The sequence below is a fragment of the Streptomyces sp. NPDC058671 genome (assembly GCF_042716475.1).
Classification (GTDB): domain Bacteria; phylum Actinomycetota; class Actinomycetes; order Streptomycetales; family Streptomycetaceae; genus Streptomyces.
Genome location: NZ_JBHXSA010000031.1, coordinates 29,560 through 75,273, shown reverse-complemented (window position 1 = coordinate 75,273; position 45,714 = coordinate 29,560). Strand labels below are relative to the sequence as shown.

Below are 45,714 nucleotides of genomic sequence, written 5' to 3'. Positions count from 1 at the left end.
GGGGGGGGGGGCGTGCGGGGGGGGGGGCGGGGTGGGGGGCCGCCCCCGGGCGGGGGGGCCCCCCCCCTTCCGTACCGATCAGACCCGCCCGTTGAACGCGTCCTTCAGCCGCGAGAACAAGCCCTGCTGCCCCGGCTGGAACTGGCCGGTGGGCCGTTCCTCGCCGCGCAGCTTGGCCAGTTCGCGCAGGAGCCGTTCCTGCTCGGCGTCGAGCTTGCCGGGGGTCTGCACCTCGACGTGCACGATCAGGTCGCCCCGGCCGTTGCCGCGCAGATGCGTGACGCCGCGGCCGTGCAGCGGGATCGACTGGCCGGACTGGGTGCCCGGCCGGATGTCGATCTCCTCGACGCCGTCGAGGGTCTGCAGCGGCACCTTGGTACCGAGCGCGCCCGCGGTCATCGGGATCGTGACCGTGCAGTGCAGGTCGTCGCCGCGCCGCTGGAAGGTGTCGTGCGGGGTCTCGTGGATCTCCACGTACAGGTCGCCGGCGGGGCCGCCGCCGGGGCCGACCTCGCCCTCGCCCGCGAGCTGGATCCGGGTGCCGTTGTCGACACCGGCCGGGATCTTGACCGTGAGCGTCCGACGGGACCGCACCCGGCCGTCGCCCGCGCACTCCGGGCACGGCGTCGGCACGACCGTGCCGAAGCCCTGGCACTGGGGGCAGGGCCGGGAGGTCATGACCTGGCCCAGGAAGGACCGGGTGACCTGGGACACCTCGCCGCGACCGCGGCACATGTCGCAGGTCTGCGCGGAGGTGCCGGGCGCGGCACCCTCGCCCGAGCAGGTCGTGCAGACGACCGCCGTGTCGACCTGGATGTCCTTGGTGGTGCCGAAGGCGGCCTCGTTGAGGTCGATCTCCAGCCGGATCATGGCGTCCTGGCCGCGGCGGGTCCGCGAGCGCGGGCCGCGCTGCGACGCCGTACCGAAGAAGGCGTCCATGATGTCGGAGAAGTTGCCGAAGCCACCCGCCCCGAAGCCGCCCGCGCCGCCTCCGCCCGAGGCCGAGAGGGGGTCGCCGCCCAGGTCGTAGACCTGCTTCTTCTGCGGGTCCGAGAGGACCTCGTAGGCGGCGTTGATCTCCTTGAAGCGTTCCTGCGTCTTGGGATCGGGATTGACGTCCGGGTGCAGCTCGCGGGCGAGCCTCCGGAACGCCTTCTTGATCTCGTCCTGGGAAGCGTCGCGGCGCACGCCGAGTACGGCGTAGTAGTCCGTGGCCACTTACGACTCCGCCAGGATCTGTCCGACGTAACGTGCCACTGCGCGTACCGCTCCCATCGTTCCGGGGTAGTCCATGCGGGTCGGTCCGACCACGCCGAGTTTGGCGACTGCCTCGCCGCCCGAACCGTAGCCGACCGAGACGACGGACGTGGAGCTCAGCCCCTCGTGGGCGTTCTCGTGCCCGATGCGTACGGTCATGCCCGATTCCTTGGCCTCGCCGAGCAGCTTGAGGAGCACGACCTGCTCCTCCAGAGCCTCAAGGACGGGCCTGATCATCAGGGGGAAGTCGTGTCCGAAGCGGGTGAGATTGGCGGTGCCGCCGATCATCAGCCGCTCCTCGTGCTCCTCGACCAGGGATTCGAGGAGGGTCGCGAGCACGGTCGAGACCGTGGCGCGGTCCTCGACCTCCTCGAAGGACTCGGGGAGGTCCTGCACCAGCTGCGGCACGTCGGCGAACCGCCGGCCGACGACCCGGCTGTTGAGCCGGGCCCGCAGATCGGCGAGTGAGGACTCGCCGAAGGGCGCGGGGCAGTCGATGAGACGCTGCTCGACGCGGCCGGTGTCCGTGATGAGCACCAGCATCAGGCGGGCGGGGGCCAGCGAGAGCAGCTCCACGTGCCGGACGGTCGAACGGGTCAGCGAGGGGTACTGGACGACGGCGACCTGACGGGTCAGCTGCGCGAGCAGCCGGACCGTGCGGCCGACGACGTCGTCCAGGTCCACCGCGCCGTCGAGGAAGTTGTGGATGGCCCGGCGCTCCGGCGTCGACAGCGGCTTGACGCCGGCGAGCCGGTCGACGAAGAGCCGGTAGCCCTTGTCGGTCGGGATCCGGCCGGCGCTGGTGTGGGGCTGGGCGATGAAGCCCTCCTCCTCCAGCACGGCCATGTCGTTGCGCACGGTGGCGGGCGAGACGCCGAGCTTGTGGCGCTCGGTGAGCGCCTTGGAGCCGACGGGCTCCTCCGTCCCCACGTAGTCCTGGACGATGGCGCGCAGGACCTCGAGCCTGCGTTCGCTGAGCATCGTGGCGCACCTCCAGCTGTCGACGTCGTTACGGTTGCTCCGCTTTTGGCACTCACCCTGTTCGAGTGCCAGCGATTCCCCGGCCAGTGTACGGCGGCGGGCGTCGCTCCTGGCAAGGCGGCGGGGCCCCACCGGCTAGCGTCGCCGTATGGACGTGGATTGGGAAGCGTACGGGTGGGAGCGGCTCGCGGACGGGGTGGGCCGGCGGCGGCTGCCTGGATGGGACGCCACGGTCGGACTGGTACTGGGCGAACGGGCGGTGCTGCTGTACGACACGGGCTCCTCGCTCGCGGAGGGCGCCGAGCTGCGGACGCAGATCGCTGAGCTGACGAACGACCGGAGAGTGACGCACATCGCACTGAGCCACCCCCATTTCGACCATGTGCTGGGCACCGCGGCCTTCTCGGGCGCGGAGGTCTTCGGCGCGGTCGGCTCCGACGCGCTGCTCGGCGGGGCAAGGGCTCAGGAGGCGCTGCGCGGTGACGCGGTACGGCACGGGCTCGACCCGGCGGCGGCCGCGGAGGCCGTGGACGTGCTGGTGGCGCCGCGGCACGTGGTCTCCGGCGAGTGGACGCTGGACCTGGGGGGCCGGCAGGTCCTCCTGGCGAACGTCGGCCCCGGCCACACGGGCCACGACCTGGTGCTCCTGGTGCCGGGCGGCCCGGAGGTGGTCTTCTGCGGCGACCTGGTGGAGGAGTCCGGCGAGCCGCAGGCGGGCCCGGACGCGATCCCCTCCCGCTGGCCGGACGCCCTGGACCGGCTGCTGCGGCTCGGCGGCGAGGAGGCGGTGTACGTACCGGGGCACGGGGCGCTGGTGGACGCCACGTTCGTGCGGGCCCAGCGCGATGAACTGGCACACCGCTTCCACGTCGCCTAACGTCACCGCAATGCGCAGCTACAACCCGGATCTGACGCCGTCCTGGAAGAAGCCGAAGCCCGTCCCGGAGGTTCCGGCCGAGCGTGACCTCGTCGTCGAGGAGGTCACGACGGGCTTCTGCGGGGCGGTGATCCGCTGCGAGGCGGGCACCGTGACCCTGGAGGACCGCTTCGGCAAGCACCGGGTCTTCCCGATGGACCCGCGCGGTTTCCTCCTGGAGGGCCGGGTGGTGACCCTGGTGCGACCGGTCGCCGCTCCCGCCCGCCCCGCCCGTACGGCTTCGGGCTCGGTCGCCGTACCGGGCGCACGCGCGCGTGTTGCGCGGGCGGGCCGGATCTATGTGGAGGGCCGGCACGACGCCGAGCTCGTGGAGCGGGTCTGGGGCGACGACCTGCGGATCGAGGGCGTGGTCGTGGAGTACCTGGAGGGCGTCGACGACCTGCCGTCGATCGTGGCGGACTTCGCCCCGGCGCCGGACGCGCGCCTGGGGGTCCTGGTGGACCACCTGGTCCCGGGCTCGAAGGAGTCCCGCATCGCGGCCCGGGTGACCTCCCCGGACGTCCTGGTCGTGGGCCACCCGTACATCGACGTCTGGGAGGCGGTGAAGCCCTCCTCCCTGGGCATCCCGGCCTGGCCGACGGTCCCCCGAGGCCAGGACTGGAAGACGGGCGTCTGCCGGGCCCTCGGCTGGCCGCACGACAACACGGGCGCGGCCTGGCAGCACATCCTGTCGAGAGTCACCTCGTACAAGGACCTGGAACCGGAGCTCCTGGGCCGAGTGGAAGAACTGATCGACTTCGTGACGGCGCCGTAGACGACCGCCGCCGGGGGCGCCCCGCGCCCTCGGCGCGGGCGTTCGCCCCGCGCCTGACCTCAGTCCACCAGGTCCCGGACCACCGCGTCGGCGAGCAGCCGGCCCCGCAGGGTCAGCACGGCCCGCCCCTCGCCGTAGGGCCCCGCGTCGAGAAGCCCGTCCGCCAGCGCCCGCGCGGCTGCGGCAAGCCCGGCAGGCCGCAGCAGTGACAACTCGACCCCCTCCCGCAGCCGCAGTTCGAGCAGCACCCGCTCCACCCGCCGGTCCTCGTCCGACAGCAGCTCACGCCCCGCGCCCGGCGACTTCCCGCCGGCCAGCGCCGCCGCGTACGCGCCCGGGTGCTTCACGTTCCACCAGCGCACCCCGCCCACGTGGCTGTGCGCGCCGGGGCCCGCGCCCCACCAGTCCGCGCCCCGCCAGTACAACTCGTTGTGGAGGCAGCGCCCGGCCTCGGAGGTGGCCCAGTTGGACACCTCGTACCACTCGAATCCGGCCTCGGCGAGAACGGAGTCCGCGATCAGGTACCGGTCGGCGTGCACGTCGTCGTCGGTCATCGGCACCTCGCCGCGCCGGATCCGGCGGGCGAGCTGCGTCCCCTCCTCGACGATCAGGGCGTACGCGCTGACGTGGTCCGGGCCGGCGCCGATCGCCGCGTCGAGCGAGGCCCGCCAGTCGTCGTCGGACTCCCCCGGCGTGCCGTAGATCAGATCCAGGTTCACGTGCTCGAACCCGGCGGCCCGTGCCTCGGCGACGCACGCCTCGGGGCGCCCGGGCGTGTGCGTCCGGTCGAGGATCCTCAGGACGTGCTGCCGGGCGCTCTGCATCCCGAAGGAGATGCGGTTGAAGCCGCCTTCCCGCAGTTCCGCGAGGTACGCGGGGGTCACGGACTCCGGATTCGCCTCGGTCGTCACCTCGGCGTCGTCCGCGAGCCCGAACTCGTCGCGGACGGCTCCCAGCATCCGTACGAGATCACCGGCGGCGAGCAGCGTCGGCGTGCCCCCGCCGACGAACACGGTCCGCACCGGCCGGGGGTCGTCGCCGAGTACCTTCCGGGCGAGCCGGATCTCCTCGGCGACCTGGTCGGCGTAGTTGTCCCGGGAGGCGAGCACGCCCCCGGTGCCGCGCAGCTCGCTCGCCGTGTACGTGTTGAAGTCGCAGTAGCCGCACCGCGTGGCGCAGTACGGCACGTGCAGGTAGAACCCGAGGGGCCGCTCGGCCGCCCCTTCCAGGGCGTGCGCGGGCAGCGCCCCGGTCTCGGGCACGGTCTCACCATCGGGCAGTACGGAAGGCATGAGCCCCATTGTCCCGTACTGCCCGAGGTGGACGTCCGGCCTGTGGACGACGGCCGGGGGAAAAGCGCCGTGCGCGGCGGTCAGGACTCCCGGGAGCCCGCGTACATCTCCTCGATGAGGTCCTTGTACTCGCGCTCCACCACCGGCCGCTTCAGCTTCAGCGACGGGGTCAGCTCGCCGTGCTCGATGTCGAGGTCCCGGGGCAGCAGCCGGAACTTCTTGATCGTCTGCCAGCGCTGGAGGCCCTCGTTGAGGCGGTCGACGTAGCCCTGGATCATGGCCACCGTCTGCGGGGCGGCGACGACCTCGGCGTACGACCTGCCCGCGAGGTCGTGATCGGCGGCCCAGCCGAGGAGGGTGGGCTCGTCGAGGGCGATCAGCGCGGTGCAGAAGTTCCGGTCGGCGCCGTGGACGAGGATGTTGGAAACGAACGGGCAGACGGCCTTGAACTGGCCCTCGACCTCGGCCGGCGCGATGTACTTGCCGCCGGAGGTCTTGATCAGGTCCTTCTTGCGGTCGGTGATCCGGAGGTAGCCGTCGGCGGACAGCTCGCCGATGTCACCGGTGTGGAACCAGCCGTCGGACTCCAGGACCTCGGCCGTCTTCTCGGGCAGGCCGTGGTAGCCCTCCATGATGCCGGGGCCGCGCAGCAGGATCTCGCCGTCGTCGGCGATGCGGACCTCGGTGCCGGGGAGCGGCTTGCCGACGGTGCCGGTGCGGTAGGCCTCGCCCGGGTTGACGAAGGAGGCGGCGGAGGACTCGGTGAGCCCGTAGCCCTCCAGGATGTGGATGCCGGCGCCGGCGAAGAAGTAACCGATCTCGGGGGCGAGCGCGGCGGATCCGGAGATGCACGCGCGCAGGTTGCCGCCGAAGGCGTCACGGATCTTGGAGTAGACGAGGGCGTCGGCGATCTTGTGCTTGGCGGTGAGGCCGAAGGGCACGGAGGCGGTCCCGGTGCGGCGGAAGTTGTCCTGGCCGGCCTTGGCGTAGTCGCGGGAGACGCCGGCCGCCCACTGGAAGATCTTGTACTTGGCTCCACCGGCGGCGCGGGCCTTCGCGGCGACGCCGTTGTAGACCTTCTCGAAGATGCGGGGCACGGCGGCCATGTAGGTGGGCTGGACCACGGGCAGGTTCTCGATGATCTTGTCGACGCGGCCGTCGACGGCCGTGACATGTCCGACCTCGATCTGGCCGGAGGTGAGGACCTTGCCGAAGACGTGCGCGAGCGGCAGCCACAGGTACTGGACGTCGTCCTGCGTGACGAGACCGGTGGCGGCGATGGCCTTCGCCATGTACGACCAGTTGTCGTGCGGAAGACGCACGCCCTTCGGGCGGCCCGTGGTGCCGGAGGTGTAGATGAGGGTCGCGAGCTGGGTGGGGGTGATCGCCGCGACCCGCTCCTTGACGGCCTCCGGGTGCTTCTCCAGGTACGCCCGGCCGCGCGCCTCGAGCTCGGCCAGGGAGAGGACCCACTGGCCGTCGCTCTCCACGCCCGTGGCGTCGATGACGATCACGTGGTGGAGGTTCGGCAGGTCGGCGCGGCGCTCCACGGCCTTGGCGAGCTGCGCCGCGTCCTCGGCGATGAGGACCTTCGACTCGGAGTCGGAGAGGATGAACGCCGACTCCTCGGCGTTGGTCTGCGGGTAGACCGTGGTGGTCGCGGCGCCCGCGCACATCACGCCGAGGTCGGCGAGGATCCACTCGACGCGGGTGGAGGAGGCGAGGGCGACCCGCTCCTCGGACTGCACGCCGAGGTCGACGAGGCCGGCGGCGATCGCGTAGACCCGCTCGGCGGCCTGACCCCAGCTGAGCGACTTCCAGTCGTCCGGGCCGGAGGCGGCGGGCACCGGATAGCGGTAGGCCTCCGCGTCCGGAGTCCGCTCGACGCGCTCAAGGAAGAGGGTCGCCACGGAGGGCGGCCGGTTCTCGATCTGGGTCTGTGTGTCGCTCACGACGTCCTCCGGGCGGCGGCGGTGCCTGCTGGTGGTTCGTAACTAACTGGCGAGTAACCTTCGAGCCGGGATCAGAGTAAGGCGCCGAGGACCGGCGCGTAAGGGTCTACAGGGCGTCGCTTCATAACGAACGGGCCCACGCGCATCCGCACGTAGGCCCGTTCATTGCACAGGACAGGTACTTTCGGCTCCCCCGCAGCCCCGGCCCGCTTTCCCTCTTCGTCCGACGCCCTCCGGCTACTTCTTCTTGCTGGAGGACTCGTCGCTCGACAGCACGGCGATGAAGGCCTCCTGGGGCACCTCCACCGAACCGACCATCTTCATGCGCTTCTTGCCTTCCTTCTGCTTCTCGAGCAGCTTCCGCTTACGGGAGATGTCACCGCCGTAGCACTTGGCGAGGACGTCCTTGCGGATGGCGCGGATCGTCTCGCGGGCGATGACCCGGGAGCCGATCGCGGCCTGGATCGGCACCTCGAAGGCCTGCCTCGGGATGAGCTCGCGCAGCTTCGCGACGAGCCGCACACCGTAGGCGTACGCGGCGTCCTTATGGGTGACGGCGGAGAACGCGTCGACCTTGTCGCCGTGCAGCAGGATGTCGACCTTGACGAGGCTGGAGGCCTGCTCGCCGGTGGGCTCGTAGTCCAGGGAGGCGTACCCCCGCGTCTTGGACTTCAGCTGGTCGAAGAAGTCGAAGACGATCTCCGCGAGGGGCAGGGTGTAGCGGATCTCGACCCGGTCCTCGGAGAGGTAGTCCATGCCGAGCAGCGTGCCGCGACGGGTCTGGCACAGCTCCATGATCGCCCCGATGAACTCGCTGGGGGCGAGGATCGTGGCGCGTACGACGGGCTCGTACACGTCGTTGATCTTGCCCTCGGGGAACTCGCTCGGGTTGGTGACCGTGTGCTCGCTGCCATCCTCCATGACCACGCGGTAGACCACGTTGGGGGCGGTGGCGATCAGGTCGAGACCGAACTCGCGCTCCAGGCGCTCGCGGATCACGTCCAGGTGGAGCAGGCCGAGGAAGCCGACGCGGAAGCCGAAGCCGAGCGCGGCGGAGGTCTCCGGCTCGTACACGAGCGCGGCGTCGTTGAGCTGGAGCTTGTCGAGGGCCTCGCGGAGGTCCGGGTACTCCGAGCCGTCCAGCGGGTAGAGGCCCGAGAACACCATCGGCTTCGGGTCCTTGTAACCGCCGAGGGCCTCGGTGGCGCCCTTGTGCAGGGAGGTGATCGTGTCACCGACCTTGGACTGGCGGACGTCCTTCACACCGGTGATGAGGTAGCCCACCTCGCCGACGCCGAGACCGTCGGACGGCGTCATCTCCGGGGACGAGACACCGATCTCCAGGAGCTCGTGGGTGGCGCCGGTCGACATCATCTTGATGCGCTCACGCTTGTTGAGCTGGCCGTCGATCACTCGTACGTACGTCACCACGCCCCGGTACGAGTCGTACACGGAGTCGAAGATCATCGCGCGGGGCGGGGCGTCGGCGACACCGACCGGCGCCGGAACGTCCCGGACCACCCGGTCGAGCAGCGCCTCGACGCCCATGCCGGTCTTCGCGGAGACCTTGAGGACGTCCTCCGGCTGGCAGCCGATGAGGTTGGCGAGCTCCTCGGAGAACTTCTCCGGCTGGGCGGCCGGCAGGTCGATCTTGTTGAGGACCGGGACGATGGTGAGGTCGTTCTCCATCGCCAGGTAGAGGTTCGCCAGCGTCTGCGCCTCGATGCCCTGCGCCGCGTCGACCAGCAGGATCGTGCCCTCACAGGCCGCCAGCGACCGCGAGACCTCGTACGTGAAGTCGACGTGGCCGGGGGTGTCGATCATGTTCAGGATGTGCGTCTCGCCCTGAGCCGGTCCCTCGGTCGGCGCCCACGGCAGCCGGACCGCCTGGGACTTGATCGTGATGCCCCGCTCCCGCTCGATGTCCATGCGGTCGAGGTACTGGGCACGCATCTGCCGCTGGTCGACCACACCGGTCAGCTGGAGCATCCGGTCGGCGAGCGTGGACTTGCCGTGGTCGATGTGCGCGATGATGCAGAAGTTGCGGATCAGAGCCGGGGCGGTACGGCTCGGCTCGGGCACGTGGGGAGGAGTCGCGGGCACGCAGGGTCTCGTCTCGGGGCGATGTCGGATCGATACGTAGGCTCCATGGTCCCATGCCCGCCGCCCTGCGCCCGGTTTGGGCGGGCCCCAGAGCGGCTGATACTGTGGACAGCTGTGTCTCGTGTGCCCTCTCAGCCCGCGAGGCGCATCCAGAAGGAACACCGAACCTGTAAAGGCTCTTTCGTGGCGAACATCAAGTCCCAGATCAAGCGGAACAAGACCAACGAGAAGGCGCGCCTGCGCAACAAGGCCGTCAAGTCGTCGCTCAAGACCGCGATCCGCAAGGCCCGTGAGGCTGTCGCCGCCGGCGACTTCGAGAAGGCCACCGTTGCCGCTCGTGCCGCCTCGCGTCAGCTCGACAAGGCTGTCTCGAAGGGTGTCATCCACAAGAACGCCGCCGCCAACAAGAAGTCGGCGCTGGCGATCAAGGTTGCCGCTCTCCAGGGCTGAGCTCTGATGTGACGGCCGTACGGGACTCAGCGGGCCCTCTCTCCCGCTCCCGCCCGGCCACCCAGGACTCGCACGCGGACGCGTTCGCCACGCGGGTGCGAGCCCACCCAGCTTGTACGTCGAAGGCCCCGCCGCCTCCTTCCCCAGGAGCCGCCGGGGCCTTCGGCGTATGGGGGGTGGGGGGCGGCTTAAGGCTGTGGGGAGCGGTCGAGGCCGGTCGCGGCCGGGCGTCGTCGCGCGGTCGAGGCCAGCCGTCCAGGCAGGTAGTCGCAGGCGGGCGTCATGGCATGCAGTCGCGGGCAGGCGTCATCGCAGGCCGCCGCAGGCAGGCGTCAACGCAGGCCGCCGCGGCCAGGCGTCATCGCAGGCCGCCGCCTCCGGCGGGAGGCCGTCCTACTCCCCGCGCCGCATCCTCGCCGCCCGCGCCACCGCGACCACCGCCTTCTCCAGGGCGTACTCCGGGTCGTCCCCGCCGCCCTTCACCCCCGCGTCCGCCGCCGCGATCGCCCGCAGCGCCAGCGCCACCCCGTCCGGGGTCCAGCCCCGCATCTGCTGCCGGACACGGTCGATCTTCCAGGGCGGCATGCCCAGCTCCCGCGCGAGGTCGGCGGGCCGGCCCCCCCGCGCCGACGACAGCTTGCCGATCGCCCGGACACCCTGCGCGAGCGCGCTGGTGACGAGCACCGGCGCCACCCCGGTCGAGAGCGACCAGCGCAGGGCCTCCAGCGCCTCCGCCGCCCGCCCCTCGACCGCGCGGTCCGCGATGTTGAAGGAGGAGGCCTCGGCGCGGCCCGTGTAGTACCGCCCGACGACGGCCTCGTCGATGGTCCCGTCCACATCGGACGTGAGCTGCGCGACCGCGGACGCGAGTTCCCGCAGATCACTGCCGATCGAGTCGACGAGCGCCTGGCAGGCCTCCGGAGTGGCCGCGCGGCCGAGGGTGCGGAACTCCTGCCGTACGAGCGTCAGCCGCTCCGCCGGCTTCGTGGTCTTCGGGCAGGCCACCTCCCGCGCCCCCGCCTTGCGCGCCGCGTCGAGCAGACCCTTGCCCTTGACGCCGCCCGCGTGGAGCAGGACGAGCGAGATGTCCTCGATCGGATCGCCGAGGTAGGCCTTGACGTCCTTGATCGTGTCGGCGGAGAGGTCGTGGGCGTTCCGCACGACCAGCACCTTGCGCTCGGCGAAGAGCGAGGGGCTGGTGAGCTCCGCCAGCGAGCCGGGCTGGAGCTGGTCGGGCGTGAGGTCGCGCACGTCCGTGTCGGCGTCGGCGGCGCGGGCGGCCGCCACCACCTCCTGGACGACGCGGTCGAGGAGCAGGTCCTCCTGCCCCACGGCGAGCGTCACGGGACCGAGGAGGTCGTCGGGTGAAGTCTTTCTGGTGGCCATCGCGCTCCAGCATCCCACGGGTCACTGACAGCGATGCCCGAGAATGGCGGGGTGAGTGAACGACACGTACTGGTACTCCCCGACCGCGACTCCGCCGAGGAGGTCGTCGGGGAGCTCCCCGACCGTTTCGGCGTGGCCGAGGAACCGCTGCTCCTCCGGGACGCCCTGGCCGGGGAGGACGACGCCGAGGACGCCCAGTGGCTGGTGGTCGTCGAGGACCCGGAGGGCCGCCTGGACCCGACGGCACTCGACGGACTGGCCGCCGAGTACGACGGCTGGCTGGAAGCCCCGTGACCCGCCGACCGTGCCCCTCGTCCTCACCCTCCTCCCGGTACGGCCATCAGCCCGCGCCCCGTCCCCGCCACCGCGATCGCCCCGTCCCGGTCGGTCCTCAGCACCTTCGCCCCGCCGGCCCGCAACGACTCCACCGTCCTGGGCGAGGGATGCCCGTACGGGTTGTCGCGCCCCGTCGACACCAGTGCGAGCCGGGGCCGTACGGCCCGTATCAGCCCCGGATCCTGGTGGGCCGATCCGTGGTGGGCCACCTTCAGGACGTCCACCGGCCCGAGATCCGGGTGGGCCAGCAGCAGGGCCCGCTGGGCCGGCGGCTCCAGGTCGCCGAGCAGCAGCAGGGTCACCCCGCCGGCGGTCCGGACGAGCAGCGTGACACTGGCGTCGTTCGGCCCGGCCGACGTCACCCCTGCCTGCGCGACGGGCCAGAGCACGCGCCATTCCAGCACCCCCACCCTCCGCCGCTCCCCCGGCCCCGCCCGGATCAGCGGCACCCGCGCGGCCGTCGCCGTCCGCCGCACGAACCGGGCCTGGGCGGGCGGCTCTTCGAGCCCCGTCGTCTGGATGGCCCCCACCGACCGCCCCCGCAACACTCCCGGGAGGCCGGCCACATGGTCGGCGTGGAAGTGCGTCAGCACCAGCAACGGCACCCGCCGCACACCCAGTTCGCGCAGGCAGCGGTCCACGGACACGGGGTCCGGGCCCGCGTCCACCACGACGGCCGTGTCCCCGCCCGCCGCGAGCACCGTCGCATCACCCTGCCCCACCTGACACATCGCGAACACCCAGTCCGGCGGCGGCCATCCGGTGACCCACCGGACGAGCGGCACCGGCCGCACCACCACGAGCAGGAGCACCACGGTGACGAGCACGCTGACCGGCCCCCGGTATGACAACCTGCGCATCCCGAGCACCACCAGGGCGGTGAGCAGCGCGAGGGCGAGGCCGCCCCACCACCCGCCGGGCCAGCTCAGCTCCGCCCCCGGCAGAGCCGCACCGGTACGCGCCACCCAGGCGATCCACCCGGCCGGCCATCCCGCCACCCACGCCAGGCCCTCCGCGGCCGGTTCCCAGACCGCCGCCAAGGCGAGCGCGGCGAAACCGAGCACCGTCGCGGGTGCCACCGCGAGCTCGGCGAAGAGGTTCGCCGGGATGGCGACCAGGCTCACCCGGGCGGCGAACACCACCACGACCGGAGCGCACACCGCCTGCGCCGCCAGGCAGGCGGCCAGCGCCTCCGCCAGCCCGCCCGGCACCCGGCGCCGCCGCAACGCCTCGCCCCACCGCGGGGCGACCGTGAGCAGGGCCCCGGTGGCCAGGACCGACAGCAGGAACCCGTAACTGCGCGCGAGCCAGGGGTCGTACAGCACGAGGAGCAGGACCGCGGCGGCCAGCGCGGGGATCAGCGATCTCCGGCGGCCGGTGCCGATCGCGAGGAGCACCACGAGTCCACAGGCCGCCGCACGCAGCACGCTCGGATCGGGCCGGCAGACGACCACGAACGCCAGCGTCAGCGCTCCCCCGGCCAGCGCGGTGACCCGCAGCGACATCCCCAGCCGGGGCGCGAGCCCGCCCCGCTCCACCTGGTGCGCCCTCCCGGGCCGGCCGACGAGCAGGAGCAGGACGATGGAGAGGTTGCTTCCTGAGACGGCGAGCAAGTGGGTGAGGTCGGTGGCCTGGAAGGCGTCCCGCAGCTCGGGCCCGATGCGCGAGGTGTCCCCCACCACGAGGCCGGGCAGCAGGGCCCGCGCGTCCGGTTCGAGACCGTCGGTCGCCCGCCGCAGGCCGGCCCGGAGCTCCCCCGCCGTCCGCTGCACCGTTGTCGGAGGGCCGACGATCCGGGGTGGTCCCGCCCCGTCGACCTTGAGCACCGCCGCGAAGGGATCGCCGGGGCGCGACGGCGGCGCGAGTCGGGCGCCGACCCTCAGCCGCGTGGAGGGCAGGAGGCGCAGCCACTCCTCCCGAGCCTCCCCCGGCGGCACGAGGAGCAGAACCGGCGCCCGCGTCCGGTGGACCGCGCCGTCCCTCCTCTCCACCCGGGTCACCTCACCGTCCAGGACAACGGAGACCGGGACCGTCTCGCTGCCCTGGACCCGCGGCCGGGTGAGCCGCGGGTCGGACGTCACCGTCACCTCCAGCTGCGCCCGCGCGTACTCCCGCGCCAGCGTCGGCACGGGGCCCCGCCGCAGGTCCGCAGCGTGCAGCCCCGCCGAGGCCGCTCCGGCCGCGGCACACAGCAGGACCCCCGCACAGGCGGTCGCCCGCAGCCGCCACCCGGGCACCCCCCGCACGACGCCCGCGCCACCGACCCAGCGGGCCGCGGCCGGTGTCAACAGGACGGTGGCTCCCGCCAGACAGACCGCGACACCGGCCACCGTCCACCAACCGGTGACGCCCACCGCACAGGCCGCCGCCGCCCAGGCGGCCACCGCGAGCGGCACGAGCCGGAGATCCGTGGGTCCCTCGTCCCAGGGGTGCTCGGGGGCCTGCCGCTCCTCCTCCGCCGTCTCGCCGCGGCTCACGGCCGGACCAGCGGTTCGAGATCGGCGAACCTGCGCTCGCCGATGCCGTTGACCTCGCGCAGTTCCCCGACCGACCGGAAGCCGCCGTGCTCCGTGCGATGGTCGACGATGTGCTTGGCCAGGACCGGGCCCACGCCCGGGAGGGTGTCGAGTTGCTCCACCGTGGCCGTGTTGAGGCTCAGGGGCACCGACGGCCCGCCGCCGACCGCTCCGCTAGCCGGACCCGAGCCGGCGCTGGTACCGGTGCCGTTGCCGAGACCGCCCGCCGATGCCCCCGGAAGGCCGACGAGGACCTGCTCACCGTCGAACAGCACGCGGGCCCGGTTGAGCCCCGTGAGATCCGTGTCCGGCTTCACCCCGCCCGCGGCGCGCAGCGCGTCGGCCACCCGGGAGCCGGCCGGCAGGCTCAGGACCCCGGGCCTGCGCACCTTGCCCCCGACGTCGACGATCACCTTCGACCCGGCCGACGCGGACGCCGCCCCGGGCCCCGGCGCCGGCCCGGCCCGCGTGGCAGGCGCGGCCGCCACGGGGACGGCGCGGACGAGCTCGGGCGCACGCACCTGCTCCGGCCGCCCCGCCCAGAAGTAGCCTCCCGCGAGACCCCCGGCCACGACCAGGACCACCGTCAGCGCGGCCAGCGCCCTGGGTTCGAGTCCGCACCGCGTCTGCACCCACACCGGGGTCCGCTCGCGCAACGCCGCCGCGAGCCGCTCCCGCGTCCCGACCGGGGAGCCGCGCTCCGGCGCCTCGGGGACCTCCGGCGCCTCCCGGCCCCCCGGTGGTTCCGGCAGCGACGGCTCGGCAGCCGCCGACGGGAAGAGTGCGTCCCCCCGGCGCCGTACCAGAGCCTCGGAAAGCGGGGCGGCCCTCCGGACCCGGGCCCGCCTCCTGGCGCGCCCGGAAGACGCGTCACGCGCCCCGAGGCGGCTCCGCCCGTCGGAACCCCGCGCCCTGCCGGGTCCGCTGGACGGAGTGCCCGTCATGCGCGGGACGTCGGGAGTGGTCGATGCGATGCGTGTACGAAGAGTCATGTGGCCGACGGTAGGGATCCCCGCCGACCCGTGCGGGGCTCACGCACGTTCCGTGGATGGGCTCCGGCCTGTGGAAAACCCCGTCACCCTCCCGGGGGACAGAGCGGCTCAGCGGGGCGAGACGACGACCGCGAGAAGTCCGGGGCCGGTGTGCGCGCCGATGACGGCACCCACCTCGCTGACCTGGATGCGCACCGTGCCCGGCACCCGCTCCTCAAGCCGGTCGGCGAGGGCTGCGGCACGTTCGGGTGCGGAGAGGTGGTGGACCGCGATGTCGACGGCGCCGGAACCGGCGCGCTCCACGGCGATCTCCTCAAGTCGCGCGATGGCCTTCGAGGCCGTCCGCACCTTCTCCCGGAGTTGGATGCGCCCGCCGTCGAGTTCGAGGAGCGGCTTGACGGCGAACGCGGAACCGAGCAGCGCCTGCGCCGCCCCGATGCGCCCGCCGCGGCGCAGATGCTCCAGGGTGTCCACGTAGAAATAGGCGGAGGTGGCCTCCGCGCGCTTCTCGGCGGCCGCGACCGCCTCGTCGAGCGAGCCGCCCGCCTCCGCGACCTGCGCCGCCGTCAGCACGCAGAAGCCCAGCGCCATGCCCATCATGCGGGTGTCCACGACCCTTACGGGCAGGGGGGCGTCCTTGGCGGCGAGTACGGCGGCGTCGTAGGTCCCGGAGACCTCGGCGGAGAGGTGGAGCGAGACGACGCCCCGCGCCCCGGCTTCGGCGGCCGCGCGGTAGGCCTCGGCGAAGATCTCGGGACTCGGCCGGGAGGTGGTGACGGACCGCTTCTTCTGGAGGGCCTCGACCAGGGCCCTGGCCGAGATCTCGGTGCCTTCCTCAAGGGCACGGTCGCCGATGACGACGGTCAGCGGGACCGTGGTGATGGCGTGCCGCTCCCGCGTCTGGCGTGGCAGGTAGGCCGTGGAATCGGTGACGATCGCGACATGCCGGGACATGAGCGGGAGGTTACCCGCCGAGGCCGCCGCTCGGCAGCCCGGCCCCCCGTCACGTGGTGGTCTCCGGGCGGGCCGACTTCTCCCAGGGGTAGGCGGTCCGGCGGGGATCGGGCGCCGTGATCGCGGACGGCTCGCTGCCGGCCCCCGGGCCGCCCTGCTCCGACTGCCCGGCCGCCCCGGCGGGACGCCCCCAGGCCTCATCCGCGGGAGTGGCTCGGGAAGCGGTCCCCTGCGCCGGCTCGCGAGTGGTCTCCGGGTCGGTCCAGTGGCGCAACGCGCCCGCCTCGACGTCGATCTGGGCGCTGAGCGACGACAGGTCGTCCTCGGCGAACTTCAGGGCCCGCTCCCGGGCGGCCCGGCGCAGCGCGTCGGCCGAGCTGGTGATCCGCTCGGTCCGCGCGGTGAGTTCGGGGAGCTGCCCGGACACGTACGCCCGTTCGGGCTCCCGCTCAAGTCGTTTGAGATCGTCGTCCAGTTCGAGCCCGTGCCCGCTGAGCCGGTGGAAGAGGTCGAGCGACTCCTTCAGCGAGGCGTCCTGGCCGACACCGGCCTGCAGCGCCTCCTGGGTGGCCCGCATCGAGGTCCGCAGCGACAGGCGCAGTCTGGCCAGCTCACCGGCGACCCCGGTCTGGCCGAAGCTCTTGGCCCGCAGCGTGGTGTCCTCGACCGTGCGGCGTGCCTGGTCGAGGGTCCGGTCCACTCCCCGCTTGGCGGCCTTGGCCGCCTTCACGGTGACGAAGACGCCGAGCGCCACGAAGGACAAGAAGAGCAGCGCCATGATCGTGATAATCGCGGCATCCATGTGTGCCCCTCCGGCGTCGGTCGAGTCCCCACGGTTGTGGTTCCTCCAAGGTAAACGGAACGGGCAGGCTGCGGGTTCCATCGGAACCCCCAACCTGCCCGTAGGGGAAACCCCTATGTCCCACTAGTCGGCGACGATGTTGACCAGCTTCGGTGCCCGCACGATGACCTTGCGGATCTCCGCGCCACCCAGCGCCGCGACCACGTGCGGGTCGCCGAGCGCCAGGGTCTCGAGCTCGGCGTCCGTGATCGACGGCGAGACCTCCAGACGGGCCTTGACCTTGCCCTTGATCTGCACGACACAGGTCACGGTCTCGTCGACGACGTACGCCGGGTCGGCGACCGGGAAGTCCTGGTGGACGACCGAGTCGGTGTGACCGAGCCTGCGCCACAGCTCCTCGGCGATGTGCGGGGCCAGCGGGGCGACGAGCAGCACCAGCTGCTCGGCGACCGGCCGGGAGAGCGGACCGCCGGACTTGGTCAGGTGGTTGTTCAGCTCGGTGACCTTGGCGATGGCGGTGTTGAAGCGCATGGCCGCCATGTCCTGCGAGACGCCGTCGATCGCCTTGTGCAGGGCGCGCAGCGTGTCCTCGTCGGCCTCGGTGTCGACGACCGTGACCTCGCCGGTCGACTCGTCGACGATGTTGCGCCAGAGCCGCTGGAGCAGCCGGTACTGGCCGACGACGGCGCGCGTGTCCCAGGGACGGGACACGTCGAGCGGGCCCATCGCCATCTCGTACAGACGCAGGGTGTCGGCGCCGAACTCGGCGCAGATCTCGTCGGGCGTCACGGCGTTCTTCAGGGACTTGCCCATCTTGCCCAGGACGCGGCTGACCTTCTCGCCCTGGTACCAGAAGCCGCCGTCGCGCTCCTCGACCTCGGCGGCCGGCACGGCGATCCCGCGCGCGTCCCGGTAGACGAAGGCCTGGATCATGCCCTGGTTGTACAGCTTGTGGAACGGCTCGGCCGAGGAGATGTGCCCCAGGTCGAAGAGCATCTTGGACCAGAAGCGCGCGTACAGCAGGTGCAGCACGGCGTGCTCTGCGCCGCCGACGTACAGGTCGACGCCACCGGTCGGCATGCCCTCGCGGGGGCCCATCCAGTACTGCTCGACGGCCGGGTCGACCAGCTTCTCGGAGTTGTGGGGGTCGAGATAGCGCAGCTCGTACCAGCAGGAACCGGCCCAGTTGGGCATGGTGTTGGTCTCGCGGCGGTAGCGCCGCGGGCCGGCGCCGTCGCCGAGGTCCAGGGTGACGTAGACCCAGTCCTCGTTGCGGGACAGCGGGGTCTCCGGCTGGGTGTCGGCGTCCTCCGGGTCGAAGGTGCGCGGCGAGTAGTCCTCGACCTCCGGCAGTTCCAGCGGCAGCATCGACTCGGGCAGCGCGTGGGCGACGCCGTCCTCGTCGTAGACGATCGGGAAGGGCTCGCCCCAGTACCGCTGGCGGCTGAACAGCCAGTCGCGCAGACGGAAGTTGACGGTGCCCTCGCCGATACCGCGGTCGGCCAGCCAGGCGGTGATCTTCTCCTTGGCGTCGACGACGCCCAGGCCGTCCAGGGAGATGTCGTCGTTCGCGGAGTTGACCAGCTTCGCCTCGTACGAGGCGAAGGCGTCGTCCCACGCGGACGGATCGGTGCCGCGGCCGTCGCCCGGTTCCACGACACAGCGCATCGGCAGCTCGAAGGCGCGCGCGAAGGCGAAGTCGCGACTGTCGTGCGCGGGGACGGCCATGATGGCGCCGGTGCCGTAGCCCATCAGGACGTAGTCGGCGATGAAGACGGGGACCTGCTCGCCGCTGACCGGGTTGGTCGCGAACGCGCCGGTGAAGACGCCGGTCTTCTCCTTGGCGTCGGCCTGCCGCTCCACGTCGGACTTGGAGGCGGCCTGCTTGCGGTAGGCGTCGACGGCCTCGGACGGGGTGGCGTGTCCGCCGGTCCACACGTCGTGGGTGCCCTCGGGCCAGGTCGCCGGGACGATCTTCTCGACCAGGTCGTGCTCGGGCGCCAGGACCATGTAGGTGGCGCCGAACAGGGTGTCCTGGCGGGTCGTGAAGACGGTGATCGCACCGGCGTCACCGACCTGGAAGTCGACGCGGGCGCCCTCGGAGCGGCCGATCCAGTTCCGCTGCTGCAGCTTGATGGCCTCGGGCCAGTCCAGCGCGTCCAGATCGTCGAGCAGGCGGTCCGCGTAGGCGGTGATCCGCATGTTCCACTGGCGCAGCTTGGACTTGAAGACGGGGAAGTTGCCGCGCTCGGAGCGCCCGTCGGCGGTGACCTCCTCGTTGGCCAGGACCGTGCCCAGACCGGGGCACCAGTTGACGGGCGCGTCGGAGGCGTACGCCAGGCGGTACTCGCCCAGGACGTCGGACCGCTCGGCGGCGCTCAGCTCGCTCCACGCGCGCGTGGTGCCCGGGACGTCACGCGTGCCGTTCTCGAACTGCTCGATCAGCTCGGCGATCGGACGGGCCTTCCCGGCCTCGGCGTCGTACCAGGAGTTGAAGATCTGCAGGAAGATCCACTGGGTCCACTTGTAGTACTCCGGGTCGATCGTGGCGAACGACCGGCGCTTGTCGTGACCCAGGCCCAGTCGGCGCAGCTGGACCTTCATGTTCTCCATGTTGGCCTCGGTGGACACACGCGGGTGCGTGCCCGTCTGCACCGCGTACTGCTCGGCCGGCAGGCCGAAGGCGTCGAAACCGAGGGTGTGCAGCACGTTGTGGCCGGTCATGCGCGCGTGGCGGGCGAAGACGTCCGTGGCGATGTAGCCGAGCGGGTGGCCGACGTGCAGGCCCGCACCCGAGGGGTACGGGAACATGTCCATGATGAACTTCTTGGGCCGGGCGGCGATCGCGGGGTCGCCCGCCAGGTCACCGGTGGGGTTCGGGGCCTCGTAGGTGCCCTCGGCGTCCCAGAAGTCCTGCCAGCGTGCCTCGATGTCGGCGGCCATGGCCGCCGTGTAGCGATGCGGGGCCGCCGTTTCGGCAGCCGTATTGATCTCGGTCATGGTCCTTGAAGCTCCATCGATCGTCTCTGCCTACTGCCACGGACTGCCGTGAAATGAAAAAACCCCTCGCACAGGAGGGGACGCCGCGCCGACTCCGACAGATGTCTGTCATCCGTCGGGACTGATCAGCGCGGCTCGGTAAGCAGAAGGCGTACGGCACGCATGGCGCCAGGGTACCGCAGGGCCCGAGCGGGCCGCACCGGCGTTCCACGGGGCGGCGTCGGGACGACGACGGACGGGGCACACGAAGAAGCGGGCCACCCGATCCGGGTGACCCGCTTCTTTTTGTGGAGCTAAGGAGAATTGAACTCCTGACCTCCTGCATGCCATGCAGGCGCTCTACCAACTGAGCTATAGCCCCTTGCCTGTTTCCGTCTCCGCTCCGGTTTCCCTCGCGGCGACAGACAGAACATTAACCGGCGGCCCGGCAGATCTCCAAATCGATTCTCCGGGCCCTCCTGACCTGCCCGGTAGGGTCGCCGACTGTGTCCGTCTCCGTGCTCTCGAAAACCCGCGCCCGGCCGTGGCCCCTCGCCACCGCCGCGGCGGTCTGCCTGCTCTCGTTCGCGGCCTTCTGGGTGGCGCAACGCCTCGCCCACGTGAACATGCTCGACGTGATGGTCTACCGGGCCGAGGGAGAGACGGTCCGGGCCGGCGGCGATCTGTACGCGATGCGCGCCACCTCGGCGAACCTCGGCATGACCTATCCGCCTTTCGCGGCCCTGCTGTTCGTCCCGCTGACCCTGGTCGGCGTTCCGCTGATGCGGACGCTGAGCACGGCGGGGAACCTGCTGCTCGTCGTCGCCCTGGTCCAGCTGTCGCTCCAGTTGGTCCGCCCCTCGCTGTCCCGTGTGGATCTGTGGCGTACGACCTTGTGGGTCGCCGCGGTGGTGGTCTGGTGCGAGCCGGTGTGGACGACTCTGCGGTACGGACAGATCAACCTGCTCATAGCGGTGGCGGTGCTCTGGGACCTCACGCGCGCGCGGGGCAGTCGCTGGGCGGGCCTCGGCATCGGTCTGGCGACCGCGGTGAAACTCACACCGGGTCTCTTCGTGGTCCTGCTGCTCGTCGCGGGGCTGCTCCTGTGGCGCCGGGACCGGGCTTGGAACACTTGGCTGCGCACGGCGGTGACGGCGACCGGGGTGTTCCTGGGGGCGACGCTGGCCGTGGTGCTGGTGCTGCCTGCGGACTCGAAGCGGTTCTGGACGGAGACCCTGTTCGAGACGGGCCGGGTCGGCTTCGCCGAGGAGACCGCCAACCAGTCGATCCGCGGGGTCCTCGCCCGGCTGATGCACACCGACGACCCGGGCATGTGGTGGGCGGTCGCCGCGGCGCTCCTGGGCGGCGCGGCCATGGTGCTTGCGGTACGGGCCGCGCTGCGCGACGACAAGGCCGTGGCGGTGGTCGTCTGCGCGTTCACGGCGCTGATGATCAGCCCGATCTCCTGGTCCCACCACTGGGTCTGGTGCGTGCCCCTCCTGATCCTGCTCGCGGACCGCGCCACGCGCGCGTGGCCCGTGACGGGTGCGGTGGCTCTGGCCTTCGCCTCGTTCGCGCTGTGGTGGGTTCCGCACGACCCGGGCCGGCCCGAGCTGGACCAGAACGCGGGCCAGATGATGCTGTCCGCCGTCTATCCGCTGACGGCGACGGCGCTGCTCGTGGGGTACGCGCTGACGCGACGGCGTCAGGCCGTGGCGAAGGAGTAGAACCGCTTGAGGGTGCAGTGCTCGTCGAGGAGCCGGCCGTAGATCGGCTCACCCTCCAGCTCGCGGTACGTCTCGATGGGGTCGCCTTTTATGATCAGCGCCCGCGCGCACTCCTCGCACCAGTACTGGAACCCCGGGTTGACGGGGTCCATGTCGCGCACGATGGGCGTGCCGCTGCCGCACCAGTCGCACTTCCGCCTGTGTGCACCCATCAGTCAGCTCCAGCTGTGGCCGCAGGCCGTGCACCCATAGGACACCCCGCAGTTGTCGCCGAGCACTTGGGCCACCCTCCCGTCCGGATTCCTCGTCCCCCTCCGGCCGTCCGATTCTGCCATGGCCCCGCAAGAGGGTCGGCGTGCTGGAGCCGTCCGGGGGCGATTGTCGGTGCCGCCTCCTACGGGGTGCAGCGACGTGATCCGGCCTGGGAAGCCGGTGAAGACCTTCCGTCACGGGCGGTCGGGCGGGGTCCGGTCGACCTCGGGCTCGTGTCCCCGCATCGGCTGACGGAACGAAGAATCCCGCCCCCTGGTGGGGACGGGATCCGGTGATTGTGGAGCTAAGGAGAATTGAACTCCTGACCTCCTGCATGCCATGCAGGCGCTCTACCAACTGAGCTATAGCCCCTCGTGTTCTTCGCGCTCCGCGCTGCGAACAAGAAGAACTTTAGCCTGTGACCTGCCGGAAAGTGAAATCCGGGTCCGGCAGGCCGGCCGTGGGGTTCAGTCGTCGTCGCCGAGGACCGGCTCGGGCAGCGTGCCCGCGTTGTGCTCCATCAGACGCCAGCCGCGGGCGCCCTCGCCGAGGACCGACCAGCAGCAGTTCGTCAGGCCACCGAGGCTCTCCCAGTGCCGGGAGTCCAGCTCCAGAAGCCGGCCGATGGTGGTGCGGATCGTACCGCCGTGGCTCACCACGACGAGCGTTCCGTCATCGGGGAGCTTGTCGGCGTGCTCCAGGACCACAGGGGCGGCCCGGTCGGCCACCTCGGTCTCCAGCTCGCCGCCGCCCCGGCGCACGGGCTCGCCGCGCTTCCAGGCGGCGTACTGCTCGCCGTACCGCGCCACGATCTCGTCATGGGTGAGCCCCTGCCACTTCCCCGCGTACGTCTCGCGCAGCGCGGAGTCGTGGGCGACGGGGTGGCCGGTCAGCGCGGCCAGCTCGGCGGCGGTGGCCGCCGCCCGCTTCAGGTCGGAGGCGACGATGGCGTCCGGCTTCAGCGCGGCGAGCAGCCGTGCGGCCCGGCGCGCCTGGGCGACGCCGGTCTCCGTCAGCTCGATGTCGGTCGAGCCCTGGAAGCGGCGCTCCAGGTTCCAGGAGGTCTGGCCGTGGCGCCAGAGGACGATGCGGCGGCCTCTGCCGCTCTTGGCGGTGCTCAGCTCAGCTCACCGTCCGCCTCGTCGGGCAGGCCGGCGGCGTGGTCGGAGAGGTCGACGCCGGTCAGGGCGGCGTGCTCGGCGCCCTTGCCGCGCGTCTTCGCCGCGTCCTCGGGCAGCGGCAGCTCGGGGCAGTCCTTCCACAGCCGCTCCAGGGCGTAGAAGACCCGCTCCTCGCTGTGCTGGACGTGGACGACGATGTCGACGTAGTCCAGGAGGATCCAGCGGGCGTCGCGGTCGCCCTCACGGCGGACCGGCTTGGCGCCGAGGTCCTTGTTCAGGCGCTCCTCGATCTCGTCGACGATCGACTTGACCTGGCGGTCGTTGGGCGCGGAGGCGAGCAGGAAGGCGTCGGTGATCGACAGCACATCGCTGACGTCGTACGCGATGATGTCGTGCGCGAGCCGGTCGGCGGCCGCCAGTGCGGCGGCGTTGACGAGTTCGATGGAACGATCCGTGGCGGTCACATGCAGGCTTTCGTCGGCGGTCCAGTACCCCTCCAGGGTCTCACGGACCGCCGACGTGCCCGCCAACGTTTTCCGGAGGGCCGTTACCGGGGGCCCTGGAGCTTGTAGTCCTGGCCCAGGACCACGGTGACCGCGGCGCCGTTCGAGGGCTCGCCCTTGGTGACCGCGCCGGCCGGCAGACCCAGCGTCCTGGCGACTTCGACGGCCGTCGCCTTCTGGGCGTCGTCGGCATAGGTGACCTGCGACGTCTCCCTGCTGGGCGCCTCGGCGCCGCCCACGAAGGCATAGCCCCCGTTGATCAGGACGATCCGGGCGGTCTCGGTCGCCTGCTTCCCGGAACCGTCCCGAATCGAGACCCGGGTCACCTCGCCCGCCTCGGGGGCGGTGACCTTTCCGCCGAGGATGTCCTTCACCACACCGCCGCCTGCGTCCTCGGTCAGCGCGCCGTCCTCGCCGACCGGCAGCAGGGCCGTCTTGTGGTCGCCGATCTTGGCGTGCTCGGCGAGCCTGGCCAGGGAGGCGGCCAGGTCCTTCTCGGGCAGCGAGGGGTCGAGGATCTGCTGGAGGGTCTGGATGGTGACCGTGGCGGCCTCGGGGTCGGAGGAGATCTTCCGCAGTACGCCGTACATGACCTGCCCGAACCGCTGGAGCTGCTTGGCCTCGGCCTCGCCGGGCGCCCGGTAGGTGGCGTACGCGACGGCGGCGCGGCCGTTCAGCGTCTGCTTCTCGCCCTGCCTGACCAGCGGGTCGGCGCCCTTCTCGGCGCCGGGCACGTCCGTGTCGGTGTCCGTCTCGATACCGCTGACGGTCTCGACGAGGTTCTCCAGGTACGGGGTGTCCAGGCGCCAGGTGCCGGTGATCCGGGTACCGAGGAGATTGCCGATCGCCTCCCGGGTCCCGCCGGCTCCGTCGTCCTCGACCGACTTGCCGAGGGTGGTCACGGAGCCTTCCTCGTCGGCGACGACGACGGAGTTGGGGAGCAGGACGGTGGTGCCCTGGCGGGTGGTCGCGTTGTTCACGAGGAGCGCGGTGGAGGTGCCGCCGTTCTTGAGGTCGTGGAGGTGGACGACGATGGTGTCGCGCTTCTGGGGGCCGGTCGCGGTGGTCCCCTTCCGCTCCCCGTCGGACGCGCCGGGGAGCAGGCCGGCGGACCAGAGGTAGCCGACGCCTCCCGCGACGGCGAGGACGAGCACGACGACGAGCGCGACGATCCGGTTGCGGCCGCGCCGACGGGCCTCCTCGCGGCGCTCCGTGCGGCTCTCGGTGAACTTCAGCCAGTCGATGACGTCCTCGGAGTCCTCGTCCGGCTCCTCGATGAACGAGAACTGCTCGGTGCGGTACTCCCGGTCGTCGTCCGCGGCAGGCCGGGCCGGGGTGGACCGCTCGGACGCGGGGCGTTGTCCGGGGACGCCCGCGGGGGCCGCCACGGGGGCGGCCGGAGCCGCGGGGGCGACCGGTGCGGCGGCCTGCGGCGCGGGGACGGACTCGGGCGGGGCGGCCCACTGCTGCCCGGTGTCGTACGAGGGGTAGGCGTAGCCCTGCTGCCCGTACGGGTCGTACTGCGGCTCCTGCTGAGGCTGCTGGTGTTGTTGCTGCGGCTGCTGGGCGTAGGGGTCGTAGCCGTACCCCTGTTGCGGCTGGTGCTGCTGTGCCTGGTGCTGCTGGCCGGCGTAGGGGTCGTACTGCTGCCCCTGCCCCTGCTGAGGTGCCTGCGGCTGCTGGTACACCGGCTGCCCGTACGCGTCGTAGCCGATGATCTGCGGCTGCGGATAGTACGGGTCGTACGGATGCTGCTGATCGTTCACCGGTGCCCCTCCCCGAAGCTCACTCGCCGCGGTACAGCTGGCGCTTGTCGATGTAACGCACCACGCCGTCAGGAACCAGGTACCAGACGGGATCCCCCTGCGCCACCCTCGCCCGGCAGTCGGTGGAGGAGATGGCGAGCGCGGGAACCTCGACCAAGGAGACCCCGCCCTTGGGCAGTCCGTCGTCGGTGAGGTCGTGACCCGGCCGGGTGACGCCGATGAAGTGCGCGAGCGAGAAGAGTTCCTCGGCGTCGCGCCAGGTGAGGATCTGCGACAGCGCGTCGGCCCCGGTGATGAAGAAGAGGTCCGAGTCGGTGTTGAGGGCGCGCAGGTCCCGCAGGGTGTCGATGGTGTAGGTGGCGCCGCCGCGGTCGATGTCGATGCGGCTGACCGAGAACTGCGGGTTGGACGCCGTCGCGATGACCGTCATCAGATAACGGTCCTCGGCCGGCGACACGGCCTTGTCGCTCTTCTGCCACGGCTGCCCGGTCGGTACGAACACCACCTCGTCGAGGTGGAACAGGGCGGCGACCTCGCTGGCCGCCACCAGGTGTCCGTGGTGGATCGGGTCGAAGGTTCCACCCATCACGCCGAGTCGGCGCTTGCCGCGCCCGCCAGTAGGCATTTCCTGCTCTCCCATGCGTGCAGAGCCTACTGGCACGGCAGCGGACGCCCGATCAGGGTCGCCGGTTCAGCGGTCGCGGTTGAAGCGGGTGGTGATCCACAGCAGCAGCATCAGGGCACCGAAGGCGCCGAAGCCGGTGAGGTAGGGGCTGAGGCTTTCGTGGTTGCCGCCGTGCTCGGCGCCCTCGGCGAGAGAGACCAGGTTCGCGGCGGTGCTGTGGAGGCTCATCTTCGGCAGACCTATCGATCGGGGATGGGAGCGGAGACTTCGCGCACATCGTATGCGGGCCGTGCGGACGCGCTCACGCCGACTCAGGCGTTGGCGTCATGGTCCTCCGTCGTCCCCGGTACCCGAGTTGTCCACAGGGCCCCGACGCGCGATGGCACCAACGCCTAGGCTGGGGTTCGTCAGGGGGACGAGCACCGACTCGTACGAACAGGGGGCATCCATGACCGAGAACGACCAAGGGAACGTGCCGAGCAGGCAGCGCAAGCGATTCCCCGGCATCTCCTCGCGGGCCTACGAGCATCCGGCCGACCGCTCGGCGCTGGTGGCGCTGCGCAAGCTCAGCGGTTTCGACACGGTCTTCAAGGCACTCAGCGGACTGCTGCCCGAGCGCAGCCTGCGGCTTCTCTTCCTCTCGGACTCCGTCCGGGTGAGCGACGCGCAGTTCAACCACCTCAACGAGATGCTGCGGGACGCCTGTTACATCCTGGACCTGGAGAAGGTCCCGCCGATGTACGTGGCGCAGGACCCGAAGCCCAATGCCATGTGCATCGGCCTCGACGAGCCGATCATCGTCGTCACCACCGGTCTGGTGGAGCTCCTCGACGAGGAGGAGATGCGGGCGGTCGTCGGCCACGAGGTCGGACACGCGCTCTCCGGGCACTCCGTGTACCGCACGGTGCTGCTCTTCCTCACCGGGCTCGCGCTCAAGATCGCCTGGATCCCGCTGGGAAACGTGGCGATCATGGCCATCGTGACGGCGCTGCGGGAGTGGTTCCGCAAGTCGGAGCTCTCCGCCGACCGGGCGGGGCTCCTCGTCGGGCAGGACGTGCAGGCCTCGATGCGCGGTCTGATGAAGATCGCCGGCGGCAACCACCTCCACGAGATGAACGTGGACGCGTTCCTCGCCCAGGCCGACGAGTACGAGAAGGCCGGTGACCTGCGGGACTCGGTCCTGAAGATCCTCAACGTCCTGCCGCGGACGCACCCCTTCACCACCGTCCGGGCGGCGGAGCTGAAGAAGTGGTCGGAGAGCCGCGACTTCCAGCGGATCATGGACGGTCACTACCCGAAGCGCTCGGAGGACAAGGACACCTCGGTCACGGACTCCTTCCGCGAGTCGGCCGGGCACTACGCCGACACGGTGCGGACCAGCAAGGATCCCCTGATGAAGCTGGTCGGGGACATAGCCGGGGGCGCCGGTGACCTGGCGGGCGACCTGGGCGGGCGGCTGCGCAGCCGGTTCGCCGGCGGCCAGGGCCCGAAGCAGTCGGACGACGGCGGAACGACCGCCGGGGACGACAAGGGCGGCCCGGCGAGCGGTGCCGGGGCCGGTCAGAGCGAGGGCTGAGCTCCGGGCGCCAGCGCTCCGCACAGCGAGGGGGCGGCGGGCCGGCCCGTGGCGTACGGGTCGGTGACCGCCGGGCCTCCGCCGTTCGCGGGGGCCCGTGCTCCGGCCAGGAGAGGCTCAAGGGCACCGGTCGTGTCCGCGCCGCACGCCTGCGGGCCCGCCTCGACGATGCTGGTCAGCAGTTCGGCCCGGTGCATGCGCAGGTCCTCGCGGTCGAAGCGGAAGCGCAGCTCGCGGTGGACGGTGAAGAGGGACGCCTCGGTGACCGGCCCCGCGCCCTGTCCGGCCGGGCGGAGGGCGTAGGTGTACGTGTGGTCCGCGGTGACGTCCAGGGTGTCGGGACCGGTCTCCTCGAAGCGCAGGGTGCCCTGGACGCGGGCGGCGGGGTCCGCGAGGGTCACCTGCCGGGGGTCGAAGCGGACGAGCCAGCCGGCGAGGGCGTGCCGGCCGTCGTCGGCCGGTGACTCGACGCTGCGGTCGAACTGTGCCAGCTGGTCCGGGTCGATCAGCAGCCGCGGGGGCCGTACGGTCGCTCCGGACAGGACGTCCGGCTCCAGGGAAGTGGCCACGAGGTAGTCCTTGGCGATGCTGAGGGCGGTGACGACCTGACTCTCGGCGAAGTGGGTGGTGCGTCCGGCGACGGGCAGGGTGATGCCGGCGGCTCCGACGCGGTGATCGGCGGCGGGGCTGTGGTCGAAGAGCCGGGCGGGCGCGCCGCCGGCGACGGGGCCCCGGGGGGCGAGCGGGACGACGGTGGTCCGCAGGGGCTCGGCCCGCTGGTCGGCGGGGGGCAGGTACGGGTTGCGGACGCCGAGGTAGATGGCGGTGCCGAAGGCGAGGAGGATCAGCAGGACCAGCAGGAGCGCCTGGCGGGAGCCGCTGCGGCCCTCCCTGGAGTAGTGACGGCTGCGGACTGCCAGGGCGTGCTCGCCCATCCGCTCCTGGGCGGAGAACTCCTGGAGGTGGGCAGCGCGGACGAACGCCTCGTCGAAGACGACGGATCGGTACTCGTCCTCACCACCGCCGGGGAAGCCCTCGGGTGTCCCCTCAGGCGGGTCGCCACGCCCTGCCATACCTTCAGGGTAGGTCTGCGGGGCCTTCGGTAAACGCCCAGGTGTACGACAAGTTCCTGCTATTCCGCCGTCGAAGCCCGGTGCGGCGGGAAACAGGCCGGAATCGGGTGGTTCGGCCTCTCGGGGGACGGCCGACGCCATACGGGGGACGCGGCCCCCGGGTGCGTGGGGGCGCTAGCCGGAGGACGCCGACCGGGCCGCGGGGGCGTGGGCGGCGGGCGGGGCCGGATGCGGCTTGGGGGTGTCGACGCCCGTCGTGGCGGGCGGAGGGATCTGGTCCTGGCGGTTGGCGGCGGCGCCCCGGTAGACGGCGCTGAAGGCCAGGACGACCATGCCGATCCCCATGAGGAGGGCGAGGACCCAGGCGACGGGGCGGTGCCAGCGTGCGCTGCCCCGGTAGGGGCGCAGGGCGCCGCCGTGGCGGCCGTAGGGGCTGGCGTCGTCGCCGATGTCGTCGGGCTCGTAGGTGGGGGTCTTGGGGTCGTGGAGGTCCTCGTAGGGGTCGTCGTCGCCCTGGCCTCCACCGGCGCGGGCGCGGGCCGCCTCGGCCTCCGCGCGGGCCTGGGCGGCTGCGAGGAGCCGCTCGACCGCGGTCGGTTCGTGAACGGTCGCCGCCCGGACGAAGTCCTCGTCGAAGACCACGTCGGCGTAGACCTCGTCGGCGCCTCCGCGGTCGACAGAGTCCTCGGGGTCACCGCCGTCCTGGAACGGCCTGCCCCCCACGTCGTCCGGCACGGATTCAGAGTAGACCCGCGAGGTGGTTTTGGGCAGGGAGAGTGCGAACCCTCCCCGCCCGCACCGAACCGCACCGGCCCGCACCGAAAGGAGGGATTACCGCACGTGGCCGTCACCGGTGACGATGTACTTGGTCGAGGTCAGCTCCGGAAGGCCCATGGGGCCACGGGCGTGCAGCTTCTGGGTGGAGATGCCGATCTCCGCGCCGAAGCCGAACTCGCCGCCGTCCGTGAACCGGGTGGAGGCGTTCACGGCGACCGTGGTGGAGTCGACCAGCTGGGTGAAACGGCGGGCCGCGGCCTGCGACGTGGTGACGATCGCCTCGGTGTGGCCGGAGGACCACGTGCGGATGTGCTCGACGGCCTTGTCGAGGGAGTCGACGACGGCGGCGGCGATGTCGTACGAGAGGTACTCGGTCTCCCAGTCCTCCGGCGTGGCCGGTACGACGGTGGCCTTGGAACCCTCGGCGTGGGCGAGGACCCGCTCGTCGGCGTGGACGGTGACGCCGGCCTCGGCGAGCGCGTCGAGGGCCCTCGGCAGGAAGGCCTCGGCGATGTCCCGGTGGACGAGGAGGGTCTCGGCGGCGTTGCAGACGCTGACCCGGTGCGCCTTGGAGTTGAGCAGGATCTCGACGGCCATGTCGAGGTCGGTCTGCGCGTCGACATAGACGTGGCAGTTGCCGGTGCCGGTCTCGATGACGGGGACGGTGGACTCCTCGACGACCGTCCGGATCAGGGAGGCACCGCCGCGCGGGATGAGGACGTCGACGAGGCCGCGGGCGCGCATCAGCTCGCGGACCGAGTCGCGGGACTCGCCGGGGACGAGCTGGATGGCGTCGGCGGGGAGGCCCGCGCCGCCGACGGCGTCCCTCAGGACCCGCACCAGGGCGGTGTTGGAGGCGTAGGCGGAGGACGAGCCGCGGAGCAGGACGGCGTTGCCGGACTTGAGGCAGAGGGCGGCAGCGTCGACGGTGACGTTGGGGCGGGCCTCGTAGATGATGCCGACGACGCCGAGCGGCACGCGGACCTGGCGCAGGTCGATGCCGTTGGGGAGGGTGGAGCCTCGGACGACCTCGCCGACGGGGTCGGGCAGCGCGGCCACGTCACGGACGTCGGCGGCGATGGCCCGGACGCGTTCCGGAGTGAGGGTGAGCCGGTCGATGATCGCCTCGCTGGTCCCGGCTTCGCGGGCCTTGGCGATGTCCTCGGCGTTGGCCTCGACGATCTCGGCGGTGCGGACTTCGAGGGCGTCCGCGATCGCCAGCAGGGCGTCGTCCTTGGCCGCGCGCGGGAGTGGCGCGATTTCGGCGGCGGCGCCACGGGCCCGGTAGGCGGCCCGGGTGACCGGGGACAGGTTGTCGAGGGGCGTGAGCGAGGTCATGCCCGCAGGGTACTGGCACCCCTACGGACATCCCTCACGTATCCCGCACTCCGAGACGTACGCCCCGGCCCGCGAGACGCACCCCCGCCACCCGGCGCGCGATCCCGCAGCCGCCCGGCCCGCGAGGCGCCCGCCCGCCGTCCGGGCCGGGAGACCCGCCCCTGACCCGGCCCGCGATATGCCCGGCCTCGATACGCCCGGCCCGCGATACGCACGGCCCGGGGCCCGCTCAGTACGGGTGGACGCCGACGGGGGCGGCGGGGGGCGGGCCGTAGCCCTCCGCGATCCGCTGGTGGTAGGTCTCGCGGTCGATGACCTCCAGGCCGACGATCTCCCATGGCGGCAGTTTGGCGGTCTGCCGGTGCTCACCCCACAGGCGCAGGGCGACGGCCGCGGCGTCGTGCAGGTCGCGGGCCTCCTCCCAGTACCGGATCTCGGCGTGGTCGTTCGCGTACCGGCTGGTCAGCAGGAAGGGATGGTCGTGGGCCAGCTGTTCCAGCCCTCGGCGCACCTCTTTCAGCGGTGACTCCACACCCGAAACGCTGAGGGTGATGTGCCAGAGTTTGGACACGGGCTGTTCCCTGGCGCGTGCCTCACGCGCTTCGCGAACCTCACGTGTCTCGGTGGTGGTCTCGGTCTTTCTCTCCGTGGACCTGTCCCGTGCCTCGTCGAAGTCGGCTCCGGCCTCGACACTGGTCAGGGCGCGTTCGGCAGTCCCTCGGGGCAGAGCCCCTGGGCGCGCTCGTCTCACCGGCGGCCTCCTGTGTGATGCGTGTGGTGCTGTACCCCGCCCTGCTCTTAACCCCCGAGACAAAGTTGACCAGCCCGAGGCGGCATGTGGGGCGGTTTTGGTGAACGTCCCTTCCGGATGGCCGCACTTTCAGCCGTTTCGGGAGGGACGCGAGGGTCAGCGGATGACGACCAGATCGTCGCGGTGGACGACCTCCCGCTCGTACTCGGGCCCGAGGTCCTTGGCCAGCTCGTGGGTGGAGCGCCCGAGCATCCGGGGCATCTCCTTGGCGTCGAAGTTGACGAGGCCACGGGCGACGGCCCGGCCGGCGGTGTCGCGGAGTTCGACGGGGTCACCGGCCACGAAGTCACCCTCGACTCCCGCGACACCGGCGGCGAGCAGGGACTTCTTGCCTTCGACGACCGCCCGTACGGCCCCGTCGTCCAGGGTCAGGGAGCCCTGGGGGGTGGAGGCGTGGGCGAGCCAGAGGAGCCGGTCGGCGGAGCGGCGGCCGGTGCGGTGGAAGTACGTACCGGTGTCACGGCCGGTGAGGGCGTCGGCGGCGCGGCTCGCGGAGGTGAGGACGACGGGGATGCCCGCGGCGGCGGCGATACGGGCGGCCTCGACCTTGGTGACCATGCCGCCGGTGCCGACGCCCGCCTTGCCGGCCGAGCCGATCTCCACGTGGGCGATGGACTCCGGTCCGGTGACCTCGGCGATCCTCGACGTTCCGGGCCTGGCCGGGTCCCCGTCGTAGAGACCGTCGACATCGGAGAGCAGGACGAGCAGGTCGGCGCGGACGAGATGGGCGACGAGGGCCGCGAGCCGGTCGTTGTCGCCGAAGCGGATCTCGTCCGTGGCGACGGTGTCGTTCTCGTTGACGACGGGCAGCGCGCCCATGGCGAGGAGCTGGTCGAGGGTCCGGTACGCGTTGCGGTAGTGGGCGCGGCGGCTGGTGTCGTCGGTGGTGAGGAGGACCTGTCCGACCCGGACGCCGTAGCGTGCGAAGGAGGCGGTGTAGCGGGCGACCAGGAGGCCCTGGCCGACGCTGGCGGCCGCCTGCTGACGGGCGAGGTCCTTGGGGCGGCGGGTGAGGCCGAGGGGCGCGAGGCCGGCGGCGATGGCGCCGGACGAGACGAGGACGATCTCCTTCTCGCCGCCGCTGCGGACCTTGGCGAGCACGTCCACGAGGGCGTCGACGCGGTCGGCGTCGAGGCCCCCGGAAGCCGTGGTGAGCGAGGAGGAGCCGACCTTGACGACGATCCTGCGGGCCTCCGCCACGTACTGCCTCGCCACGTCCGTCCGTCCCGTCACCTGCGTCGTCACGTGTGTCGCCACCTGCGTCGTCCTCACTCGGCTGTCCCGCGCGCCGCGTGCTCCCCGCCGCGGCTGCCAGGCAATCTACGCGAGCCGGGAGGGCTGCCGCTCGTCCGTTTCGCTCCCTGGACCGGAGGCGGGGGGATCCTGCCCGGCGTTCCGGGGCACGAGGATGCGCTGGGAGATCAGGTAGGTGAACGGGATGGCGACGACGGCCGCGACGAGTGGCGCGATCCTGTCGTCCATGCCTGCCCAGGTGACGAGCGCGTACAGCCCGACGCTCTGGACCAGGTAGTTGGTGACGTTGGTGAGGGGGAACAGGGCGAACTTCTTCCAGGTCGGCCTGGTCCGATAGGTGAAGTAGGTGTTGAGGAAGAAGGAGCCGATCATGCTGAGGAGGAAGGCGAGGGAGTACGCGGCGAAGTACGGCATCCACGGGTGGAGCAGCAGGTAACAGCCGAAGAAGGTGCCGGTGTTGACCCCGCCGACGAGGGCGAAGCGGAACATCTCGGCGAGCCGCCCGCGCCGCGCCCCGACCACGGCCGACGCGCCCGCCCCGGCCGACGCCGAACCGCCCGCAACAGCCGACGGACCCGTCCCCGACGTCCCCTTCCCCGTCCCCGCCGCCCCGGACGACGCCGCCCCGGACGACGCCCGCTCCCCCGCCCCGGACGACGCCGGCGTTCCCGCGTCGGGCGACGTCGGCCGGTCGCCCGGGCCGCCCCGGGACGGCGTCATCAGCGCTCGCTCTCGGTGGCGGCGACGCGGATCCGTTCGGCGGCGGCGCGTTCGGCGGCGGCCCGGCCGAAGGAACGGTGGGTCTCCTTCACGAGGAAGTGCGGCCGGCGCTTGGTCTCGTAGTAGATGCGGCCGATGTACTCGCCGATCAGGCCCAGCATCACCATCTGCACACCCCCCAGGCCCACGATGATCGCGACCAGGGTGACATAGCCGGGGGCGGTGACGCCCTGGGTGATGGCGGTGGCTGCCACCCAGACGGCGTAGAGGGCGGCGAGGCCGCTGAGCATCATCCCGAGCCAGAGCGCGATGCGCAGCGGTCGGTTGTTGAAGGAGATGAGCCCGTCCATGCCGTAGTTGACCAGCGAGCTGAACTTCCACTTCGTCTCGCCGCCCTCGCGCGCGGCGTTCTGGTAGTCGAAGGTGACGGTGTCGAAGCCGATCCAGGAGAAGAGACCCTTGGAGAAGCGGTTGTACTCGGGCAGCGAGAGCAGGGCGTCGACGGCCGTCCGCGACAGCAGGCGGAAGTCGCCTACGCCGTCCGTGAGTTCCACGTCCACCCAGCGGTTGACGGCACGGTAGTACATACGGCTGAGCGCGGAGCGGAGCTTCTTGTCGCCTTCGCGGGTCCGCCGCGCCATGACCTGGTCGTGGCCCTGGTGGTGCAGGTCCAGCATCCGCGCGAGGAGCTCGGGCGGGTGCTGGAGGTCGGCGTCCATGATGACCACGGCGTCACCGGTGGACTTGCGCAGGCCGGCGAGCATGGCGGCCTCCTTGCCGAAATTGCGGCTGAAGGAGGCGTACTGGGTCTGGTGCGGGTGCCGGGCGGCGATCTCACGGAGCTTGCCCAGCGTTCCGTCGGAGCTGCCGTCGTCGACGTAGCAGATCTCGTAACCGACGGGGAGGGTGTCGAGCACCTGTCGCATTCGCGCATCGAAGCGCTCGACGACGTCCTCCTCGTTGTAACAGGGGACGACGACGGAAAGCCTGGTCATGGAACGGTCACTCCAGAGGGATGGGCGAGAGTACGTCCTGAAGGACCGCCACCGGACTCTCCTTCGAGCAGCGCGGCCACGGTACGGAGCGGTGGTGACCGCCCGGCATCGCCCACGTGACCGCCCCTGGTCGGCATGTCGTCCATGCAGCAAAGCATGCGGGGAAGATATTGATGTACGTGCCATTTCACCCATTCGTCACCCATAGGGACGACCTCGGGCCAGCAGGAGCGATCACCGGTGAGCAGGACGACCATCTCGGAGCGCGGTGAGGTACGGAGGCCGGAGGGCGGGGACGAGACAGGGACCGCTTACGGAGGGCGGCTCCCCCGGGTGCTGCGCGGTGTCGCGCTCGTGGTCGCCGTCTGCGCCGGGGCGCTGCTCTCGGTCGGCGCCTTCCTCGGCCTGTACGTACGCCCCACGTCGGACGACTGGTGTGCGCTCTGGAAGGCCCGGGACATGGGCGTCCTGGGCATCACCGCGGACTTCTACCTCACCCAGAACGGCCGGGTCACCAACGCCTTCCTGACCGGCCTGCTCTATTCCGACGACATGCGGGGGCCGAAGCTGCTGCCCGCCTTCCTCGTCGTCGTGCTCGGCGCCGGCCTGTTCCTCCTCGCCGGGGCGGCGCTGCGCGCGCTGCGCCCCGTCACACGGGCGGGTGAAGAGCCCGTCGTCCCGCTCGTGGCCGCGGCGGCGCTCCTGTCCGCCCTGCTGTTCTTCGCCGGCACCCGCTCGTACCAGGTACTGCTCTGGGCGCCGGCGACGATCTCCCACACCCTGCCGAGCGTCATCGGGCTCTGGGCCGTCCTCGGCTGCGTCCGGGCCGCGCGCTGCGGTGTGCGGTGGGCCAAGACCGCGGCGGTCACGTCGGCGCTCCTGGTCGGGGCGGCGATCGGCATGCTGAGCGAACCGTTCACCCTGGTGGCCGGGCTCTTCGCGGTCACCGTGGGCGTCGTCTGCCTGCCCCGGTTCGGCTGGGCGCGCGACCGGTACGTGTCCACCTGGTGCGCGGCGGCCTGCCTGGGGCTCCTCTGCGGCCTCGCTCTCCTCTCCACCTCACCCGGCGCGCGCTGGCGACGGGCCCAGCGTCCGCAGGAACCGCTGTCGGCGGAGAGGATCGGGGAGACGTTCCACGACTGGTGGCGCCTCTGGCAGACGATCGGCGGCCAGTGGGCGTATCTGGGGGCCGTCGCCGTCGGCGCGCTCCTCGGCCTGGCGCTGGCCGCCGCCGGACCTCGGCAGGACGGCGGCGGCGCCGGCCGGGACATGTCTCCTGGCGGCGATCGGGGCACGTCTCCGCCCGCCGGCCGGGACACGTCTCCGCCCGCCGGCCATGACCTCACGCCGCTGGTCGATCGAGACATCCACCGGAGCGATACCCGGGACGCCCGCCGGAGCGCACGCGGGCTTCCCCCGCGCGCGCTGTTCCGGGTGGTGGTGCTCCTGCCGCTGCCGCTGATCGCCCTCGCGAGCCTGGCCGTCGTCTTCGGCCTGCGCAGCGGTTACGGGGTCGTCGGCTGGACGTACGGCCGCACCTGGACGAGTTTCCTCCTGCCGCTGCTGCTCGTCCTCTGCGCGTACGGCGCGTGGGGCGGCCACCTCGTCGGACGGCGTCTGCTGGTGCCCTGGCGCCCCGCCGCCCGCGCCGCCGCGCTCGTGGGGATCGGCGCGGTCGCCCTCGGCAGCGCGGTCGCCCTGGTGCAGCCGGTGTACGAGCTGAGTACGAGCACGGTGGTGCGCGCTGTCGCCTGGGACCGCCAGACCGCCCGCATCCGGGACGAGGCGGCGGCCGGCGCCCGGGAGGTCACGTACCGGCCGCTCCTCATCGGCGGCCTCAGCGAACCCCTCTTCGCGTCCACGTACCAGCGGGACTGGGCGGCGCAGTGCGCGGCCCGGTACTACCGCGTGGACCGCATCCACCGCCCCTGAGGGCCCGTCACCCCGGCGGACGGCAGACGGAAGCGGGGTGCCCCCACCCGGGGCGCCCCGCTTCACGAAAGCCTGCCGCAGCTGGGTGCGGTCGGGCGTGTCAGACGGTCGCGCGCACCGCGCGGTTCGCGCTCCAGCCCTCCCAGGCCGAGCTGATCATGGAGCGGACGTCGTGCCGCGCCTTCCAGCCCAGCTCCGACTCGATGCGCTTCGCCGACGCCACCACACGAGCCGGGTCACCCGGGCGGCGCGGGGTGACCAGGGGCTCGACGCTGTGCCCGGTGACCTCGTTGATGAGGTTCACCATCTCGCGCACCGACACGCCCTCGCCGCGCCCGATGTTCAGGGTCAGCGTGGCGGTCTCGCCGGCCTCGCCCGCCGCGGCGAGCGCGCGGGCCGCTGCCAGGTGCGCGTCCGCGATGTCGGCGACGTGGATGTAGTCGCGGATGCAGGTGCCGTCCGGCGTCGGGTAGTCGTCACCGAAGATGCGCGGGGACTCGCCGGCGTCGAGGCGCTCGAAGACCATCGGCACCAGGTTGAAGACGCCGGTGTCGGCGAGCTCCGGGGCCGCGGCGCCCGCCACGTTGAAGTACCGCAGGCAGGCCGTGGACAGGCCGTGGGCCTGGCCGACGGCACGCGCCATCCACTCGCCGACCAGTTTGGTCTCGCCGTACGGGCTGAGGGGCAGGCACTCGGTGTCCTCGGTGACGAGGTCCACGTCGGGCATCCCGTACACGGAGGCGGAGGAGGAGAAGAGGAAGCTCTTCACGCCCGCGGAGGCGGCCGCGTCGAGGATGGTCTGCAGACCCGTCACGTTCTCGTGGTAGTAGAACAGCGGCTTCTCGACGGACTCGCCGACCTGCTTCTTGCCGGCCAGGTGGACGATTCCCGTGATCCGGTGCTCGCGCAGCACCCGGTCGAGGAACTCGCGGTCGAGGACCGTGCCCTGCTCCAGGACGATGCCCTCGGGGAGGCGCGCCGGGTTGCCGGTGCTGAGGTCGTCGACCACGACGACGTGCTCGCCGCCCTCGGTCATTGCTTTGACGACGTGGGAACCGATGTAACCGGCGCCGCCGGTGATGAGCCAGGTCATTCCGACAGTGTAATCACAGCGTCCCGGGGCCCCGGCGTGTCCGGACGTGGCCCCCGACACGCGGAAGCCCCGCCCCCGCAGGTGCGGGGACAGGGCTTCCGGACGCGAGCGGGGAGCGGGGCCGGGAGAGCTAGGGCCCGCGAGCCCGGCATGATCCAAACGAAAGGCCCTAGCGCTCGATCTCCGCGAACGCCGCGTCCCACTGGTCGAGGACGTGCGGCAGCGCCAGGTGCGCGACGTGCTCCCGCCCCGCCCTGCCGTAGCGCTGGCGCATCGCGCCGTCGTCCATCAGCTCACCGAGCGCGGCGGCGAGCGCCGGCACGTCGGCCGGCGGGACCAGGGTGCCCGAGACGCCGTCAGCGACGAGTTCCCGGACACCGCCCGAGACGTCGAAGCTCACGCACGGCACACCGCAGGCGGCGGCCTCGGCCAGCGCCATCGGGCGGCCCTCGCGCTCACTGCTGATCGCGACGACGGACAGCTCGCGGTAGGCGGCGGCCATGTCCTGGGCCGTGCCGCGGAAGACGACCTGGTCGGCGACGCCCAGGTCCTCGGCGCGCATCCGGAGCTCGCCCTCCAGCGGGCCCTCACCGAAGAGGTGCAGCTCCCAGCCGTCGCGACCCTTGTGCGCCTCAGCGAAGGCCTCGATCATCCGGTCGTACCGCTTGATCGGGTCGAGCCGGCCGACGGCGCCGATCTTGCGGGTGTCGAGCGGGGCCAGCTCGTCGGGGAAGAACGGGAGCGGGTTCGGCATGACCCGCACGTTCGGCACGCGCTGGTTGACGAACTCGACCGCGTCGCCCTCGGAGAGCACCATGGTCTGTTCGAGCCTCGGGTAGTGACGGCGGATCAGGCCCAGGTTGGCACTCCGCTTCGCCTGCGCGAAGGACTCGTGGTACTGCCCGATGCCCTTGAGGTGTCCCCACTTCAGCGGCATGACCCAGTCCACCGCCCACGGCGAGCCGAAGACGATGTAGCCGTCCTCGACCTCGGCGAGCTTGCGCTCGAACTCCGCCCGCGCGTTGTCCCGGTCGGACCGGGCCCGCCGCGCGTCGGCGCGCCGCGCCAGGCTGATCCGGTCGCCGACCGTGCGCACGGGCGGCTTGGGCTCGGACGGCGCCGGGTAGAGCGTCGAGTGGCCGTACGCGCGCGTGGCGTTGTACGGGAACGGCTCCGGGCTCGGGCGGATGCCGATCAGCTCGACGCGGTGACCGCGCTCCCCCATGCCCTGGGCGAGGGTGTGCAGCACCCGCTGGGATCCGCCCATCGAGTCGACGTCGATGCCGACGAAGAACACGTTGCGGACAGGGGATGCCTCACTCATGGGTGCCGCCTTCGAAAAAAGCATCGACCACCATCTTGCTGGCGTGGCCGGTCTCGTACGAGCAGAACATTTCCTGGAAGCGCGCGTACCGCTGGGCGTGGCGCTCCTGGGTGCCCTCCAGGTCCCGCACGACGGCGGCGAGGTCCTCGGTGGTCGTCACCATCGGCCCCGGCGCGATGTCCTCGAGGTCGTAGTACGTGCCGCGGTCGCCGCCCTTGTACGCCTCGTAGTCGTCCGTGTAGAGGACGATCGGGCGGCCGGTGTTGGCGTAGTCGAACATCAGCGACGAGTAGTCCGTGAGGACCGCGTCCGAGGCCAGCATCACGTCGTTGATGTCGGCGAAGGAAGAGCCGTCGCGCAGGAAGTGACCCAGCTCCGGAGCGATCTTGAACCGGTCGTACGGGTGGGTCCGCACGACGATGATCCACTCGTCGGACAGGTGCGGGGCCAGCGCCTCGAAGTCCACGCGCACCGACTGGCCGGTGCGGCGGGCCGCGTCACGGAAGGTCGGCGCGTAGAGCAGGACCTTCTTGTCGGCCGGGATGTTCAGGGCCTCGCGGACCTCTGCGGCCCTGGCCTGCTGCTCGGGCTCGGCCCAGCGCACCAGCACGTCGTTGCGCGGGTAGCCGGAGCGGATCAGGTCGGCGGACACCTCGAAGGCCGGGACGAAGGTCCGCTCGAACTCGGCGCTCGGGCAGACGAGCGCGTCCCAGCGGCCCACGGCGGCGCGGAAGCGCCCCTTCTCGATGTCCGAGGCGCCCCGCAGCGACGGCACGTCGAAGCCCATCGCCTTGAAGGTCTGCCCGTGCCAGGTCTGGAGGTACCGGGTGCCCTTCGGCTTCGGGTACAGGTAGGGCAGGTTGTGCGAGTCGACCCAGTAGGTGGCGCGGGCCAGCGCACGTCCGTACGCGAAGCTTCCACGCCGGACGAGGGTGACGTCCTCGGGGAAGGACGAGCGGTCGCCGGAGTACGACCAGACCACGTCGATCGGGAGGTTCCGGCGCTTGAGCTCCTCGTAGATGTAGCGCGGGCTGTCGGCGTAACCGCGGCCCTCCAACGCCTCGAACACGGCGAGGCTGCGCTTGCGCGGGAGCTTGGACACGGCGTCGTACGCGGTGGCCTTGCCCTCGTTGCCGACGAGGATCTTCCTGACCTTGCCGACCTTGCCCTTGGCCTTGCGGGCGTAGGGGCCGAGCGGTTCGAGGGACTTCAGGACACCGGACCGCTGCCAGGTCACCTCAAGGCGTCCGGCACCCTTCTGCTCCGCCCTGACGCGGAGGTGGTGGATGCCGAACGTGTGGTACGTGACGGTGGCACGGAAGTCCGGCTGGTCGTGCTGGGCCAGCAGGATGTCCGTACGCCGGGCACCGTCGCGCTCCAGGGCGACCACCGGGTGGCGGCGGGTCGCCACGCCGACCTTGCCGACGGGCACCTTGCGCAGGTCGAGCGCGGCCTTGGAGACGTACTGCCCGTCGCCCTCCGGGTGGAGGGTCAGGGGCACCGTGAGCGGCGTCTTGTGCGCGGCCAGCTTCACCGAGGCCTGGGTGTCCTCGGTGATCAGACCGGCCGGGTCGTACGTGTGGATCTCCAGGTGCAGGACCGGGCCCCGCATCGTCACGGAGGTCAGCTCGTGCCGGATGCGGCCGGTGGCGAGCACCTGCTCGCGCATGTACCACTCGCTGATGTCGAGTGCGGCGCGGCTCGTGTCGTCGGTGGGGGCGACGGCGCCCCAGTAGGTGGCCTCGCCCTCCTCGGTCGCGAAGCGCGGGGCGAGCTGCGGCCGGCCCAGCTGGCGGGCGGCGACCTGGAGCTCGTCGAGGCGGCCGGTGCGCAGCAGGTGGATGCAGATGCGCTCCTCGCGGGAGAGCCGGGCGTAGGTCTCGTCGGAGATCTCGTCCAGGTAGGGGTTGACCACGTCGGCGAACTCGGCGACCCAGTCGGTGTCACGGAACGGCAGGTCGCCCAGGTACAGCCGGAAGTCGTGGCGGAGGAACTTGTAGTCCTTCTCCGCGCGCAGCTCCCCCCGGCCGTTCTCCTCGAACCAGGTGTCGATGAGCCGGGCCACGCCGATGCGGTCCGCGACGTTCTGGATCTTGTGACGGCTGGAGGAGATGGAGACGCTCTCGGGCGCCAGACGCCAGGTGTAGACCGACCACGGGACGACGGCGAAGGTCTCCGCGAGCGAGAACGCCTGCGCGGAGAACAGCTGGTCCTCGTAGTGGATGCCCTCGGGGAAGGTGAGCGCGTTGTCCCGGATGAAGGAGGTCCGGTAGAGCTTGTTCGTCGACAGGTGGTCGAAGAAGTACTCGGGGCGCTCGGCGATGCCGTTCACGACCCGCTTCTCGGTGAAGAGGTGCGGGTACCAGAGGCCGGTGGTGTTCGACTCCTCGAAGAGGCGGGTCACCTCTCCGGTGACGAAGTCGACCCCGGTCTCCTCGGCGACGAGGAGCAGGCTCTTGCAGGCGTGACGGGGAAGCTCGTCGTCGCTGTCCAGGAACATGATGTGCGGGGCGCGCGCCACCGCGATGCCGCGGTTACGGGGCGCGCTGCAGCCGCCGCTGTTCTGCTCGAGCCGCACGTAGCGTACGCGCGGGTCGGAGGCCTCCAGAGAACGCGCGACGCGCTCGGTGCCATCGGTCGAACAGTCGTCGGCGATGATCACTTCGAGGTTGTTCAGGGTCTGGTCGAGAATCGACCGGACCGCTCGGGGGAGCCGTTCCTCATCGTTGTAGACGATGACGACGACGCTCACATCAGGGACGTCGCTAGTCGGCATCCAAGTCCTCTCACACGTGCACGCGGCGACGTCCGGTGCATGTCCCGGTCTGCCACGGAGCTGCCCACGCCACGAACGTGGCGCGCTTCTTGATCAGGGGTGCGGGGTCGCGCTCACACTTGTTCGATGAACGCCCCCCAGCGACCGGCAAGACTACCCGGCGGGAAGAATTGTTCCATAACTCATCTCCCGCGCATCGGGTGATGTTCACCGCATCGCCAGCAGTCTCCTGAACCGCCCCGACACGACCCGGCGGGCCCCGGACGCACCCCCCGCGAGCCGCACGATCAGCCCGCGCCGCGCCGAGGCCACCACCTGGACGAGCAGCACCCGGCCCAGCCTCCCGAGGACCATGCCACGTCGGCCCACGAACCCCTCCGGGGCCCTGACCTCGGCGTTTCCGGTCGATCCGTCCGCGTACCGCAGCTCGGCACGGAGCGACCACGCGGCGAGTCGGCCGGCCCGCAACAGCTTCGCGGTGGGCAGCGACACGTCGGCGGTCCAGCCCTCCGCGACGGGGAGCAGCGGCGCGTCGGCCGTCAGCTCGGCCGCCGAGACCCGCTCGGTGAACACGACGCGCACGGCGACAGGTCCGAGCGCGGCGACACGCCCGTACAGATCGTGGACGGTCAGGGTCAGGCGGGTCGACGCGCCGACGGCGACGGAACCGTCCACGGCGACGGGCAGCTCGGCCGGCCCGAGCTCGGCGAGACCCTCCATGGGTACGTCGGCGGGGGCGGCGGCCAGGACCGGCGTGTCGTCCTCGGCGCGCGGGTACGGCGGGACGAGCCGGGGACGGGGTGCGGCCAGCTCGACGAACCGGGTCAGCTCCCCTCCCCCGGGTACGGCGGTGAGCGCGGTGAGCGCGGCGTGCAGCCACCGGGACGGCGCCTGGGCGCCGGCCACCGCGGCGGCGTCGAAACCGGCCAGGTGGGCGCGGGTCACCGTCCACCAGCCGGCCCGGTAGGCGGCGGTCCGCTGCGGCAGTTCGCGCAGGTACATGGGGAGGTCGTAGTCGAGGAACTTGGTCTGCGCGGCCCGGGCGAGCGCGGGCCGTCCCGCCGTGCGGAACACGTCGACGACGGCGGCGTGCGCGGCGATCCGGTGCTCCCAGTTGGACAGGGAGGCACGGCGCAGCGAGATCGAGAGGGTGGCGGCCTGCCGCCGCACGTGCCACACGTACACGGGCACGTCGGTGACGGCGAGCCGGGGGGCGGCGGCCTGGACCCGGGCGCTGAAGACGAAGTCCTCGTAGTGGAAGGCGCCGTCGGGGAAGCGGATGGCGTGCCGGTCGAGGAAGTCACGGCGGTAGAGCTTGTTGACGGAGAGGGTGTCGAGGACGAACTCCGGGTGCCCCTCGATGCCCTCCAGCACCGTGCCGGGCAGCGTGGCGCCCTGGGACACGTCGTACAGCGACGGCGCCCAGACGGTCTCCCGGCCCTCGGGCAGCTCGCGCCGCACGCAGATCCCGGCGACGACGTCGGCGCGCCGCTCGGTGGCGACGGCGAGCAGCCCGTCGACGGCGCCGGGCAGCAGCAGGTCGTCGCTGTCGAGGAACAGGACGTACGGGTGGACGGCCGCGTCGACGCCGTCGTTACGGGGGGTGCCGCAGCCGCCGCTGTTCTCCCGGCGGATCACCGGCCGCACCCGAGGTTCGTCGGCGAACCCGGCGAGCACCTCGGGGGTCGCGTCCCCGGAGGCGTCGTCGACGACGACGACCTCACCGACCCCGTCGCCCTGGGCGAGCGCGGAACGGACGGCGTCGCCGACGTGCGCCGCGTCGTTGTACGCGATGACGACGACACTGACGCGCGCGGGGGCCTGCGGCCGGGGGGTCTCACTCACCCGTGAATCCTACGTGGCCCCCGTACGGCCTCCGGGTGACGGGAGCCCGCACGGCAGCCGGCCGGGCACCCGAGGGCGCCCGGCCGGCGAAGGACGGGGAGACCGGTCGGCGTCCGTGGACGCCGACCGGCCCACCCGCTAGAACGGGTCGAACTCGTCGAACTCCCGCTGCGCGTCGTCCCGCTCCGCGTCGCGGTCGCGGCGCCGCTGCGCCGCCGGACGCGGGGCCTCGAGACGGTGGTCCTCACCGCGGCGGCCGAGCATCTCGGCGCCGGCCATCATCGAGGGCTCCCAGTCGAAGACGACCGCGTTCTCCTCGGAGCCGATCGCGACGCCGTCGCCCGCGCGGGCACCGGCCTTCATCAGCTTGTCCTCGACGCCGAGGCGGTTGAGGCGGTCGGCCAGGTAGCCCACGGCCTCGTCGTTGCTGAAGTCGGTCTGGCGGACCCAGCGCTCCGGCTTCTCGCCGCGCACCCGGTACACGTCGTCGGCCTCGTCGTACGTGACCGTGAAGCCCGCGTCGTCGACGGCCTTCGGACGGATGACGATACGGGTCGCCTCCTCCTGCGGCTTGGCCGCGCGCGCCTCTGCGACGATGCCGGCCAGCGCGAAGGAGAGCTCCTTGAGGCCGAGACGGGCCACGGCGGAGACCTCGAACACCTGGTAGCCGCGCGCCTCCAGGTCCGGGCGGATCATGTCCGCGAGGTCCTGGCCGTCCGGGATGTCGACCTTGTTGAGGACGACGATGCGGGGCCGGTCCTCCAGACCGCCGTACTGCCGGAGCTCCTCCTCGATGGTGTCGAGGTCGGTGACCGGGTCGCGGTCGGACTCCAGCGTCGCCGTGTCCAGGACGTGCACGAGGACCGAGCAGCGCTCGACGTGCCGCAGGAACTCCAGGCCCAGGCCGCGGCCCTGGCTGGCGCCCGGGATCAGACCCGGGACGTCGGCGATCGTGTACACGGTCGAACCGGCCGTGACGACGCCCAGGTTCGGCACGAGGGTGGTGAAGGGGTAGTCCGCGATCTTCGGCTTGGCGGCCGAGAGGACCGAGATGAGCGAGGACTTGCCGGCGCTCGGGTAGCCGACGAGCGCCACGTCGGCGACGGTCTTCAGCTCCAGGACGATGTCCCGCGACTCGCCGGGCTCGCCGAGGAGCGCGAAGCCGGGGGCCTTGCGGCGCGCCGAGGACAGCGCGGCGTTGCCGAGGCCGCCGCGGCCGCCCTGGCCCGCGACGAAGGTGGTGCCCTGGCCGACCAGGTCGGCGAGCACGTTGCCCTGCTTGTCGAGGACGACGGTGCCGTCGGGCACGGCGAGGACCAGGTCCTGACCGTCCTTGCCGGAGCGGTTGTCGCCGGCGCCGGGCTGACCGTTGGTCGCCTTGCGGTGGGGCGAGTGGTGGTATTCGAGGAGCGTGGTGACCGCCTGGTCGACGACCAGGGTCACATCGCCGCCACGGCCGCCGTTGCCGCCGTCGGGTCCGCCGAGGGGCTTGAACTTCTCCCGGTGAACGGAGGCGCAGCCGTGGCCCCCGTTACCCGCGGCGACATGCAGCTCGACGCGGTCCACGAAGGTGGTCATGGTTCTGTGCCTCCAGTTACTTCTGGGTGGAATGTCTATCTAGTAACACGCGAAAGGCGGACCCGCTTCCCCTACGGGAAGTGAGGTCCGCCTCCGCAAAGATCCGATCAGGCGACCGGAACGATGTTCACGACCTTGCGGCCACGGTGGGTGCCGAACTGCACCGAACCGGCCTGCAGGGCGAACAGCGTGTCGTCGCCGCCACGGCCGACGCCGGAGCCCGGGTGGAAGTGGGTGCCACGCTGGCGGATCAGGATCTCACCCGCGTTGACGACCTGACCGCCGAAGCGCTTCACGCCGAGCCGCTGGGCATTCGAGTCGCGCCCGTTCCGGGTGGACGATGCGCCCTTCTTGTGTGCCATGTCTCAGTCCCTCTTACTTCGCAGCCGCGGGGATACCGGTGACCTTGATCGCCGTGTACTGCTGGCGGTGACCCTGGCGACGGCGGTAGCCGGTCTTGTTCTTGTAGCGCAGGATGTCGATCTTGGCGCCCTTGTGGTGGTCCACGACCTCGGCCGTGACCTTGATGCCGGCCAGGACCCACGGGTCGCTGGTCACGGCCTCGCCGTCGACAACGAGCAGGGTCGAGAGCTCGACCGTGTCGCCAACCTTGGCAGTGGAAATCTTGTCAACCTCAACGATGTCGCCGACAGCAACCTTGTGCTGGCGACCACCGCTGCGCACGATGGCGTACACGCGGATCTCTCTCTCACTCGGGATCGAAACCTCTGAAGCCAGCCGCTCACACGGACCCGAGGGCCCGCGGCGTTCCGGAATCGGACGAGCGGCCTCTCCCGACGAGCGGGAGGGAGTTGCTCAGAGGCGCGGGGGGGGGGGGGAGAAGCCCCCCGGCGCGGGGCAGCGGGGCCGGGCCGGGGCGCGCACAAACCACCCCAAGGGCCGCGACGCCCCCCCCCCCCCCCCCCGCCCCGCACCC

General features: G+C 71.7%; 39 protein-coding genes and 2 tRNA genes. 7 read left to right on the top strand and 34 right to left on the bottom strand.

The features are described 5' to 3' along the window. Positions 1 to 78 precede the first annotated feature (78 nt). The gene (gene dnaJ, locus ACFWV2_RS29720; RefSeq protein ID WP_360784171.1) at positions 79 to 1,218 is read right to left on the bottom strand and encodes a molecular chaperone DnaJ; all 1,140 of its coding nucleotides are present in this window, start codon (positions 1,216 to 1,218) and stop codon (positions 79 to 81) included. Continuing rightward, entirely contained in the window at positions 1,219 to 2,238 is a 1,020-nt protein-coding gene (gene hrcA, locus ACFWV2_RS29715; protein ID WP_360784174.1) for a heat-inducible transcriptional repressor HrcA, read from the bottom strand. A gap of 148 nt (positions 2,239 to 2,386) precedes the next feature. On the opposite strand from hrcA, the gene ACFWV2_RS29710 reads away from it, so the two are divergent. Continuing rightward, entirely contained in the window at positions 2,387 to 3,115 is a 729-nt protein-coding gene (locus tag ACFWV2_RS29710) for an MBL fold metallo-hydrolase (protein ID WP_384409582.1), read from the top strand. Positions 3,116 to 3,125: 10 nt separating this feature from the next. Beyond that, positions 3,126 to 3,929 carry a DUF3097 domain-containing protein gene (locus ACFWV2_RS29705; protein ID WP_384409580.1) on the top strand — a complete coding sequence of 268 codons (804 nt, stop codon included), beginning with the start codon at positions 3,126 to 3,128 and terminating at the stop codon, positions 3,927 to 3,929. 59 nt (positions 3,930 to 3,988) lie between these two features. Here ACFWV2_RS29705 and hemW read toward each other — a convergent pair whose 3' ends face one another. The 3 genes from hemW to lepA form a co-directional block, all read right to left on the bottom strand. Further along, positions 3,989 to 5,221, bottom strand: coding sequence for a radical SAM family heme chaperone HemW (hemW, locus tag ACFWV2_RS29700; RefSeq protein ID WP_384409578.1), 1,233 nt, complete (start codon positions 5,219 to 5,221; stop codon positions 3,989 to 3,991). Between the two features lie 80 nt (positions 5,222 to 5,301). Further along, a complete protein-coding gene (locus tag ACFWV2_RS29695) occupies positions 5,302 to 7,173 on the bottom strand; it encodes a long-chain fatty acid--CoA ligase (protein ID WP_360784185.1) in 1,872 nt (623 codons plus the stop codon). Positions 7,174 to 7,410: 237 nt separating this feature from the next. Further along, positions 7,411 to 9,276 (bottom strand): translation elongation factor 4, encoded by a 1,866-nt coding sequence (lepA, locus tag ACFWV2_RS29690; protein WP_360784188.1) that lies wholly within the window; start codon positions 9,274 to 9,276, stop codon positions 7,411 to 7,413. 183 nt (positions 9,277 to 9,459) lie between these two features. On the opposite strand from lepA, the gene rpsT reads away from it, so the two are divergent. Continuing rightward, positions 9,460 to 9,726, top strand: coding sequence for a 30S ribosomal protein S20 (rpsT, locus tag ACFWV2_RS29685; RefSeq protein WP_384409575.1), 267 nt, complete (start codon positions 9,460 to 9,462; stop codon positions 9,724 to 9,726). Positions 9,727 to 10,119: 393 nt separating this feature from the next. Here the strand turns inward: rpsT and holA are convergent, their stop codons facing one another. Beyond that, a complete protein-coding gene (holA, locus tag ACFWV2_RS29680; RefSeq protein ID WP_384409573.1) occupies positions 10,120 to 11,112 on the bottom strand; it encodes a DNA polymerase III subunit delta in 993 nt (330 codons plus the stop codon). Between the two features lie 33 nt (positions 11,113 to 11,145). On the opposite strand from holA, the gene ACFWV2_RS29675 reads away from it, so the two are divergent. Further along, positions 11,146 to 11,406 carry a hypothetical protein gene (locus ACFWV2_RS29675; protein WP_384409571.1) on the top strand — a complete coding sequence of 87 codons (261 nt, stop codon included), beginning with the start codon at positions 11,146 to 11,148 and terminating at the stop codon, positions 11,404 to 11,406. Positions 11,407 to 11,429: 23 nt separating this feature from the next. Here ACFWV2_RS29675 and ACFWV2_RS29670 read toward each other — a convergent pair whose 3' ends face one another. From ACFWV2_RS29670 to ACFWV2_RS29645, 6 genes are all read right to left on the bottom strand, one after another. Next, on the bottom strand, positions 11,430 to 13,925 hold the full coding sequence (locus ACFWV2_RS29670) for a ComEC/Rec2 family competence protein (protein WP_384409569.1): 2,496 nt from the start codon (positions 13,923 to 13,925) through the stop codon (positions 11,430 to 11,432). Then, a complete protein-coding gene (locus ACFWV2_RS29665) occupies positions 13,922 to 14,956 on the bottom strand; it encodes a helix-hairpin-helix domain-containing protein (protein WP_384409567.1) in 1,035 nt (344 codons plus the stop codon). The genes ACFWV2_RS29670 and ACFWV2_RS29665 overlap by 4 nt, the downstream gene beginning before the upstream one ends. 108 nt (positions 14,957 to 15,064) lie before the next feature. After that, positions 15,065 to 15,910 carry a DegV family protein gene (locus ACFWV2_RS29660; protein ID WP_384409565.1) on the bottom strand — a complete coding sequence of 282 codons (846 nt, stop codon included), beginning with the start codon at positions 15,908 to 15,910 and terminating at the stop codon, positions 15,065 to 15,067. A 49-nt stretch (positions 15,911 to 15,959) separates the two neighbouring features. Next, a complete protein-coding gene (locus ACFWV2_RS29655; protein ID WP_384409563.1) occupies positions 15,960 to 16,712 on the bottom strand; it encodes a hypothetical protein in 753 nt (250 codons plus the stop codon). A gap of 123 nt (positions 16,713 to 16,835) precedes the next feature. Then, positions 16,836 to 19,712 (bottom strand): leucine--tRNA ligase, encoded by a 2,877-nt coding sequence (gene leuS / locus ACFWV2_RS29650; protein WP_384409561.1) that lies wholly within the window; start codon positions 19,710 to 19,712, stop codon positions 16,836 to 16,838. 288 nt (positions 19,713 to 20,000) lie between these two features. Beyond that, positions 20,001 to 20,073, bottom strand: a tRNA-Ala gene (locus tag ACFWV2_RS29645). A gap of 124 nt (positions 20,074 to 20,197) precedes the next feature. Here ACFWV2_RS29645 and ACFWV2_RS29640 point away from each other — a divergent pair. Next, a complete protein-coding gene (locus tag ACFWV2_RS29640) occupies positions 20,198 to 21,418 on the top strand; it encodes a glycosyltransferase 87 family protein (protein WP_384409559.1) in 1,221 nt (406 codons plus the stop codon). Here ACFWV2_RS29640 and ACFWV2_RS29635 read toward each other — a convergent pair. The 8 genes from ACFWV2_RS29635 to ACFWV2_RS29600 all read right to left on the bottom strand — a co-directional run bounded on the left by ACFWV2_RS29635 (position 21,397) and on the right by ACFWV2_RS29600 (position 25,913). Beyond that, positions 21,397 to 21,630, bottom strand: coding sequence for a hypothetical protein (locus tag ACFWV2_RS29635; protein WP_015033559.1), 234 nt, complete (start codon positions 21,628 to 21,630; stop codon positions 21,397 to 21,399). The genes ACFWV2_RS29640 and ACFWV2_RS29635 overlap by 22 nt on opposite strands. A gap of 3 nt (positions 21,631 to 21,633) precedes the next feature. Further along, positions 21,634 to 21,834 (bottom strand): hypothetical protein, encoded by a 201-nt coding sequence (locus ACFWV2_RS29630; protein ID WP_384409595.1) that lies wholly within the window; start codon positions 21,832 to 21,834, stop codon positions 21,634 to 21,636. A gap of 135 nt (positions 21,835 to 21,969) precedes the next feature. After that, a tRNA-Ala gene (locus ACFWV2_RS29625) sits at positions 21,970 to 22,042 on the bottom strand. Positions 22,043 to 22,137: 95 nt separating this feature from the next. Beyond that, a complete protein-coding gene (locus ACFWV2_RS29620; protein ID WP_384409593.1) occupies positions 22,138 to 22,791 on the bottom strand; it encodes a histidine phosphatase family protein in 654 nt (217 codons plus the stop codon). Beyond that, positions 22,788 to 23,255 carry a ribosome silencing factor gene (gene rsfS / locus ACFWV2_RS29615; RefSeq protein WP_360785023.1) on the bottom strand — a complete coding sequence of 156 codons (468 nt, stop codon included), beginning with the start codon at positions 23,253 to 23,255 and terminating at the stop codon, positions 22,788 to 22,790. Before rsfS ends, ACFWV2_RS29620 begins: the two co-directional genes overlap by 4 nt. Before the next feature lie 83 nt (positions 23,256 to 23,338). Continuing rightward, positions 23,339 to 25,060: an LCP family protein gene (locus tag ACFWV2_RS29610; RefSeq protein WP_384409557.1), complete on the bottom strand. Its 1,722-nt coding sequence runs from the start codon at positions 25,058 to 25,060 to the stop codon at positions 23,339 to 23,341. A 19-nt stretch (positions 25,061 to 25,079) separates the two neighbouring features. Continuing rightward, the gene (gene nadD / locus ACFWV2_RS29605) at positions 25,080 to 25,700 is read right to left on the bottom strand and encodes a nicotinate-nucleotide adenylyltransferase (RefSeq protein WP_360784220.1); all 621 of its coding nucleotides are present in this window, start codon (positions 25,698 to 25,700) and stop codon (positions 25,080 to 25,082) included. A gap of 51 nt (positions 25,701 to 25,751) precedes the next feature. Then, positions 25,752 to 25,913, bottom strand: a complete 162-nt coding sequence (locus tag ACFWV2_RS29600; RefSeq protein ID WP_030550482.1) for a hypothetical protein — start codon at positions 25,911 to 25,913, stop codon at positions 25,752 to 25,754. Positions 25,914 to 26,133: 220 nt separating this feature from the next. Here ACFWV2_RS29600 and ACFWV2_RS29595 point away from each other — a divergent pair, with 220 nt between their 5' ends. Beyond that, entirely contained in the window at positions 26,134 to 27,261 is a 1,128-nt protein-coding gene (locus ACFWV2_RS29595; RefSeq protein WP_384409555.1) for a M48 family metallopeptidase, read from the top strand. On the opposite strand, the gene ACFWV2_RS29590 is transcribed toward ACFWV2_RS29595, so the two are convergent. The 7 genes from ACFWV2_RS29590 to ACFWV2_RS29560 form a co-directional block, all read right to left on the bottom strand. Then, positions 27,246 to 28,334, bottom strand: a complete 1,089-nt coding sequence (locus ACFWV2_RS29590; RefSeq protein WP_384409552.1) for a hypothetical protein — start codon at positions 28,332 to 28,334, stop codon at positions 27,246 to 27,248. The genes ACFWV2_RS29595 and ACFWV2_RS29590 overlap by 16 nt on opposite strands. Before the next feature lie 174 nt (positions 28,335 to 28,508). After that, positions 28,509 to 29,069, bottom strand: a complete 561-nt coding sequence (locus ACFWV2_RS29585) for a hypothetical protein (protein ID WP_384409550.1) — start codon at positions 29,067 to 29,069, stop codon at positions 28,509 to 28,511. A gap of 96 nt (positions 29,070 to 29,165) precedes the next feature. Beyond that, the gene (locus ACFWV2_RS29580; RefSeq protein ID WP_384409548.1) at positions 29,166 to 30,449 is read right to left on the bottom strand and encodes a glutamate-5-semialdehyde dehydrogenase; all 1,284 of its coding nucleotides are present in this window, start codon (positions 30,447 to 30,449) and stop codon (positions 29,166 to 29,168) included. Between the two features lie 229 nt (positions 30,450 to 30,678). Then, complete coding sequence (locus tag ACFWV2_RS29575; protein ID WP_360784234.1) at positions 30,679 to 31,200, bottom strand: hypothetical protein; 522 nt, start codon at positions 31,198 to 31,200, stop codon at positions 30,679 to 30,681. 156 nt (positions 31,201 to 31,356) lie between these two features. Beyond that, a complete protein-coding gene (gene proB / locus ACFWV2_RS29570) occupies positions 31,357 to 32,460 on the bottom strand; it encodes a glutamate 5-kinase (RefSeq protein WP_384409591.1) in 1,104 nt (367 codons plus the stop codon). 120 nt (positions 32,461 to 32,580) lie between these two features. Next, entirely contained in the window at positions 32,581 to 33,003 is a 423-nt protein-coding gene (locus tag ACFWV2_RS29565) for a GtrA family protein (protein ID WP_384409589.1), read from the bottom strand. 230 nt (positions 33,004 to 33,233) lie between these two features. Further along, complete coding sequence (locus tag ACFWV2_RS29560) at positions 33,234 to 34,229, bottom strand: glycosyltransferase family 2 protein (protein ID WP_384409546.1); 996 nt, start codon at positions 34,227 to 34,229, stop codon at positions 33,234 to 33,236. A gap of 240 nt (positions 34,230 to 34,469) precedes the next feature. On the opposite strand from ACFWV2_RS29560, the gene ACFWV2_RS29555 reads away from it, so the two are divergent. Then, entirely contained in the window at positions 34,470 to 36,161 is a 1,692-nt protein-coding gene (locus ACFWV2_RS29555) for a hypothetical protein (RefSeq protein WP_384409544.1), read from the top strand. A gap of 100 nt (positions 36,162 to 36,261) precedes the next feature. On the opposite strand, the gene galE is transcribed toward ACFWV2_RS29555, so the two are convergent. From galE to rplU, 7 genes are all read right to left on the bottom strand, one after another. Then, positions 36,262 to 37,254, bottom strand: a complete 993-nt coding sequence (gene galE / locus ACFWV2_RS29550; protein ID WP_360784242.1) for a UDP-glucose 4-epimerase GalE — start codon at positions 37,252 to 37,254, stop codon at positions 36,262 to 36,264. 169 nt (positions 37,255 to 37,423) lie between these two features. After that, a complete protein-coding gene (locus ACFWV2_RS29545) occupies positions 37,424 to 38,578 on the bottom strand; it encodes a glycosyltransferase (protein WP_384409542.1) in 1,155 nt (384 codons plus the stop codon). Further along, entirely contained in the window at positions 38,571 to 41,354 is a 2,784-nt protein-coding gene (locus ACFWV2_RS29540) for a CDP-glycerol glycerophosphotransferase family protein (RefSeq protein WP_384409540.1), read from the bottom strand. The genes ACFWV2_RS29545 and ACFWV2_RS29540 overlap by 8 nt, the downstream gene beginning before the upstream one ends. Before the next feature lie 207 nt (positions 41,355 to 41,561). After that, positions 41,562 to 43,199 carry a glycosyltransferase gene (locus ACFWV2_RS29535; protein WP_384409538.1) on the bottom strand — a complete coding sequence of 546 codons (1,638 nt, stop codon included), beginning with the start codon at positions 43,197 to 43,199 and terminating at the stop codon, positions 41,562 to 41,564. A gap of 138 nt (positions 43,200 to 43,337) precedes the next feature. Next, positions 43,338 to 44,777, bottom strand: coding sequence for a GTPase ObgE (gene obgE, locus ACFWV2_RS29530; RefSeq protein WP_384409536.1), 1,440 nt, complete (start codon positions 44,775 to 44,777; stop codon positions 43,338 to 43,340). 107 nt (positions 44,778 to 44,884) lie between these two features. Continuing rightward, on the bottom strand, positions 44,885 to 45,139 hold the full coding sequence (gene rpmA / locus ACFWV2_RS29525; RefSeq protein ID WP_030317577.1) for a 50S ribosomal protein L27: 255 nt from the start codon (positions 45,137 to 45,139) through the stop codon (positions 44,885 to 44,887). 13 nt (positions 45,140 to 45,152) lie between these two features. Continuing rightward, entirely contained in the window at positions 45,153 to 45,473 is a 321-nt protein-coding gene (rplU, locus tag ACFWV2_RS29520) for a 50S ribosomal protein L21 (RefSeq protein WP_030013082.1), read from the bottom strand. Positions 45,474 to 45,714 lie beyond the last annotated feature (241 nt).

What these genes read in the sequence shown, in the direction of transcription:
- hrcA (WP_360784174.1), bottom strand. Translation starts at nt 2,238, where the DNA reads ATGCTCAGCGAACGCAGGCTCGAGGTCCTGCGCGCCATCGTCCAGGAC.
- ACFWV2_RS29710 (WP_384409582.1), top strand. Translation starts at nt 2,387, where the DNA reads ATGGACGTGGATTGGGAAGCGTACGGGTGGGAGCGGCTCGCGGACGGG.
- ACFWV2_RS29705 (WP_384409580.1), top strand. Translation starts at nt 3,126, where the DNA reads ATGCGCAGCTACAACCCGGATCTGACGCCGTCCTGGAAGAAGCCGAAG.
- hemW (WP_384409578.1), bottom strand. Translation starts at nt 5,221, where the DNA reads ATGCCTTCCGTACTGCCCGATGGTGAGACCGTGCCCGAGACCGGGGCG.
- holA (WP_384409573.1), bottom strand. Translation starts at nt 11,112, where the DNA reads ATGGCCACCAGAAAGACTTCACCCGACGACCTCCTCGGTCCCGTGACG.
- ACFWV2_RS29675 (WP_384409571.1), top strand. Translation starts at nt 11,146, where the DNA reads ATGCCCGAGAATGGCGGGGTGAGTGAACGACACGTACTGGTACTCCCC.
- ACFWV2_RS29665 (WP_384409567.1), bottom strand. Translation starts at nt 14,956, where the DNA reads ATGACTCTTCGTACACGCATCGCATCGACCACTCCCGACGTCCCGCGC.
- ACFWV2_RS29660 (WP_384409565.1), bottom strand. Translation starts at nt 15,910, where the DNA reads ATGTCCCGGCATGTCGCGATCGTCACCGATTCCACGGCCTACCTGCCA.
- ACFWV2_RS29655 (WP_384409563.1), bottom strand. Translation starts at nt 16,712, where the DNA reads ATGGATGCCGCGATTATCACGATCATGGCGCTGCTCTTCTTGTCCTTC.
- leuS (WP_384409561.1), bottom strand. Translation starts at nt 19,712, where the DNA reads ATGACCGAGATCAATACGGCTGCCGAAACGGCGGCCCCGCATCGCTAC.
- ACFWV2_RS29635 (WP_015033559.1), bottom strand. Translation starts at nt 21,630, where the DNA reads ATGGGTGCACACAGGCGGAAGTGCGACTGGTGCGGCAGCGGCACGCCC.
- nadD (WP_360784220.1), bottom strand. Translation starts at nt 25,700, where the DNA reads ATGGGAGAGCAGGAAATGCCTACTGGCGGGCGCGGCAAGCGCCGACTC.
- ACFWV2_RS29600 (WP_030550482.1), bottom strand. Translation starts at nt 25,913, where the DNA reads ATGAGCCTCCACAGCACCGCCGCGAACCTGGTCTCTCTCGCCGAGGGC.
- ACFWV2_RS29595 (WP_384409555.1), top strand. Translation starts at nt 26,134, where the DNA reads ATGACCGAGAACGACCAAGGGAACGTGCCGAGCAGGCAGCGCAAGCGA.
- ACFWV2_RS29590 (WP_384409552.1), bottom strand. Translation starts at nt 28,334, where the DNA reads ATGGCAGGGCGTGGCGACCCGCCTGAGGGGACACCCGAGGGCTTCCCC.
- ACFWV2_RS29580 (WP_384409548.1), bottom strand. Translation starts at nt 30,449, where the DNA reads ATGACCTCGCTCACGCCCCTCGACAACCTGTCCCCGGTCACCCGGGCC.
- ACFWV2_RS29565 (WP_384409589.1), bottom strand. Translation starts at nt 33,003, where the DNA reads ATGTTCCGCTTCGCCCTCGTCGGCGGGGTCAACACCGGCACCTTCTTC.
- ACFWV2_RS29560 (WP_384409546.1), bottom strand. Translation starts at nt 34,229, where the DNA reads ATGACCAGGCTTTCCGTCGTCGTCCCCTGTTACAACGAGGAGGACGTC.
- galE (WP_360784242.1), bottom strand. Translation starts at nt 37,254, where the DNA reads ATGACCTGGCTCATCACCGGCGGCGCCGGTTACATCGGTTCCCACGTC.
- ACFWV2_RS29545 (WP_384409542.1), bottom strand. Translation starts at nt 38,578, where the DNA reads ATGAGTGAGGCATCCCCTGTCCGCAACGTGTTCTTCGTCGGCATCGAC.
- ACFWV2_RS29540 (WP_384409540.1), bottom strand. Translation starts at nt 41,354, where the DNA reads ATGCCGACTAGCGACGTCCCTGATGTGAGCGTCGTCGTCATCGTCTAC.
- obgE (WP_384409536.1), bottom strand. Translation starts at nt 44,777, where the DNA reads ATGACCACCTTCGTGGACCGCGTCGAGCTGCATGTCGCCGCGGGTAAC.
- rpmA (WP_030317577.1), bottom strand. Translation starts at nt 45,139, where the DNA reads ATGGCACACAAGAAGGGCGCATCGTCCACCCGGAACGGGCGCGACTCG.